The sequence below is a fragment of the Candidatus Manganitrophus noduliformans genome, from assembly GCF_012184425.1.
GTDB classification, from domain to species: Bacteria; Nitrospirota; Nitrospiria; order SBBL01; family Manganitrophaceae; genus Manganitrophus; species Manganitrophus noduliformans.
The window spans coordinates 57,672-114,689 of record NZ_VTOW01000001.1 but is presented as its reverse complement, the minus strand read 5'-3'; the positions used below and the strand labels follow the sequence as shown (position 1 = coordinate 114,689).

50 protein-coding genes and 2 tRNA genes (1 of these 52 cut by a window edge) are annotated in these 57,018 nt (G+C 58.1%); 22 read left to right on the top strand and 30 right to left on the bottom strand.

What is annotated here, in order from left to right; translation table 11 throughout:
• Window positions 1-4: 4 nt before the first annotated feature.
• Both MNODULE_RS00480 and MNODULE_RS00475 read left to right on the top strand, forming a co-directional pair.
• Window positions 5-766: an Ig-like domain-containing domain gene (locus tag MNODULE_RS00480; RefSeq protein ID WP_168057545.1), complete on the top strand. Its 762-nt coding sequence runs from the start codon at window positions 5-7 to the stop codon at window positions 764-766.
• A 43-nt stretch (window positions 767-809) separates the two neighbouring features.
• Window positions 810-1,136, top strand: a complete 327-nt coding sequence (locus tag MNODULE_RS00475; RefSeq protein WP_168057544.1) for a hypothetical protein — start codon at window positions 810-812, stop codon at window positions 1,134-1,136.
• A 1-nt stretch (window position 1,137) separates the two neighbouring features.
• Here MNODULE_RS00475 and MNODULE_RS00470 read toward each other — a convergent pair whose 3' ends face one another.
• The 4 genes from MNODULE_RS00470 to MNODULE_RS00455 all read right to left on the bottom strand — a co-directional run bounded on the left by MNODULE_RS00470 (window position 1,138) and on the right by MNODULE_RS00455 (window position 3,776).
• Entirely contained in the window at window positions 1,138-1,494 is a 357-nt protein-coding gene (locus MNODULE_RS00470) for a hypothetical protein (RefSeq protein ID WP_181070896.1), read from the bottom strand.
• Window positions 1,494-2,240 (bottom strand): nucleotidyltransferase family protein, encoded by a 747-nt coding sequence (locus MNODULE_RS00465; RefSeq protein WP_168057543.1) that lies wholly within the window; start codon window positions 2,238-2,240, stop codon window positions 1,494-1,496. Before MNODULE_RS00465 ends, MNODULE_RS00470 begins: the two co-directional genes overlap by 1 nt.
• Complete coding sequence (locus tag MNODULE_RS00460) at window positions 2,237-3,328, bottom strand: aminoglycoside phosphotransferase family protein (protein WP_168057542.1); 1,092 nt, start codon at window positions 3,326-3,328, stop codon at window positions 2,237-2,239. The genes MNODULE_RS00465 and MNODULE_RS00460 overlap by 4 nt, the downstream gene beginning before the upstream one ends.
• A gap of 139 nt (window positions 3,329-3,467) precedes the next feature.
• Window positions 3,468-3,776: a hypothetical protein gene (locus MNODULE_RS00455; protein WP_168057541.1), complete on the bottom strand. Its 309-nt coding sequence runs from the start codon at window positions 3,774-3,776 to the stop codon at window positions 3,468-3,470.
• On the opposite strand from MNODULE_RS00455, the gene nikB reads away from it, so the two are divergent.
• Window positions 3,760-4,680, top strand: a complete 921-nt coding sequence (gene nikB, locus MNODULE_RS00450) for a nickel ABC transporter permease (RefSeq protein ID WP_168057540.1) — start codon at window positions 3,760-3,762, stop codon at window positions 4,678-4,680. The genes MNODULE_RS00455 and nikB overlap by 17 nt on opposite strands.
• Complete coding sequence (gene nikC, locus MNODULE_RS00445) at window positions 4,673-5,479, top strand: nickel transporter permease (RefSeq protein WP_168057539.1); 807 nt, start codon at window positions 4,673-4,675, stop codon at window positions 5,477-5,479. Before nikB ends, nikC begins: the two co-directional genes overlap by 8 nt.
• An 11-nt stretch (window positions 5,480-5,490) precedes the next feature.
• On the opposite strand, the gene MNODULE_RS00440 is transcribed toward nikC, so the two are convergent.
• From MNODULE_RS00440 to MNODULE_RS00430, 3 genes are all read right to left on the bottom strand, one after another.
• Window positions 5,491-5,847 (bottom strand): hypothetical protein, encoded by a 357-nt coding sequence (locus tag MNODULE_RS00440; protein ID WP_168057538.1) that lies wholly within the window; start codon window positions 5,845-5,847, stop codon window positions 5,491-5,493.
• Window positions 5,848-5,911: 64 nt separating this feature from the next.
• On the bottom strand, window positions 5,912-6,289 hold the full coding sequence (locus MNODULE_RS00435) for a VOC family protein (RefSeq protein WP_168057537.1): 378 nt from the start codon (window positions 6,287-6,289) through the stop codon (window positions 5,912-5,914).
• 25 nt (window positions 6,290-6,314) lie between these two features.
• The gene (locus MNODULE_RS00430; RefSeq protein WP_168057536.1) at window positions 6,315-6,719 is read right to left on the bottom strand and encodes a hypothetical protein; all 405 of its coding nucleotides are present in this window, start codon (window positions 6,717-6,719) and stop codon (window positions 6,315-6,317) included.
• Window positions 6,720-6,941: 222 nt separating this feature from the next.
• Here MNODULE_RS00430 and treZ point away from each other — a divergent pair, with 222 nt between their 5' ends.
• Window positions 6,942-8,819 (top strand): malto-oligosyltrehalose trehalohydrolase, encoded by a 1,878-nt coding sequence (treZ, locus tag MNODULE_RS00425; protein ID WP_168057535.1) that lies wholly within the window; start codon window positions 6,942-6,944, stop codon window positions 8,817-8,819.
• Between the two features lie 37 nt (window positions 8,820-8,856).
• The gene (locus tag MNODULE_RS00420; protein WP_168057534.1) at window positions 8,857-10,899 is read left to right on the top strand and encodes an amylo-alpha-1,6-glucosidase; all 2,043 of its coding nucleotides are present in this window, start codon (window positions 8,857-8,859) and stop codon (window positions 10,897-10,899) included.
• Between the two features lie 43 nt (window positions 10,900-10,942).
• Here the strand turns inward: MNODULE_RS00420 and glgX are convergent, their stop codons facing one another.
• The gene (gene glgX / locus MNODULE_RS00415) at window positions 10,943-13,072 is read right to left on the bottom strand and encodes a glycogen debranching protein GlgX (protein ID WP_168057533.1); all 2,130 of its coding nucleotides are present in this window, start codon (window positions 13,070-13,072) and stop codon (window positions 10,943-10,945) included.
• A 132-nt stretch (window positions 13,073-13,204) separates the two neighbouring features.
• On the opposite strand from glgX, the gene yihA reads away from it, so the two are divergent.
• Complete coding sequence (yihA, locus tag MNODULE_RS00410; RefSeq protein ID WP_168057532.1) at window positions 13,205-13,792, top strand: ribosome biogenesis GTP-binding protein YihA/YsxC; 588 nt, start codon at window positions 13,205-13,207, stop codon at window positions 13,790-13,792.
• Between the two features lie 52 nt (window positions 13,793-13,844).
• On the opposite strand, the gene MNODULE_RS00405 is transcribed toward yihA, so the two are convergent.
• From MNODULE_RS00405 to bamD, 12 genes are all read right to left on the bottom strand, one after another.
• Window positions 13,845-14,102 carry a type II toxin-antitoxin system RelE/ParE family toxin gene (locus tag MNODULE_RS00405; RefSeq protein ID WP_168057531.1) on the bottom strand — a complete coding sequence of 86 codons (258 nt, stop codon included), beginning with the start codon at window positions 14,100-14,102 and terminating at the stop codon, window positions 13,845-13,847.
• Window positions 14,089-14,331, bottom strand: coding sequence for a CopG family transcriptional regulator (locus tag MNODULE_RS00400; RefSeq protein ID WP_168057530.1), 243 nt, complete (start codon window positions 14,329-14,331; stop codon window positions 14,089-14,091). The genes MNODULE_RS00405 and MNODULE_RS00400 overlap by 14 nt, the downstream gene beginning before the upstream one ends.
• A gap of 32 nt (window positions 14,332-14,363) precedes the next feature.
• On the bottom strand, window positions 14,364-14,807 hold the full coding sequence (locus tag MNODULE_RS00395) for a hypothetical protein (RefSeq protein WP_168057529.1): 444 nt from the start codon (window positions 14,805-14,807) through the stop codon (window positions 14,364-14,366).
• Between the two features lie 214 nt (window positions 14,808-15,021).
• Complete coding sequence (locus MNODULE_RS24355) at window positions 15,022-16,140, bottom strand: eCIS core domain-containing protein (RefSeq protein ID WP_181070894.1); 1,119 nt, start codon at window positions 16,138-16,140, stop codon at window positions 15,022-15,024.
• Window positions 16,141-16,267: 127 nt separating this feature from the next.
• Window positions 16,268-16,786, bottom strand: coding sequence for a hemerythrin domain-containing protein (locus MNODULE_RS00385; protein ID WP_168057528.1), 519 nt, complete (start codon window positions 16,784-16,786; stop codon window positions 16,268-16,270).
• A 43-nt stretch (window positions 16,787-16,829) separates the two neighbouring features.
• Window positions 16,830-17,822 (bottom strand): peptidylprolyl isomerase, encoded by a 993-nt coding sequence (locus tag MNODULE_RS00380; RefSeq protein ID WP_168057527.1) that lies wholly within the window; start codon window positions 17,820-17,822, stop codon window positions 16,830-16,832.
• Entirely contained in the window at window positions 17,794-18,738 is a 945-nt protein-coding gene (locus MNODULE_RS00375; RefSeq protein WP_168057526.1) for a peptidyl-prolyl cis-trans isomerase, read from the bottom strand. Before MNODULE_RS00375 ends, MNODULE_RS00380 begins: the two co-directional genes overlap by 29 nt.
• Entirely contained in the window at window positions 18,735-22,136 is a 3,402-nt protein-coding gene (gene mfd, locus MNODULE_RS00370; RefSeq protein WP_168057525.1) for a transcription-repair coupling factor, read from the bottom strand. The genes MNODULE_RS00375 and mfd overlap by 4 nt, the downstream gene beginning before the upstream one ends.
• Window positions 22,137-22,168: 32 nt before the next feature.
• Window positions 22,169-22,696, bottom strand: coding sequence for a D-glycero-beta-D-manno-heptose 1-phosphate adenylyltransferase (gene rfaE2 / locus MNODULE_RS00365; RefSeq protein ID WP_168057524.1), 528 nt, complete (start codon window positions 22,694-22,696; stop codon window positions 22,169-22,171).
• Window positions 22,693-23,646, bottom strand: a complete 954-nt coding sequence (locus MNODULE_RS00360; RefSeq protein ID WP_168057523.1) for a GSU2086 family protein — start codon at window positions 23,644-23,646, stop codon at window positions 22,693-22,695. Before MNODULE_RS00360 ends, rfaE2 begins: the two co-directional genes overlap by 4 nt.
• Window positions 23,643-24,344 carry a precorrin-2 dehydrogenase/sirohydrochlorin ferrochelatase family protein gene (locus MNODULE_RS00355; RefSeq protein ID WP_168057522.1) on the bottom strand — a complete coding sequence of 234 codons (702 nt, stop codon included), beginning with the start codon at window positions 24,342-24,344 and terminating at the stop codon, window positions 23,643-23,645. The genes MNODULE_RS00360 and MNODULE_RS00355 overlap by 4 nt, the downstream gene beginning before the upstream one ends.
• Window positions 24,341-25,078: an outer membrane protein assembly factor BamD gene (gene bamD, locus MNODULE_RS00350; RefSeq protein WP_168057521.1), complete on the bottom strand. Its 738-nt coding sequence runs from the start codon at window positions 25,076-25,078 to the stop codon at window positions 24,341-24,343. The genes MNODULE_RS00355 and bamD overlap by 4 nt, the downstream gene beginning before the upstream one ends.
• A 114-nt stretch (window positions 25,079-25,192) precedes the next feature.
• Between bamD and MNODULE_RS00345 the strand changes: the two genes are divergently transcribed.
• The gene (locus MNODULE_RS00345) at window positions 25,193-26,164 is read left to right on the top strand and encodes a 3-oxoacyl-ACP synthase III family protein (RefSeq protein ID WP_168057520.1); all 972 of its coding nucleotides are present in this window, start codon (window positions 25,193-25,195) and stop codon (window positions 26,162-26,164) included.
• A 278-nt stretch (window positions 26,165-26,442) separates the two neighbouring features.
• Here MNODULE_RS00345 and MNODULE_RS00340 read toward each other — a convergent pair whose 3' ends face one another.
• The 5 genes from MNODULE_RS00340 to glgC all read right to left on the bottom strand — a co-directional run bounded on the left by MNODULE_RS00340 (window position 26,443) and on the right by glgC (window position 33,203).
• The gene (locus MNODULE_RS00340) at window positions 26,443-26,790 is read right to left on the bottom strand and encodes a hypothetical protein (RefSeq protein ID WP_168057519.1); all 348 of its coding nucleotides are present in this window, start codon (window positions 26,788-26,790) and stop codon (window positions 26,443-26,445) included.
• A gap of 272 nt (window positions 26,791-27,062) precedes the next feature.
• A complete protein-coding gene (locus tag MNODULE_RS00335) occupies window positions 27,063-29,540 on the bottom strand; it encodes a DUF3536 domain-containing protein (RefSeq protein WP_168057518.1) in 2,478 nt (825 codons plus the stop codon).
• Window positions 29,541-29,543: 3 nt separating this feature from the next.
• Window positions 29,544-30,521 carry an ROK family protein gene (locus MNODULE_RS00330; RefSeq protein WP_168057517.1) on the bottom strand — a complete coding sequence of 326 codons (978 nt, stop codon included), beginning with the start codon at window positions 30,519-30,521 and terminating at the stop codon, window positions 29,544-29,546.
• A 4-nt stretch (window positions 30,522-30,525) separates the two neighbouring features.
• The gene (locus tag MNODULE_RS00325; protein WP_168057516.1) at window positions 30,526-31,959 is read right to left on the bottom strand and encodes a phosphoglucomutase/phosphomannomutase family protein; all 1,434 of its coding nucleotides are present in this window, start codon (window positions 31,957-31,959) and stop codon (window positions 30,526-30,528) included.
• A 23-nt stretch (window positions 31,960-31,982) separates the two neighbouring features.
• Window positions 31,983-33,203 carry a glucose-1-phosphate adenylyltransferase gene (gene glgC, locus MNODULE_RS00320; RefSeq protein WP_238339159.1) on the bottom strand — a complete coding sequence of 407 codons (1,221 nt, stop codon included), beginning with the start codon at window positions 33,201-33,203 and terminating at the stop codon, window positions 31,983-31,985.
• Between the two features lie 381 nt (window positions 33,204-33,584).
• Between glgC and pdhA the strand changes: the two genes are divergently transcribed.
• The 6 genes from pdhA (at window position 33,585) to MNODULE_RS00290 (ending at window position 44,524) form a co-directional block, all read left to right on the top strand.
• A complete protein-coding gene (gene pdhA / locus MNODULE_RS00315; RefSeq protein WP_168057515.1) occupies window positions 33,585-34,553 on the top strand; it encodes a pyruvate dehydrogenase (acetyl-transferring) E1 component subunit alpha in 969 nt (322 codons plus the stop codon).
• Between the two features lie 18 nt (window positions 34,554-34,571).
• On the top strand, window positions 34,572-35,552 hold the full coding sequence (locus tag MNODULE_RS00310) for a pyruvate dehydrogenase complex E1 component subunit beta (protein ID WP_168057514.1): 981 nt from the start codon (window positions 34,572-34,574) through the stop codon (window positions 35,550-35,552).
• 7 nt (window positions 35,553-35,559) lie between these two features.
• Window positions 35,560-36,903 (top strand): dihydrolipoamide acetyltransferase family protein, encoded by a 1,344-nt coding sequence (locus MNODULE_RS00305; protein ID WP_168057513.1) that lies wholly within the window; start codon window positions 35,560-35,562, stop codon window positions 36,901-36,903.
• Window positions 36,904-36,918: 15 nt separating this feature from the next.
• Window positions 36,919-38,319 carry a dihydrolipoyl dehydrogenase gene (gene lpdA / locus MNODULE_RS00300; protein ID WP_202882081.1) on the top strand — a complete coding sequence of 467 codons (1,401 nt, stop codon included), beginning with the start codon at window positions 36,919-36,921 and terminating at the stop codon, window positions 38,317-38,319.
• A 28-nt stretch (window positions 38,320-38,347) separates the two neighbouring features.
• Window positions 38,348-39,256: a lipoyl synthase gene (gene lipA, locus MNODULE_RS00295; RefSeq protein WP_168057512.1), complete on the top strand. Its 909-nt coding sequence runs from the start codon at window positions 38,348-38,350 to the stop codon at window positions 39,254-39,256.
• 276 nt (window positions 39,257-39,532) lie between these two features.
• Entirely contained in the window at window positions 39,533-44,524 is a 4,992-nt protein-coding gene (locus MNODULE_RS00290) for a protein kinase domain-containing protein (RefSeq protein ID WP_168057511.1), read from the top strand.
• A gap of 4 nt (window positions 44,525-44,528) precedes the next feature.
• Here the strand turns inward: MNODULE_RS00290 and MNODULE_RS00285 are convergent, their stop codons facing one another.
• Window positions 44,529-44,726: a hypothetical protein gene (locus tag MNODULE_RS00285; RefSeq protein ID WP_168057510.1), complete on the bottom strand. Its 198-nt coding sequence runs from the start codon at window positions 44,724-44,726 to the stop codon at window positions 44,529-44,531.
• Between the two features lie 151 nt (window positions 44,727-44,877).
• Between MNODULE_RS00285 and MNODULE_RS00280 the strand changes: the two genes are divergently transcribed.
• From MNODULE_RS00280 to MNODULE_RS00265, 4 genes are all read left to right on the top strand, one after another.
• Window positions 44,878-46,275: an aspartate ammonia-lyase gene (locus MNODULE_RS00280; protein WP_168057509.1), complete on the top strand. Its 1,398-nt coding sequence runs from the start codon at window positions 44,878-44,880 to the stop codon at window positions 46,273-46,275.
• Window positions 46,276-46,351: 76 nt separating this feature from the next.
• Window positions 46,352-46,978, top strand: coding sequence for an O-methyltransferase (locus tag MNODULE_RS00275; protein WP_168057508.1), 627 nt, complete (start codon window positions 46,352-46,354; stop codon window positions 46,976-46,978).
• A gap of 141 nt (window positions 46,979-47,119) precedes the next feature.
• A complete protein-coding gene (locus tag MNODULE_RS00270) occupies window positions 47,120-48,562 on the top strand; it encodes a carboxypeptidase-like regulatory domain-containing protein (RefSeq protein ID WP_168057507.1) in 1,443 nt (480 codons plus the stop codon).
• Window positions 48,563-48,734: 172 nt separating this feature from the next.
• Window positions 48,735-51,692, top strand: coding sequence for a hypothetical protein (locus tag MNODULE_RS00265; protein ID WP_168057506.1), 2,958 nt, complete (start codon window positions 48,735-48,737; stop codon window positions 51,690-51,692).
• Window positions 51,693-51,801: 109 nt separating this feature from the next.
• Here MNODULE_RS00265 and MNODULE_RS00260 read toward each other — a convergent pair whose 3' ends face one another.
• Genes MNODULE_RS00260 through MNODULE_RS00250 form a run of 3 tightly spaced genes read right to left on the bottom strand, consistent with a single transcriptional unit; the run spans window position 51,802 to window position 53,942 of the window.
• Complete coding sequence (locus MNODULE_RS00260) at window positions 51,802-52,545, bottom strand: HAD family hydrolase (protein ID WP_168057505.1); 744 nt, start codon at window positions 52,543-52,545, stop codon at window positions 51,802-51,804.
• On the bottom strand, window positions 52,542-53,510 hold the full coding sequence (gene queG, locus MNODULE_RS00255) for a tRNA epoxyqueuosine(34) reductase QueG (protein ID WP_168057504.1): 969 nt from the start codon (window positions 53,508-53,510) through the stop codon (window positions 52,542-52,544). The genes MNODULE_RS00260 and queG overlap by 4 nt, the downstream gene beginning before the upstream one ends.
• Before the next feature lie 9 nt (window positions 53,511-53,519).
• Entirely contained in the window at window positions 53,520-53,942 is a 423-nt protein-coding gene (locus tag MNODULE_RS00250) for a (deoxy)nucleoside triphosphate pyrophosphohydrolase (RefSeq protein ID WP_168057503.1), read from the bottom strand.
• A gap of 192 nt (window positions 53,943-54,134) precedes the next feature.
• Between MNODULE_RS00250 and rph the strand changes: the two genes are divergently transcribed.
• The 4 genes from rph to MNODULE_RS00230 all read left to right on the top strand — a co-directional run bounded on the left by rph (window position 54,135) and on the right by MNODULE_RS00230 (window position 55,689).
• Window positions 54,135-54,857, top strand: a complete 723-nt coding sequence (rph, locus tag MNODULE_RS00245; protein ID WP_168057502.1) for a ribonuclease PH — start codon at window positions 54,135-54,137, stop codon at window positions 54,855-54,857.
• Entirely contained in the window at window positions 54,858-55,454 is a 597-nt protein-coding gene (locus MNODULE_RS00240; protein WP_168057501.1) for an XTP/dITP diphosphatase, read from the top strand.
• Window positions 55,455-55,490: 36 nt separating this feature from the next.
• Window positions 55,491-55,567 (top strand) — tRNA-Pro (locus tag MNODULE_RS00235).
• Between the two features lie 46 nt (window positions 55,568-55,613).
• A tRNA-Arg gene (locus MNODULE_RS00230) sits at window positions 55,614-55,689 on the top strand.
• Here the strand turns inward: MNODULE_RS00230 and MNODULE_RS00225 are convergent.
• Window positions 55,653-57,018 carry the final stretch of a JDVT-CTERM domain-containing protein gene (locus tag MNODULE_RS00225; protein ID WP_168057500.1) on the bottom strand. The gene runs 3,611 nt beyond the window's last position, so only the last 1,366 of its 4,977 coding nucleotides appear in the window; its start codon lies beyond the right edge, outside the window; its stop codon occupies window positions 55,653-55,655. The two genes, MNODULE_RS00230 and MNODULE_RS00225, sit on opposite strands and share 37 nt — an antisense overlap.

The window sequence follows — 57,018 nt, the reverse complement described above, 5'->3', positions numbered from 1 at the left end:
GCCGATGGTCAACCGACCCTTTCTCTTTGTTTCAACATTTTTACACGCGCTTCTCTTCTCGGCGATGGCCCTCCCTTTCCCGGCCGCGGCGGCGATCGGTCCGCTTGGCGAGTCGCCCGGGATCGTCCGGACCGTTCCTGGGGAAAATCAGAGCGAGGTCGCGCCGACCACCCCGATTATCGTGGAGTTCACAAAGCAGATCGACCCGCGGACGCTGACCGAGGAGACCTTCCAGGTGGAAGGGGCCGAGGGGGTGATCTACTATGACCCCGAGACGAAGTCGGCCATCTGGACCCCGATCGCGCCGCTGGCGCCGTCGAAGCAGTATCAGGTCGATGTCACCAACGAGATCGCGGATCTGGAGGGGCGGCATCTTCCCTTCTCTTACCACTGGACCTTCAGCACCCGATCGACGGAAGGAGCGCCTCTCGATATTCGGCAGACCACGCCGCCGGAGAATGCCTCCCACGTTTCGGTGGAGACCCCCATTTCGGTGACTTTTAACAAACCGATCGAGCCGGCCAGCCTCCGGCCCGATTCGATCGTTGTGTTCGATGAGGAGAAGGTGAAAGGGGTCATCGCGTATGAGCCGGTCACTCAGACGGTGACCTTCCTGCCGTTATTGCCGCTCGGTTATCGAGAGCGGTACACCGTCATTCTGAAAGAGGGCATCGAAGATCGGGACGGCAATCCACTTCTAACGGCCGAGAGCTGGTCGTTTACGACGGAAGGGCCGCCGACACCGCTCAGCCAAATTCATCCCTAGCGGGATAAACCCAAAGCTTTTTTGATCAGACAGGAGATGAGACATGGAAAAGTTCGTTCGGATGAAAGGGGGAGGCCTCTTCCTGGCGGGGCTTCTCTTGATGTCGGTTTTATCGACCGGCTGCGCCGGGAAGCAGAGGGGGGACGATTTCCATCCGGTAGAGGCGGCACGGCGCGCGGACGTATCGGCCGACGCCGCTTCGTATGGGCATCCCTTCCGGTTGGTTGCCTTTGTTCTTCATCCGGTCGGGGTGCTGCTCGACTATGTGATCGTTCGGCCGATCTACTACGTCGCCTCGGTTGCGCCAAGCCTCTTCGGCTATACCGCCGAAGATGAAGCGGCGTTCGAAAAGCAGCGCGAGAGATATTAGCCTACGTCGTCACCACATCCTGCAGATCCCCCAGGAGCAGAAACGGCTCTCCCCACTGGGCCGGATCGGTCAGGCTCCAGGGGCTTTCCGAGTCGGGTTTGAATCGAAGGCCGCAGTTGCCGGCGCTGTGGAGAAGGTAGGCGACGCCGCTGCCGGAGTCTTCGACCGGCTGGATGAACGCCCCGGCGGTCGGCGCTTCCTCCCGGTCGGTCCATCCGGTCACCTGATACCACCGGCCGTTTGGATCGTGATCGTAGAGGCGGACCTGAACCACTTCCTTGGCGGGGCCGATTTCGCGAAACCGCATCATGTCGGCGGGCCGGCAGTTCGGATTCTCTTCGATCTCTTCGAGGATCATCAGACCGCCGTTTCGGAGCGGATGTAGCTGAGTCGGATCTTTCCTTGTTTCAGATCGCGGTCGGCCTTTTTGTAGCGGTCGAGCTCGCCGATATCGTTCCAGTAGCCCCGCGTCACATACCCGAAGAGCTTCTCGTTTTGGCGGAGCATCTCCACGTACGCATCGGTGATCGAGTAAAAGGTCCGGGGGGGAACATAATCCATCACGTGCGGCTCCATCACATGGACGCCGGTAAACATCATCCGGCGCGACTTCTCCCCGCTCCACGACGTCTTTCCGAGAATGTTCCGGATCTGATCTTTGGGATCGACTTCGATCGCTCCGAAGCGGTCCACTTCCGGATCGTCCCGGAGGACCAGCGTGGCCGCCGCTTTCTTTCGGTGATGGAACTCGACCAATTTATCGAGGTTCAGATCGATCAGGATATCGGCGTTAACGACGAGGAAGGTCCCCCGCGCGATCGCCGTCTGAATCTGCTTGATCCCGCCGCCGGTTCCCAGGATCTGCGGCTCTTCGGAGTAGGTGATGTTCATCCCGAGACGGAGACCGTTTCCGACCTCTTTGATGATCTTATCGGCAAGGTAATGAACATTGATAAAAACGTCGGTGATCCCGTATTTCTTAAGGAGAAGAAGGTTGTAGTAGATCAGGGGGCGCGGCCCCACCGGCAGCAGCGGTTTCGGGAGGTCATTGGTCAGGGGACGAAGCCGCGTTCCATATCCCGCGGCCAAAATCATTGCTTTCATTCCGGTTGCAACTCCTCTACATATTCGGCCAGAAGGGCGTGCAGCGGGGCCAATCGCCGGTGTTTCTCAAGATTCCGCTTCACCTTCCGCAACGTCGGCGGAACATACTGAAGAAAGCGCGGATTCCGCTTCACCCGGTCGATGTAGACGAACCGTCCCGCTGCCTTTAAATTCCGCTGGATGCTGACCAGGTCGAAATACTCCCGGAACATCTCCGGCGGCACCCGCTCTCCCGAACGGGCCTCTTTCCGCTGAAGGTAATAGGCGATCAGATCGTCGATCACCTGTTCCGGAAGATCGATATACGAGTCGCGCAGCAGCGAGGCGAGGTCATACTGCGGCGGGCCCATCAAGGCGTCTTGAAAGTCGATCACGCGGACCGCGAACCCCGCGGAGTCGGTCTGGACCATCAAATTCCGGCTGTGGTAATCGCGATGGGTGAAGACCTGCGGCAGAGAGGCGAGCCGGAGGGCGATATCTGAAAAGTAGGCCCGTATCGCGTCGCGTTGCTTTTGAGGGATCGGCGTCCCGGTTCGGGCTTCGATGCCGTATTCGATAAAGTGATCGAACTCCCAGACGAAGAGCGCCTGGTCGAAGGCGCGATGGTGCGCGATGCAACCGTTGGAAGGGGCGGCGCTCGCATCCATTTGAATCGTCAGGAGGGTATCGATCGCTTTTTGATAGTATTCTTTCAAAGCGGCGGGATGGCCGGACGCTTTCTCTTGAATCACCTGGGCGAGGGTGACGTCGCCGAGATCTTCCAGGAGCATCCATCCGCGCGCCGCATCGTAGAAGCGGATCTCGGGGACCGCCACCTTGCAGACGCGGAGGTGCCGCTGAATATTGATGAAGGGGAGTTCGGCCGTCTCGGTCGGCGCGCCGCTGACCGCCTCCTCGGAGGCCTTGAAACCTTCCGGCGCCGCCAACACCATCAGAACAAGAGATCGGGCCGATCCGTTTTCCTTCCACGAAACCCGGTGATAGGACCGGTTGGAGGCGTCCCCGGCAAGGGGGGTGATTTCAATTTTTTCCGCCGAAAGACCGAGCGCGCCGTTTAAGATTTTCCGGAGGTGTTCTGAATCGACCATGGATATCCCAAAACCGCTGCTATTCTGCCATTAATTCTTTTTCCTGTCAATTCGCCCGGATTCGTATGGTCACCCCGGTTTGTAGGGGCGGCCGACGATAAAGAGAGCCCCATTTTTCAGCTTGAAAATCGGAGCGGCTTTATGGAATAATCCCCGGGAAAATCAGCTTGAGCTTTAGCGTATGACCCCGCAGCGAAGAAAACTCGTTTTGACCCTGTTCACGACGGCCTGCATCTTCGGTTTGATGGTGGCCCTCTTCCTCGGTTACCAGCTTTTTCAGAGTCGCATGAAGATCTTCTGGATCTTCAGCGCCTATATTTCGGTGTTGACCGGCGTTGTCATCTTCTTCGGTTTCCGATTGATCGGGGGCGGCGCCATAGAAGGCGATTGATCGTCTACCGGTCGGCGGATCACCCGTTTTAAGAGAGGCGATGGCCCGTTTTCTCATTCGTCGGCTCCTCTGGTCGGGGCCGGTCCTTCTCGGCGTCTTGACGCTGGTCTTCTTTCTGATCCACCTCATCCCAGGGGATCCGATCGATGTGATGCTCGGAGAGCGGGCGGCGGAGGCCGACCGCGCCGCCCTTCGGGAGGCGCTTCACCTCGATGATCCGATCCTGACACAATACGGGCGATTTCTCGCCGGGGTCGCCCGGGGCGATTTGGGCCGGTCGCTCACCTCCCAGCGGCCGGTCGCCGGCCTGATCCTGGCGCGCTACCCCGCCACCCTTCAGCTTGCCGCCGCGGCGCTGCTCCTCTCCCTTTCGATCGCGCTGCCGCTCGGCATCCTCTCCGCCGTTCGCCCCCGCACCGCCGTCGATGCCGGGGGGCTTCTTTTCTCTCTCTTCGGCGTCTCGATGCCGACCTTTTGGCTCGGCCCCCTTCTGATCATTCTTTTTTCACTGAAGCTCGATTGGCTTCCGGTTTCCGGCCGCCACGGGATCGCCTCTCTGGTCCTTCCGGCTTTGACGCTCGGCCTCGGGATGTCGGCGATCCTCGTTCGGATGACCCGCTCCTCGCTATTGGAGATCTTCCCGAAGGAGTTTGTCCTCGCCGCGCGGGCGAAGGGGCTCCCGGAGCGGCGGGTGATTTTAAGACATGCCCTTCGAAACGCGTTGATCCCGCTGTTGACCGTCGTCGGTCTTCAGATCGGCGCGCTGCTGACCGGATCGATCATCACCGAAACGATCTTCTCCTGGCCCGGTCTGGGGCGGCTCACGATCCAGGCGATCCAAAGCCGGGATTACCCGCTCGTCCAAGGGTGCATCCTCGCCATCGCATTGACCTATCTTTTGGTGAACCTATTGATCGATCTTCTCTATGCCGCGGCCGACCCGAGGGTGCAGTATGAATAGAGACAAACGGATCACCCTCGGCCTGATTCTCCTGACGCTCTTTTTAATCGCCGCCCTCTTTGCGCCGCTTCTGGCGCCGTATGATCCCTTCGATCAACAGTTGAAAGAGGGGCTCGCGCCTCCTTCCGCCGAGCACCCGCTCGGTCAAGATAAGCTGGGGCGGGATCTGCTCAGCCGGATTCTCTACGGTGCGCGGATCTCCCTTTGGGTCGGCGTGGCGACGGTGACGATCTCTCTTACGATCGGCTGTCTGGTGGGGGCGATGGCCGGCTTCTTCGGAGGGTGGCTCGATGAGCTCTTCATGCGGCTGGTCGATATCTTTCTCGCCTTTCCCGGCATTCTCTTGGCGATCGCCCTGGCGGCGGTGTTGGGGCCGAGCCTTCGGAACGTGATCATTGCGCTTTCGGTGATGGGGTGGGTCGGCTACGCCCGGCTGGTCCGGGGGCAGATTCTGGTGGTCCGGGAGTTGGACTATGTGGCGGCGGCGCGGGCGCTGGGGGCGGGGCCGCTTCGAATCATCACCCGCCATCTCTTTCCGAATATCGCCGCGCCGATCATCGTTGAAGCGACGTTCGGTATCGCCGGGGCGATCGTGACCGAGGCGAGCCTTTCGTTTTTAGGGCTCGGCGTCACCCCGCCGACGCCGAGCTGGGGGGCGATGTTGAGCGACGGCCGCTCGTTTCTCCTGCTTGCCCCGCATCTCACCGCCGTTCCGGGGTTGGCGATTATGTCGGTGGTGATGGCGCTGAACCTGTTGGGAGACGGCTTGCGCGATCGGATGGATGTGAAAAGCCGATAAGGGAGGAGGGTCTAGACGACGTCGATTGATTCGGCGGTTTGGTCTTCGTGATCGGCGAGGGCGCGGACCCGCACTTTATCTCCCGGCTGCAGCGCCCCGAAGGCCGCCGGGCGGCCGTGGATCATGATCTCCGTCTGCGCGGTGACCCTGACCTCCTGGGCGCGGCTGAAGATTCCCGGTGCGATCCGGATTCGTTTGGTGATCGGATCGATCTTGACGATCTTCCCCCGGACCTCCTTCAGCTCTTTTCGTTTCGGCGCTTTCGCGAGGGTCGGTGTTTCTTCGGCCGAGATCCCGGCGGCGGGGAGAAACGGGAGAATCGTCATCAAGGCAAGGAGGACTGCGATATAAAACAATCGGACCACCATTTTCGTTTCCTCAAATCAGACGCATTTGTCTCGATTGTAACCGAAGGGAGGCGGGGCGTTCAAGTCACGCCATTTCAACGAGCACCAGGCGATTGCCGTCGGGATCATGGAGAGAGGCGAAATCGGCGCCACCCGGCGCGGTCGTAATCTTACCGCATTTCACCCGCTTTCGTTTCAGATCGGCCACCACCTTCTCGATATTTTTCACCCGAAGCATGATTCCCCAGCCGCCGTCGGCCATCCGCTTGGCCGCTTTCGGTTTTTTCCCCTTCTCCGCTCCGATCGAATGGAGGCCGAGGACCGTTCCTCCCGGCAGGTTCAGTTCGACATAGTAGGGACGATTGATCGACGGCTTCAGGCCGAGCTTCGTATAAAAGGCGACCGATTTTTTCATGTCGCGGACACCGGCCATCACCCAGGAATCGGAAATCACTTTTGGCATTTTACCTTCCCTTCGTTGAGGGATGTCACCATCCCTTGAGGACCTTTCGAAGCTTCTCGACATCGTTCTCGTCGCACCAGACATACGCCGAGTAGCGCTCTTCGAAACCCATCGCGTCGACGGCGTGAAGATTGATCCCCTCCTGCGCGATCCGGTCGAGGGTGTCGGCGAGCGCCCCGGCCCGGTCTTCCCCCGTCAGGTGAAAACAGCTCCCCTCGCGGATGCTCCAGCCGGCCTCTCGCGCCACCTTTTTGAAGGCGTGCGGGTCGCGCGGAATCGCAATGATCTCCGCGTTGCCGCGGCCGGTCCCGAAGCTCCAGACCCCCGCCAGATTGATCTCATGCTCCGACATCGCCTTTGAAAAGCGCGCGAGCTGGCCGGGACGATCTTCCGTTGCAATCAAAAAATAGGTTGCCCGTGTGATATCCATTTTGGACTCCCGTCGGTGGTTGAGTGAGGCGATCGATTGAATATAGACCGCAATCGGATGAAGAGCCGTCGATAAGATAGCGAAATTTCGCGAAAAAGGCAAGGTGAGAAAGAGGAATGTCAAGTCAAACTGAAAAGGCCGCCTTTCCCCTTCCTTGAAACGCTTCGATTCAAACCTCTATAATTTTAAAGAGGGGGGGTGCATTCATTTCGTGGAGCATTGATGATGCAAAACAGAATCGGTTGGAGATTGGGATTGGGGGCGGAGGTTCAAGAGGCCGGGGTTTTGTTTCGGGTGTGGGCCCCCAAACACCGACGGCTGGAGGTCGTGATTGAGGGGAGGGATGGAGATGGAAAGGCAATTCCGTTAGAGGCGGAGAAAGGGGGCTATTTTTCGGGGACCGTTCCAGGCATCGGCGCCGGCGCGCGTTACCGTTACCGGTTTGAGGATGGGACGCGCTGTCCCGACCCTTGTTCCCGGTTTCAGCCGGAGGGGCCGCACGGGCCGTCGATGGTCGTCGATCCGGGAGCGTACCGGTGGGGGGATACGGCGTGGCCCGGCGCGCGCCTTCCCGGCCAGGTGATCTATGAACTGCACATCGGCGCCTTTACCCAGGAGGGGACCTTTGATGCGGCGGCGCGGGAAATCGAAGAACTCCAGCGGATCGGAATTACGATGATTGAGCTGATGCCGGTGGCCGAGTTCCCCGGCCGCTGGAATTGGGGGTACGATGGAGTCGCTCTCTACGCGCCGTCTCATGTATACGGCGATCCGGAGGGGCTGAAGCGTTTCGTCGATGCCGCCCATCAACACGGGATCGCGGTGATTCTCGACGTCGTCTACAATCATGTCGGACCCGACGGCAATTATTTCAAATCCTTCAGCGACGACTATTTTACTGACCGCTACAAAAACGAATGGGGCGAGCCGATCAACTTCGACGGGCCCGGCTCAAAAGAGGTCCGGGAATTTTTCATCCGGAATGCCTGCTACTGGATCGCCGAGTTTCATCTCGACGGCCTGCGGCTCGATGCGACGCAGCAGATTTTTGACTCAAGCCCGAGACATGTCTTAGCCGATCTGTCGCGCCGCGCCCGCGAGGCCGCCCGGCCGCGGGAGATCGTGTTGATCGGGGAGAACGAGTCGCAGCAGGTGATCGCGCTGGCGCCGGTGGAAAAAGGGGGGCACGGCCTCGACGCCCTCTGGAACGACGATTTTCACCATTCGGCGCTGGTCGCCCTGACCGGCCGGCGGGACGGTTATTTCACCGACTATCGCGGCGAGGCGCAGGAATTCATCTCCGCCGTCAAGCGGGGTTTTCTCTATCAGGGACAACACTACCTTTGGCAAAAGAAGCCGAGAGGATCGCGCGTGACGACGGAGCCGGCCGCCGCCTTTGTCCACTACATTCAGAATCACGACCAGGTGGCGAATCATCTCCGGGGAGAGCGGCTAAACGCATTGACCCATCCGGCGCGGGTCCGGGCGATGACCGCCCTTCTTCTTCTCCCCCCCGAGACGCCGCTGCTCTTCATGGGGCAGGAGTTCGGCGCGTCGAGTCCGTTTCTCTTCTTCGCCGATCACAACGATGCGCTTGCCCCGGAGGTTCACAAAGGACGGAGGGCATTTCTCGCGCAATTTCCAAGTTACGCGACGCCGGAGGCGCAGCGGGAGATTCCCGACCCGCGGCGCGATTCCACCTTTCTGCAATCGAAGCTCGACTTCTCCGAGCGGGAGAAACACGCCGGGATCTACCGGCTTCATCAGGACCTTCTCACATTGCGCCGGGAAGATCCGATTCTCGCTTTGCAGTCGCGGGAGGGGATCGACGGCGCGGTCCTGGGACCGCGGGCCTTCGTCCTGCGGTTCTTCGGGAAGGAGGGGGACGATCGCTTGTTGGTCGTCAATCTTGGACCGGACCTCGATCTGCGGCCGGCCCCGGAGCCGCTCCTGGCGCCGGTGAAGGGGGGCGCGTGGCGGCTGGTCTGGTCGAGCGAAGATCCGCGCTACGGCGGCCCGGGGGCGGTTCATCCCTACGGCCCGGACGGCTGGCGACTCCCCGGCGGATCGGCAGTTTTTCTCTCGGCGGTTCCCGCCTAACCGAACTTTCAGCGCAATTCGCTTCAGAGGGCGATCCATGAACGAACCGATTCTGACCTTCCCCTGGAACCGAGCGCAAGATCCGGAGTTTCTCCGGACGCGCGAATGGCTGGCGACCAACGGGCTCGGCGGGTATGCCTCCGGCACCCTCCTCGGCATCCCAACCCGCCGCTACCACGCCCATTTCGTCCCGAATCTTCCGCGGCGGGGGAGAACCGTCTTTCTCCCCCGGCTCGATGAGGAGATCGTTTTCCCCGATCGGACCGTTCTGTTCGGGGGGGCGGAGCGGGCCGATGAAACGATGGAAGGAGAGAGCCATCGCTATCTCAAAGCGTTCCGGCTGGAGTGGATGGTTCCGACCTGGCGGTTCGATCTCGGCGACGGCTTTCTCGAAAAACGGATCATCATGCCGTACAGCCAAAACACCGTCTATGTCGTCTACCGTCTGGAAGGAACGAAGCCGGTCCGGATGAACCTCCGCCCGTATGTCACCTTTCGTGGCCATGACGGCCCGCTGCGGGACGATCTAAAGTGGCCGATCCCGGTGCGGGTCTTTCAGGGCTGCTGCGAATTTAATTTGCTGGAAGAGGCGCCGAGCTTGAAGCTCTGTCTTCGGCCGAGCGGGCGGGCGTTCACTTTCGAAGAGAAAAGCAGCGGGCCGCTCCTCTATCGGGTGGAACGGGACCGGGGGCACGATCATCTGGCGGAGCTTCATAGCCCCGGTTATTTTACCGTGGAGCTCTTTCCGGGAGAGCCGGTGGCGCTGGTCGCCAGCACCGAGCCCTGGGAGCTGCTCGATCTTCCGCCCGCCGCCGTTTTCGAGGCGGAACGGCGCCGCCACGAGAAGCTCCTGGCGCTGGCGCCCTCGGCGGCCCGCAGCGGGCTGACGGCGCAGCTCGCTCTTGCGGCCGATCAATTCATCGTCCTTCCGGGAAGCCGCCTCGAAGAGCACGCTCTGGCGCGGGCCTCGGGAGATCAGGTGCGGACCGTCATCGCGGGATATCATTGGTTCACCGATTGGGGGCGGGATACGATGATCAGCCTGGAGGGGCTGACCCTCTGCACCGGGCGCCACCGGGAGGCGGGTGCGATCCTCCGGACCTTCTCGCATTATCTGAAAGACGGCCTGCTGCCGAATCTCTTTCCGGAGGGGATGCGGACCGCCCTCTACCATACTGTCGATGCGACCTTCTGGTATTTTCATGCGATCGATCGTTATGAAAGAGTGACGGGCGACCAAGAGACCTTGCGGGCCCTCTTCCCCGCGCTCAAATCGGTGATCGCGCAGCACCTGAAGGGGACCCGCTTCGGAATCGGGGTCGATCCCAACGACGGATTGATCCGGCAGGGAGCGCCGGGGCTGCAGCTCACCTGGATGGACGCCAAGGTCGGCGATTGGGTGGTGACCCCGCGCCGCGGCAAGCCGGTGGAGATCGAGGCGCTCTGGTACAACGCTTTGCGCTTGATGGCGCTTTGGGCGGGCGAAATGGGAGAGCCTTCTCAGGAATATGCCGAGCTGGCCGATCGGGCTTATCAATCGTTCAACGCCCGGTTTTGGTATGAGCCCGGCCGGCACCTCTACGATGTCATCGACGGGGAGAACGGGGACGATCCGAGCCTCCGTCCGAACCAGATTTTCGCGATCTCGCTTCGTTTCCCGGTCTTGGTGAAAGAGCGATGGCGGCCGGTGATCGATATCGTCACCGAGCGGCTCCTCACCCCGGTCGGCCTGCGGACCCTCGATCCGGCCCACAAAGATTACCGGCCCCGCTATTTCGGCGATCTTCGTGCGCGGGACGCCGCCTATCATCAGGGAACGGTCTGGGCCTGGCTGATCGGCCCCTTCTTCGACGCCTGGCGGAAGGTTCACGGCGACGGGCCGCGGGCGGAGGCGCTCCTGAAGGGGTTCGAGTCTCACCTCTACGACAACGGGATCGGTACGATCAGCGAGATCTTCGACGCCGAGCCCCCCCATACCGGCCGCGGCTGCATCGCACAGGCCTGGAGCGTGGCCGAGGTGTTCCGCGCCATGGTGGAGAGCAAGACGGCCGACGGTCTTCCGCCGCCGAAAGAGTCGTAGAGACGTCCCGCCGGGACGTCTCTACAGTGTCATCCGAATCGCCCTACAAACCCGCCTGTCTGAACAACACCAACGCCCGTCCCGGAAGGGAAAAAGATTCGCCGCTTTTGAAACGCTCCGGCTCCCGATCGGGGGCGGCGGTGTCGATGCAAATCTCCCAGATCTGGGGGGCCGGCTCTTTCGGGAGGGTAAATTCAATCGGCTCGTGATGGGCGTTCATCAAAATGAGAAAGGCGTCGTCGCGGATCGGATCGCCGTGCCGGTCGGTTTCATCCAGCTCCTCCCCGATCAGCCGAAGCCCCAAGACTTTTACAAAAAAGGTATTCCATTCGTTTTCGGTCATCTCTTCTCCGTCGGGCCGGAACCAGGAGATGTCTTTGACGCCGGCGCCGTGGATCTTCCGCCCGGAGAAATATTTCCTTCGGCGGAAGATCGGGTGCTCATGCCGGAGGCGGATCAGCTTTTTCGTGAATACCAGGAGGTCCCGCTGGCGGCCGCTCCACTCCCAATGGTGCCAGGAGAGGGGGTTGTCCTGGCAGTAGGTGTTGTTGTTTCCCTGTTGGGTCCGGCTGACTTCGTCGCCGCCGAGGAGCATCGGGACCCCCTGGGAGAGGAAGAGGGTCGCCAGAAAGTTCCGCTTCTGCTGCTCCCGCAGCGCGACAATCCCCGGATCGTCGGTCGGCCCCTCCGCCCCGCAATTCCAGCTGTCGTTTTCGTTGATCCCGTCCCGGTTCTCCTCTCCGTTGGCGATGTTGTGTTTCTCGTTGTAGCTGACCAGGTCGTTCAGCGTAAAGCCGTCGTGCGCGGTGATGAAGTTGATGCTGGCATACGGCCGCCGCCCGTTGTGTTGATAGAGATCGCCCGATCCAGCGAGCCGCCACCCCATCTCGGAGATATGGCTGTCGTCGCCCCGCCAGTAGCGCCGGACGGCGTCGCGGTACTTCCCGTTCCACTCGGTCCAGAGGACCGGGAAGTTGCCGACCTGGTAGCCCCCCTCGCCGACGTCCCACGGCTCGGCGATCAGCTTGACCTGGGAGAGGACCGGGTCTTGATGGATGATGTCGAAGAAGGCCGCGAGCCGATCGACGTCGTGCAGCTCCCGCGCGAGCGTAGAGGCGAGATCGAAACGGAATCCGTCGACATGCATCTCGTTGACGAAGTAGCGGAGCGAGTCCATGATCAGCTGCAATGTCCGGGGGTGATTCATGTTCATGCTGTTTCCGGTCCCGGTGTAGTCCATGTAGTAGCGCGGCTGGTCGGGGACGGTTTTATAGTAGGCGAGGTTGTCGATGCCGCGGAAGGAGAGGGTCGGGCCGAGATGGTTTCCCTCCGCCGTGTGATTGTAGACGACGTCGAGGATCACTTCGATTCCGGCGGCGTGCAGCGCTTTCACCATCCGCTTGAATTCCCCGACCTGGCTTCCCCGCTCGTTCGAGGCGGCGTAGCGGACGTCGGGGGCGAAGAAGCCGATGCTGTTGTATCCCCAGTAATTCGAGAGCCCTTTTTCGATCAGATACATATCATCGACATGATGATGGACCGGCAACAGCTCCACCGCCGTGATCCCGAGCTCTTTGAGATAACGGATCGCCGGTTCCGAGGCGAACCCGGCATAGGTTCCCCGAATCCGCTCGTCGATTTCCGGATGCTGCGCCGTGAACCCTTTGACGTGGACTTCGTAGATAATCGTTTTATGCCACGGGGTCCGAAGCAGGCGGTCGTCGCCCCAATCGAAAGCGGTGTCGATCACAACGCTTTTCGGGACGGAAGCCCCGTCGTTCCGATCGTCTTTTTTCAGGTCTTGGTCGGGGTTTCCCAGCGGATAGGGGAAGAGGAGATCGCTCCATTGGATGTTCCCGGAGATCGCCTTGGCATAGGGATCGATCAGGAGCTTGGCCGGATTGAACCGGTGTCCCTGCTCCGGCTGGTAGGGTCCGTAGACGCGGTATCCGTAGAGCTGTCCCGGGCCGATGCCGGGGAGATAGCCGTGCCAGACCTGATCGGTCTGCTCGCGCAGGCGGATCACGGCGGCGGCTTTCTTCGCGTAGACTTCGTCATACAGGATGAGCTCGACGGCGGTGGCGTTTTCGGAAAAAAGGGCGAAGTTGGTCCCTTCGCCGTCCCAGGTGGCCCCCAGGGGGTAGGGTTGGCCCGGGCAGAGTTTTATTTTCATGGCTGGAATCCTCACGCTGATCAATATCTGATTATGATTATAACGGCTTCGTTCGAGCCGATGCAAAGGGGGGAGGAAGAGGGGAGAGGAACGTGCTTGCTTTTTGCTGCCGTTTCATGCAGCATCGGATTCATGAAATTGACTTCGGTGGAATATATCAAAGGGTGTACCGCGATCGAGGATTGTCCCAAGGAGCCGCTTCCGGAGATCGCTTTCGTCGGGCGATCGAATGTCGGGAAGTCGTCGCTGATCAATTCTCTCCTGGGGCGGAAGATCGCCTATGTCTCCTCCACGCCGGGGAAGACGCAGCTGATTCATTTCTTCAAGATCAACCGGAAATTTTTTCTCGTCGATCTCCCCGGCTATGGCTACGCCAAGGCGCCGATGTCGGTGCGGATGCAGTGGGGGCCGATGATCGAGACCTATCTGACGAAGCGGAAGCAGCTGAAAGGGATCGTCCTCTTGATCGACCTTCGCCACCCGGCCGCCTTCCTCGATCAGGAGATGAAGAAGTGGCTCGACCACTTTCAGGTACCGACCCTTTATGCGGCGACGAAAGCCGACAAGATCGGGCGGAATCAGAGAAAGGAGCAGATCGAGGCGGTGAAGGCTTCATTCGGGATTTCCGACGTCATCGTGACCTCGGCGGAAAGTAAAGAGGGGAGGGATCTTCTTTGGAAAGAGGTGGAGCGGGTGGTGTTAGGACAAAAAGATCCTTGATTCTCCGGGGAGGGCTCGTTTGCTATCGGATTGAAAATGAATCGTTGAGATCTTATCGGTAGACTTCGCGTCGATGTCCCACTTTCACAATGACGACAGTGAGATTTTCATCTGCAATCGAATAAATAATCCGATAGGCGCCTTGTCTAATCCGGTATTTCTCTTCGCTGGAGAGCTTTTCGTAGCCGGATGGCCTTGGATCGTTGGAGAGGAATCGAATTCTTCTGATGATGCGTTGACGGTCTTTCTTGGGAAGGGCTTCGATTTCTTTGACGGCGGAAGGTTTGATGAGAATTTTATAGTTGGCCACGTTTCTTCATCTGCTTGAGGACATCCTCAAAGAGAAGATTGGGCTCGCCGGCTCTCTTTTCAAAAGCAGCCAAGTCCTCTGCATCTTCGGCCAGGCTTTTCCTTACTGCGTCATTGACCAGATCCGAGAGCGATTGATCCGTCTCTTCGGCCTTTAATCGCAAAGCCTTGTGTAGCTCTGAATTGAAGGAGATGGTTGCTCGTTTCTGTTTTTTTTGTTTTGTCTTCATGGGAGGCAGTATAACGCAACAATCTCATCGGGTCAAATCGCTCTGACGGAGTTACGATAAAGAGGGTTCAGCACCTGCTCCCTATTATTTAGTTCCGTTTTCTCGCCTTCTTTGATCGCGCGGGAGAATACCCTGTCTTCAGAGGCGACGCGGCGTCGCGTGGACGTGACCTTTTCCCATTCCTTTACCGGCCCATCCACGATCCGAAAGAGCGGGTGCGGGTCAGGCGCTGTGACCTTTTTACCCTTCCGAAAACTTTCAGACCCGCGTGCCTGCAACTTATTCCTCAAGTGCTTCCACTCATAGAGGAGCTGACCGTCTGTCTCATCAATCGTCCCCCGAAAGCGGCGGCGCGCGATTTTCGTTCGATCGAATCGATAACCTCGCCGCGTGGCTTCCTGATAGACAATCGACAAATCACTTGCCATTGCCGCGACCGGCGCACCCGTTGCTAAGAATTGCGATTCGTGGCTCACATTGAAGGTGCATCTTGGAGGCCACTATAATCGAGTCTGCAAAAATTTTTCAATGAACTAACTTCTGATAGGAATCGGTCGGGTTAGGTTAGATCAGCACGCTGATGAGATACGGATAAACTTTCCCTGCCAGCCGAAGGCGTCCGAAAGGATGAGGACTGTGGTGTTATCGATAGAGAGTGGGATGATCTCTTCAGAGAGTATCCCAAGGACCTCACCGGCACTGCCGGCATTCCAATTTGTCGACCCCCACGTTTCGAATGCCCCCGCTCGCCATCAGGTTGTCGGCGTCCGGTTCGTGGTTCCCATGGTCGAGGAGGACGTGGCCGATTTCGTGGGCGAAGGAATCGGTCCGGGCGTTGTTGCCGATCACGACCACCTGATCGCCATGCTGCGCCGGCCAAAAAGCTTGGGCGACCTTCGGTCCGGAGAAGCCGGGGACGTAATAGGCATGGATCGCGCCGGCGCCCCCCGGTTTGTGGCCGGTCATCTCGGTCTCTTCGGCGGTCAGCGGGCGGACGGTGCCGGAGGGGGCGTTTAGAATCCCGGTCGGGGCGTCCCGGTCCAAGACATCGGTCGCCCACGATTCGCCGCCGACCATGTTGATCTTGATCGAGCACTGATGCCAAATGGTGTTGGCGCGGGCGATGTCGGCGGAGGCGTCGCGGGTGGCGCCGGGGAGCTCGACGACGTAGACGTCGATCGTCGTCTCCGGGACGCTGGTTTCGCAAACCGGCTGCCGCTGGACAACGCTAGGCTCCGAGGCGGTGTTTTGCTGTATGACATGTGTCAGCTCATGGGCGAGCAGCCGGCGGCCCGCTTCCGTTCCGGGAGCATACTCGCGCGAACCGAAGACGATGTCGCGACCGAGCGTGAAGGCGCGGGCGTTCAGCGACGCGGCCGACTGAGCGGCGGAGGCGTCGGTGTGAACGCGGACCGCGCTGAAGTCGTGGCCGAACCGGGGTTCAAAAAAGGTCCGAACAGAATCGGGAAGGGGGTGTCCGGCGGAGAGAGACCCGAGGCCCGTTTGTGTTCGGGGGGCTTGTTCTTGTTTCTGACCGGAAGGCGACGCTGGCGCCCGGAGGATTTCTTCTGCAACGCGATCGGCGTCCCGCTCCGACCGATCCTCCGGCGCGCTTACTTTGATTCCGGCGGGGAGGGAGGCCGTCTGAGCGTGAGCGCGGAAGAGCCGTTGCACGGCCCGGTTTCCTGCGGTCCGTTGTAAATTGACAATGGGGTTGATCGGAGGCCGGGAGGCGGAGGAAGGTTTTCGGGATCTCGCGGCCGGATCGGTTTTCCGCGCTTTATTTTCCTTGCAGCCGCATTCACCCATTCGGCGTTAATCCTTATTTAAAAAAGATGGGATCGCCGTTCGAAAGAGATTTTCACCCCCTCCGTTCTGTATAACCTATTTTTGCAGTGCAGATCAATCCCGATGGTCGGGTCCCGTCGATCCGTTCTTATCTCTGCGCGTGATCGGCGTAATCATCGAAGTTGTATCCGGCTCTTACGAGAACGCGGCGGAGAACCTCGAAGACGTTGGGATCGCTCTTGTGAGGCATCGCCGAGACCTCCGGCGCGCTCCGGACTTTCGCCAAGAGATCATCGAGCCTCTCCCCCGCGAGCTGCTCGCAGATCTCATACAAGCCTCCCGGTGACTCTTCGATGACGTTGTGATCGGCGAGGATGGCCCGGATCGCGGCGATGATCTGAGGAGAGGGATGCGGGACCAGGAGGGTGGCGAGGGCGCCGTGGTCGAGTCGAAGTTTTTCCGCCATTGGAAGCGGCGCGCCGCCGCGCGCTTGTTGCGCGGCCGGAAAGAGGATCTTTTCCTCCATGCCGATATGTTTGAGAAGCCCTCGGCGGAATGCCTCGTACGAAGCGGACTCCACTTGGGCCGGGTCGGCGGCCGCGCGATTCAGCAGGTCTTCCAGCCGCCGGTGGTCATCGATGAAGAATCGGTAAAGGGGTCCCGTCATTTTTCATCTCTCCGTGTCAGCGAGAATGTGAAAAAGGGGGCGCTTACTTCACTTCCACAAACGAACGGCCCCAGAGTTCATCGATCCACTTTTGCCGGAGGGCGGTCCGCTTCTCGTTGAGGAGTTTTTCCTCGATCTCTTTTTTGACCTTCTCAAAGGGCTGCTTCTGTAAATCCGAGGGGACCTGCACTTTGAAGAGGTGAAAGCCGAGGCCGGTTTGGATGACAGGGCTGACGTCGCCGTCCTTCAGGCTGAAGATGACCCGATCGATTTCCGGGGTCAAATCGCCTTTTTTAAACGCGCCGAGATCGCCGCCGGCGCGCCGCTCGGAACCGTCGCTGTATTTTTCGACGAGCTGAATGAACTCCTCCCCCTTCCGCGCTTCGGCCAGGGCTTGCTCCGCTCTCTGCTGCTTTTGCTCGATCACCTCCGTGGAAGCCCCTTCCGGAATGCGAATCAGGATCTGTTTTAGGCGGATCTGCTCGGGAAGCCGGAACGCTTCGGGATGGGCGTCGTAATAGGCGCGAACTTCGGTGTCGGTGATCAGGAGATTGGAATCGATCGCGCGATTCATCAGTTTGAGAACAGTCAATTGGTTTCGAAGGTCCTCGACATATTTCTCCCACGGCACGTTTTCTTGCGTGACCGCCTGTTTGAGCGCCTCCCGGCTCGGGAAGCGGTTCCGCTCTTCGATGTCCTTCAGTGCGAGCTCCAACTCGGCGTCGCTGACGCGAATCCCGCTCTTTTTCGCCTCTTGTTGAAAAAGCTTCTGCTCGATCATCTGGTTGAGCAGGTCGCGCTGCAAATTCGAATTAGGGTCCCCCGGCTCCCCGGTCGGGCTCAGCGCGGCGGGATCGGCCAACCGGGCTTTTTTAAGCGCTTGCGCCGCCTCATCGAGCTCGCTCTGTGTGATGACCTCCCGGTTCACCACCGCCACGATCCGGTCGATGATGACCCCCCCCCAGGCGAGGTTCGCCGAGGCGAGCACGATCGCCGCCGCGACCCAATTACAACGCTTTGTGAAGGAGCTCTTCATTGATTTTGACCTCCGTTTTACGGCGAATGTTTTCAAACCAGCGGGAGAAGAGGGCCTCCCGTTTCTCCTCCAAAAGGGTCTGGTAGATGCGCTCTTTGACCTCATCGAACGAAAGGGTCCGGGCGGGCCGGCGGTCCTCCACCTTGACGAGATGATACCCGAAGGGGGTTTTGATCGCTCCGCTGACCGATCCGATCTCGGCCGTGAAGAGCGGCTCGAACTCCACCGGCAATTCCACGGCGGCGCGATAACCCAAGTCGCCGTCTTTTCCGAATTCGAGCGTCTGTGCATGCGTCTGGGCCGCTTCGACAAAATCGGCCCCTTCGCCTAATGCCTGGCGGATCGCTTCGGCCTCCGTCTCGGTCTCCACCAGAATCTGGCGCAGCTTGATCTGCTCCGGCACGCTCCACTCCTCCAGATTGCTGTTGTAATACTGGAGAAGCTCCTCTTCCGGAAGGGAGATTTGATCGCCGACCAATTGGTTCAGCAATTTCTCGATCAGCAACATCTCCCGCGCCGAGGCCTCCCAGGCCTCCTTGGTCCGTTTTTGCTCGGAAAGATAACGAAGGAATGCCTCTTCCTCCATCCCCTCGCGGATCTCCGACAACCGATCCTGCATCTCTCCTTCGGTCAATTTTATTTGAAGCCGCCGCGCCTCTTGAAGGAGCATCTTCCGCTCGATGAGCTGCTCCAGAAGTCGCCGGGCGAGCTCTTCTTTTTCCTCCGGGGTCGCTTCGATCGTTTGGGATCCTTTGTCGTCGGTTTCGGAGAGTGCGGTTTGCAGCTCCTGCACGGTAATCGGCTCGTCGTTGACCAGCGCCACCGTGGCGGTCATCGGGGAAGGTTTCTGCTGCCAGCAGCCGGCAAGGAGAAGCCAGAGGACAAAGGTCAAGGCCGGCCGGGTCGGCGGGGTCATTCTTTCCCTTTCTGCAGGGTGGAGAGGCAATGGGCGACGTCGAGGAAAAGATCTTCCCACCCGCGATTTTTGATCCGGATTTCAAACGAGAAGTGAGAGGTAAAGTGAATCCGGTCTTTAAAGGTGTTCAGAAGCCGGAGGAGATCGTTCTCCGTGACCTGCGCCGCCTCATCGAAGACAAACGAGAGGACCCGTTCTTTTTCTTCGATCTTTAGAATTCGAAGTTTCTTCGCCATGACCTTGAGCTGGAGCACCTGCAGCAGGTGGACGACCGGCTCCGGCAGGGGACCGTAGCGGTCTTCCAACTCGGCCCGGATCGCATCGATCTCCCCGGTCTCTTCACAACCCGAGAGGCGCTTGTAGATCGAGAGGCGTTGATAGGTGTCGGGAATGTACGGATCGGGGATGAAGGCGGAGATCTGGAATTGAAGCGACGGCTCGATCTCCTTCGTCACCGGCGTTCCCCGCAGCTGTCGCACCGCGTCATCGATCATCTTCAGATAAAGCTCAAAACCGACCGCCGCGATCTGTCCCGACTGTTCCTGGCCGAGAAGATTTCCCGATCCGCGGATCTCGAGATCGCGCGCGGCGATCCGGAAGCCCGATCCCAATTCGGTAAACTCCTGGATCGCCTGCAGCCGCTGTCGGGCCTCCTCCGTCAGAATCCGCCCCTCCCGGACCAAGAGGTAGGCATAGGCCTGCTCGCCGGAGCGGCCGACCCGGCCCCGAAGCTGGTAGAGCTCGGCGAGGCCGAACCGGTCGGCGTCGTTGATAATCATCGTATTCGCCGACGGGATGTCGATCCCCGACTCGATGATTGTCGTCGTCAAAAGAAGATTGTACTCTTTCGCCTGGAATTTGAGCATCACCTCTTCCAGGACATGCTCCCGCATCTGGCCGTGCGCGACCCCGATCCGCGCCTCCGGCACCAGCTCCGAGAGGAATTTCCCGATCTGCTCGATGTTGTGGACCCGGTTGTGGACGAAGAAGACCTGTCCTCCCCGGACCAACTCGCGGAAGATCGCCTCCCGGATGATCGTCGGATCGAACGGCGCGAGGATCGTCCGGATCGCCAGCCGATCGGCGGGGGGGGTCTCAATCACCGAGAGATCGCGAACCTGCGCCAGCGCCATCTGCAAGGTGCGGGGGATCGGCGTGGCGGTCAGTGTCAGGACATCGATCTGTTTTCGAAGCTGTTTGAGCTTCTCTTTGTGGCGGACGCCGAAGCGGTGCTCCTCGTCGATCACCACCAGGCCGAGATCGCGGAACTGAATGTCTTTCTGAAGGAGCCGGTGGGTGCCGATGAGGATATCGACCGCCCCGGTTTTCAGATCTTCGAGGATCGCCTTCTGCTCCTTGCGGGAGCGGAAGCGGCTTAAGACCTCGACCCGGACCGGGAAGGGGGCGAAGCGCTTCGAGAACGTCTGGTAGTGCTGCTGGGCGAGCAGCGTGGTCGGCACCACGACGGCGACCTGTTTGTTGTCCATGACCGCCTCGAACGCCGCCCGCATCGCGACCTCCGTCTTGCCGTAGCCGACGTCGCCGCAGACCAGTCGGTCCATCGGCTTCGGCCGCTCCATATCGGCCAGAACCTCTTCGATCGCCCGGAGTTGATCGGGGGTCTCCTCATATTCGAAGGCCGCCGCGAATTCTTCGGAGAGGGAGGGAGGGGTGGCGAAGGGATGGCCCTGGACCACCTCCCGCTCGGCGTAGAGTTGGAGGAGGTCCTCCGCCATCCGCTGAATGTCCCCCTGGACCTTTGATTTTGTTTTGGCCCATTGCGTCCCGCCGAGAGAATCGACCCGCGGCGGATGCCCCTCCAGGCCGACGTAGCGCTGCACCAGGTGAAGCGAGTTAAGGGGGACATAGACCTTGTCCTTCCCCGCATATTCGAGGACGAGGAAGTCGGAATCGTACGCCGGCGCGCGCTCCTGCTGACGGATCGAGAGCCGCTTGAGGCCGATGTACCGGCCGATCCCATGGTCGAGGTGGACGACATAGTCGAGCGGCTTCAAATCCTCGAACGAGGAGAGAAAGCCGGCCCGGGCCTCCTTTGCCTTGCCGTCGCGTGTTGTGGCGCGCCGGCGGGGCTGTGTCGCGGCCCCGGACCGACCGGTCAGCGCCTCTTCGGTCAAGAAGGCGATCTTGGTTTCCGGGATGGAGAAGCCTTCCGTCACTGTGCCGACCGTCAGATAAATCGGGGTTGGGAAAGCGGCCGCGGGTCCCTGCTCCGGATCCCATATCGTCCAGGGGAGATCATGGTCCGAGAAGAGGTGTTTGAAGCGGGCCAGCTGCGTTTCATTCCGAACCGTGACCAAGACGAGATGATCGCGGCGAAGGATGTCGAGAGTGCTGACGACCTCGGAGAAAGGTTGTCCGGGACGGCCTAAGCCGAGCGACGGGAGAGAGCGGATATCAAACGCAAACCGCTTGGCGCCCCGCTCCGGCCGAAGCGAGAGCGATTCCAGATCGAGCGTCGTTCGGCCCGATCCGGCATCGGCCAGAAAGGCGAGCGGAAGGTAGAGCTCATCGACCTTCGGATATTTGGGGTTCCGGCGGGCGGCGAAGAGCGATCCCTCTTCGACCTCTTCCACAAAGCGCTTTCCCTTCTGAATGACCTCGTCGGGCTCATCCATCACCAGCAGGGTGTGAGGGGAGAGGTATTCGGTCAGCGAAATGCGGTAAAAGTTCGGATCGAAGAGATTTTCGCGGCCGAGAATGACCTCCACCGAATCGGCCGGTCCGATCGATTTCTGTGTTTCGGGGTCGAAGGTCCGGATTGACTCGATCTGATCGCCGAAGAACTCGATTCGAACCGGGCGGGGCGAGGTCGGCGGGGAGAGATCGACGATCCCACCGCGAAAGGCCAACTCGCCCGGCTGCGTGACGCTGCCGACCACCTCATATCCTCCTTGATAAAGCCGTTCGATGAGCGCTTCTTTCGAGAGGGTTTCGCCGATCTGGAGGGTAAAGGTCCGCTCCTGAAGGAACGGTTTGGAAACGACCTTTTGGAGGAACGCCTCGATCGAGGTGACGAGGGAGGCGCCCGGATTTTGGGTCAGCCGGTGAAGGGTCGCCAGCCGCTGCGCGATCCAATCGGGCCGCGGCGTCGACGGTTCATACGGAAGAATATCCCAGGGGGGAAAGAAGAGGATCTCCGGCGCCGGATGTTCGGCGGCGGCGTCGAGCTCCAGAAAATAGCGGAGCTCCCGGTAAAACCGGTCGGCCTGCGCGTAGGAGGGGGCCACGACGCAAAAGGGCCTCCCTTCCCGAGCGAGGCGGGACAAAAAAAAGGCCTCTGAAGATCCCCAAAGGCCGCTCGTTTTTATTTTCCGCTCTCCCTCGGTGATCGCTTCAAACAGAGGCGAAAAGAGGGAGGATTGTAGTTGGTAGATCATATTCCCGTACTATAACATACTTCGGGCTGAAATCATCCTCGGCGAGATTGCTTCAAAATTCGCTCGATCATCCCGGTGGTCGAGGCGCCGGGAACGATTTTAACCCGCACGACCCTTCCCCCGTGGCGTTCGACGGTCTCTTTTCCGACGATCTCCTCCAAGGCCCAGTCGCCCCCCTTGACCAAGATGTCGGGGACTAAAGTATCGATGACCTGATGGGGGGTGTTTGCGTTGAACAGAACCACATAATCGACGCACCCCAGCGCGGCCAAGACCTCCATCCGTTCCCGGTGGGGGACGATCGGACGAGCGGACCCTTTCAGTCGGCGAACCGAAGCGTCCGAATTGACCGCGACGACCAGACAATCCCCCAAGGCCCGTGCGGCGGCGAGATATCGGACATGGCCGACGTGGAGAAGATCAAAACAGCCGTTGGTGAAGACGACTTTCTTCCCTTGTCTCTGAAGCGCGCGAACCTTCCGCTGAAGGGCGGAGAGTGTGAGGCGCTTATTGCCGTTCGATTTCATCCGATCCGACCCGCGATGCTTCGCAGCGGTCATCCTTTCTTCTCGAGTTCGGTGAGGAGACCGGCGATCAAGAGGGGGAGCATGATTTCGTGATGGCCGGTGAGGGCATATCCCCTTCCATGTTTTTGGGTCGGCCGTTTGACGACGTTGGTGATGGGACGATAGTGTTGGATAAAATCCATGTTGACGACGGTAAAGTTCTGGACGGTCCGGCCGAGATTCCGTGCGATCGAGAGCGCCTTCAAGAAAATTTCGGGAAGAAGGACCGCCGAGCCGATATTGAAGTAGACGCCCCCCTCAAGGTCGGCCACGACCTCCGTATATCTTTTGAAATCGAGATAAGAGCCTTTCCCAATCGCCGCCCCATCGGCCGAGGGGTGCATATGGATGATATCGGTTCCGATCGCTACATGGACGGTCGCCGGAATGCCGAGGCGGGCCGCTGCGGCCAGCAGGCTGTTCTCGGTGTGGGGAAAACCGCCGGAGAGGATCATCTTCCCGACCGCTTCTCCGATCCCGACCCCCTCCGCCGCTCCTTTCGAAATCGCGCCGTTGAGGTAGGAAGCGGTCTCCTCCGCCATCCCGAAGGTGCCGTCCTCCAACTCCGGTGCGACATCTTCCGACGTCTGTCCGATGAAGGCCAACTCAAAATCGTGAATAATCCCGGCACCGTTGAGGGCGAGCGCCGAGACGATGCCGCGCTCCATCAGATCGTTAATCAACGGGTTGAGGCCGACCTTGATGACATGCGCCCCCATCGCCAGGACGATCATTTTCTCGCTCCGATGGGCCTCGGCCATCGCCGCGATGACCGCGCGAAGGTCTTTGGCGGCGAGGATCTGGGGAAGGGAGTCCAAGAAGGCCTGTATCCCCGGGTTGGGGGCGAGCGGTTTGGCGAACTCCTCCTTCTTCACCTTGCTCGGTCGTTGTTTGACGGAGTAGGTCTTCAGCTGACTCCAGGGGAGCTCGGGTTTCTTCTTCATCGGATCCCTTTCCCTCTAGTGGTCCCATTCTCCAGGCTGGTCACGGCAGGGAGCGAAAGATCGGTACGTCGCAGGCCGCTGAGCTTCAGGAGGAGAGTATTCGCCGCTTGAATCTCTCCTTTCCGATAGAGGATCGCTCCGTCGGATTCAGCCAGGCGATTTAGGATCGCTCTCCTTTTTGGCGGCGACACCTTTTTGCTGATCAGTATCCGCTTGATCTGCGCGAGGAGTTCGACCCAACGTTGCTCTTCGGGGTGAAGGTTGTCTTTCACGTAATCCCGAATGCGTTTTGCCAATGCCGGGCTCTTTCCCCCGCTGGAGACGGCAATCGTCATCCCCCCTTTTGAGAAAACGGCCGGCACGATAAAACCGTCCGAATCGCTTCGGTCGGCCAGGTTGAACGGAATTCGCTTCCGTCTTCCTTCCCGGGCAACCGCTTCATTCACTGAAGGCTGATCCGTTGCAGCGAACGCCAACGCGGCACCGTCCAGATCCCCCCGCCGATAAGGTCGATGATGCGCGATGATCCGCTTTTCTGCTTCCCATCGGGCCAGACGGGGGGTAAAAGAAGGACTGATGACGGTAATCGCTGCGCCGGCCCTTAAGAGGGAAGCGGTCTTTCTTTCTGCAACCGCGCCCCCTCCGATCACCACTACCGGACGCCCTTTTAAATTGAGAAAGAGTGGATAATAATTCATTGGGGAGAGGCGGCGGCAGAATCGGTAAGATGCGAGAGAACCTGTTTCGCCTTGGGCGAGAATTCAGTTTCAGGATGTTCTTGCAGCAGCTTCTCGAAGGTTTCTCTCGCCTCGTTCCAATGTTCGGCATGGTAATGGGAGAGCCCCAGGTAGTAGAGGCTTTCCTCGGTGATGGATCGACTCTCTCCTTTAGAGAGGGCTTTTTGAAAACGTGCGATGGCGGCCGGATAGGCGCCGTTCTTATAATAAAAACGGCCGACATAAAGATGGTGCGCCGCTTGACGACGGGCCAGCTTCCGTAACTTCTCCTCCGCTTCGCCCGTATAAAGGCTTTGAGGATAATCCTTGACGACCTTCTCGAATGCCACAATCGCTTTTTCCATCGGGCCGGGATCACGGTCGTTGGTGTTCATCTGCTTGTAATAACTCATTCCCAGCCGGTACTGCGCAAAGGCGGCCATCCGGTGGAAGGGGTGAAGCTCCAGGAAACGCTGGTATTCCTCCGACGCGGCGGTGTAATCTTCCTTGACGTAATTCGCCTCGCCCCGTTTGAGCAGGGTGAGGCCATCGTAAATTTTCTCAACCCCCTGATCGGAGTTGTCGACGATTTTCTCATCGACGCCGAGGAGCGAGAGAAGTTCCGACTTTTCTCCCGATCCCGCACAGCCGACGAGGAAAAGCGTGAGAAGAAGGAGTCCCCCGCGGTGAAATGAAAATCTCTTGCAAAATGGCATTGTTCCGCATCCATGCTTCAGAAATGATGAGGTAATAAATAACAAATATCGGCAGAAAGCGCAAGGGTCATTTCAATTGACAGAGACGGCAGGGAGTTCCTATAATTCCGTTCTATGCCATCCCAGATTATCGGAACCGGAATTGCGCTCCCCAAACGGGCCGTCACCAATGAGGAGCTGTCGGGTCGGCTCGGTCTGAGCGAAAAAAAGATCGAGAAGATGACCGGCATTCAGAATCGGCATTGGGTTGAAGCAGGGGAGACCACCTCTTCCCTGGCTCTGGAGGCGGCACGAAAGGCCCTGCAATCGGCCGATCTCCTCCCCAATGCGATCGACCTGATTCTTGTCTCGACGACCTCTCCCGACATGTCTTTCCCCTCGACCGCTTGTTTGGTTCAGAGAACGCTTTCGACCCGGCCTATTCCGGCCTTGGACCTCAATGCCTCTTGCAGTGGATTCTTGTATGCCCTCTCCGTGGGGGATCAATTCATCCGGAGCGGGACGGCAAAACGGATCTTGATCATCGCGGCGGAGGTGAAGTCCCCCTCCATTAATCCGGGGGATCCCTCCACGGCGATTTTATTCGGAGACGGCGCGGCCGCTGTTGTGCTGGCGGAGGGAAAAAGAGGAATCCAATCGATTCGTCTTTATGCGGACGGTTCCCGGCACCGCTTGATTTCTCTCCCGGCGGGCGGCTCGCGACATCCGACCTCTCCTGAGACACTGAGCGGCGGTTTGCATTATATCCGAATGGAAGGGAAAGGGCTTTTCAGAATGGCGGTGAAAAGAATGCAAGAGGCGCTTTTCTCTCTGGCCAACGAGGCGAATCTCTCCTTGTCCGAGATCGATTTCTTCATCTTTCACCAGGCGAATTTAAGAATTCTGGAAACCGTATTTGAAAAAACCGGCATACCTCATGACAAAACCGTCGTCACCATTCCACGTTATGGCAATACCTCTTCTTCATCGCTTCCGACTGCGCTCGATGAGGCGATCAGAACGGGGAAGCTAAAATCGGGGGATCGGGTGATCCTCTGCGCTTTCGGGGGGGGATTGACGTGGGGAACCGCATTGATCGAGTGGTAATTACTTCTTCCCTTTTGAATCGGAGGAGAGGTTCGCCAAGATTTTTCTGAATCGATTTTTCCAATACTCACGGCGCTCCTTCTTCCACCGAGCCCGTTCATAAAGATCAGACGCTTCAGAGACCTCTTCTTTTTTAATGGGTTTTATGGGCGACTTTTTCAATACAGGTCTTTTGGCGGCTTTTTTCTTTCGTGAAACGACCGCTTTTTTGGAAAGTGCTCCGACCTTTTTCTTTTTCAGCGCCATTCATCCACCAACGAAAGGATTTTCCCATCCCATTACGATCTTGCCATCTGTAAAAGCGTGTCCCCGATCCTCTCCTGCGTCTGACCTTGAGCATATCGGAGAACCGCCGCATCCTGGATCTGGCGGCCCAACGCTTCCTGAAGTGCCCCTTCCTCTGCTGTTCGTCCGGTTGAAGCCGCTTCCTGAATGGCCTGGCCCAGCCTCTCCTGAGCGAAACCCGCTCCAGTGCTCCGATGTTGACTGAGGAGGGCGGCCTCTTGAATCGCCCTTCCGAGGGCTTCCTGTTTTTCTCCCTCCGTTGCAGGATGGGCTGGAACAGAGAATACCATTAAAAAGAGGAAGATAACAGAGATTAAATATCCGATTTTTCTTGATTTCATCGTTCACCTCCATATTTTGCTTTAGGTTGCGATGAGGAGGTTTACGAGCGAACTATCTCAAAAATAGCAACGCTAGCTTTATCATACTCTCTTGGGATTATTAATGTCAAGATATGAAAATAGATACATGTCTCAAAAATAGAGCCATCAAAAAATCACCTGAGTTGCATTTGTTTGCTTAGGGGAATGCTCTTATTTTATGAGATTTACTGTGTATGAGTAGGTCGGAGGGGGCCAAAGCAATGGAGAGAGGAGCAGTGTTTTAATCGAGTTCACGCCGTCTCGTCCCAGTGATAGGAGAGCCTGGCGGCAAGTTTAGCAATTGCATTCCCATCAGTCCTGTCAAGGGGATTTCCAGCGCGGATGATTTTCCATCGCTGAATGAACTGATGAAAGAAATTTTGGGCTTCCCAGAGGTTTATCTCAAGATGAGCACGATCGGCGATGTCCAGAAGATGATGCGCTTGGACGATGGCATCTTTGGCGTCGCGTGATTCCGCGTTGACCAGGCGCTGCATCTGCACGTTTAGTAAGCTCCGCAAACGCTGTTCAATTTCATCCACTTCAATATCGACTCCCCAGCGTTTGGACTCATCAATAATCTGAATGGTCCGGTCAAAAACGGGTTGATCCGAAAGACGAGCCGCCTCCTCTTTCAGATCATGGTTGAGCACCTGTTCCGCCGCCACGAGGTACGATTTTGGAATTTTGGCCTGAGTGGAGTTCAGGTAGAACATGAGCCGCTGGTGATCGAGGTAAATCTGGCGCCAGAGGTTTTCATAACGGCTGAAAAGAGAGCCGGAGACATAGGCGAGGATCTTTCTTCTCGGCTCGATCAAGAGGTCATTAAGGCTGAAAGACTTCTCACCGAGCGCATGATTCAGTCCGCGGACCACATCGGCCTGAGAGCCGCGGTAAAACTTTTCGATCAGATCGGATTTCATTTTTTCGTATCCTTCGACGCCGAGCATGCCGCCGACGGCGCAGTGGAAGTCGTGGCCGCCGAAGTGAAGAACCCCAAAAACCGCCTCTTCGTGATCGAATGTGATTTTAGAGGTCACAAGAACCCGCCCGATCGCCAGGGTGACTGTTCCATCGGTGACCCTTCGGTAATCTTGCAGCGTGATCTGGTGGTTATAGAAATCGCCGCTCTGCGGGTTTTCCTCGAAGAGCGAGGCAATGGCATAATGGGCGATGATCCGTTCCGGACCGATGACTGAACCGCCGACGAACCGCTGGTAGATCGAAGCTCCATCCCCGAATTCGGGAAGGTTGCTCTTCGCTTCTTTCAGCCGTTCCAGAAGAAGGTTTTCGGCTTTTCCCCCTAATCCCGTCGGGTCGAGCTCTTTTGCAAGCTGAATCGCCCGGCCGGCATATTTGAGGTTCTGTGTCGCCTCCAGACCGGAGATCTCATCGAAAAACCATGCGCAACTGGTAAACATCAACAAAGCATTGCGCTGCATCTCCAATAGCTGGATGGCCTCTTCCCGTTCCAAAGGGGTCAGCGCCCGAGCCTGTTGCTGAGAGAGGAAACGTTCGGCCTCTTCCCAGGTTAGTTGGTTTTCCTCCCGCTTCCGGATCAAAGTGATGTAATGGTTCCGGGCCTCCCAAGGATCTTTGAGCCACCTCTTCCCCTTCGTTTCAAAGAGGAGATCGAGCGAGCCTTTCAGGGCGTCAAATCCTTCGCGCAACGGCTGGCGCCAGCGCTGGTTCCAGTCGGGATGTCCCCCCGACTGACAGCCGCAATTCGAGCGCCACCGCTCGACCCCGTGAAAACAGCTCCAGGCACTTTGATCGACGATTTCCACCTCATAGGCCGGCGGATTCTTCGAGAGATATTCTCCATAGTTGGTCCATTCGGCGATCTGTTGCCGCTCGATCTCCTGCAGGGTGTAGGCGAGGGCCATATCGCCGTGGGCAAAGTGATGACCATAGGATTCGCCGTCGGTGGCAATGTGTAGAAGCTGCGGCCAGTCGCGTTGATCGGAGAAACCACCCTTGAGTCGATCGACGAAGGCTTCTCCGCTTCTGAGCAGCCGATCGAACGCGACCGAGTGGGAGATCGGCCCATCGTAGAAGAAGAGATCGATAAAGAGGCCGTCCGAGAGGAAGCATCGGTATGATCGGGTCGGATCGATCCCTTCCGCCTCTTCCCATTCTCCCTCGGTCTCCCGCTTCTTTCCATCCGGCGCGATCCGGCGTATCCGGCGGGCCTGATGCGGGGCCAGAATCGTGAACCGGATTCCCTCTTCTGCAAGGACCTGGAGCGACTCCAGGTCAACCGCCGTTTCGGGCAGCCACATCCCCTCCGGTTTTCGCTGGAATCGAGACTCAAAATCGGCGATCCCCCAGCGAACCTGTGTAACCTTGTCCCGCCGCGAAGCGAGCGGCATGATCAGATGATTATAGACCTGGGAGAGGGCATTTCCGTGCCCGCCCCGTTCCCGGACGCTGATCTGATCGGCCTCTAAGATTTTGCGATAGACTTCCGGCTGGGCCCGCTCCATCCAGGAAAGGAGGGTGGGGCCGAAGTTAAAGCTGATCTTCGTGTAATTGTTGACGATATCGAGGATTCGATTCTCATGATCGGCGATTCGGGCGGCGGTATTCGGAAGGTAGCATTCGGCCGAGATCCGCTCGTTCCAGTCGTGATAGGGATGGGCCGAATCTTGGAGCTCGACCTCCTCCAGCCACGGATTTTCGCGGGGAGGCTGATAGAAATGGCCATGAATGCAGAGATATCGTTTCATGAATTATTTTCCATTGTTCTTCGCGGCCAAGTGGACCAAATGCCCGGCCCCGATCATGCCGGCGCTCTCGCCGAGAAGCGCCCTTCGAATGATGATCCGCTTCAGGGCTTCCTCCGGCGTCATGCCGAAGGCATGGCGGGCCGCCTCCTGTCGGAGCGGCTTCTCAAAAAGGTGGAAGGCGTTGCTGACCCCGCCCGAAAGGATGAAATGGTGAATGTCGAGCAGGTTCGCTACGTTCGCGATTCCAATGCCGAGGTAATAGGCCATTTTCCGAAAGACCGCTTCCGCAATCGGATGATGCTGCTCCGCCGCATCGGCGAGGCCGGAGGAGGTGATCCACGCTGCGGGCGCGGCGGCGTTCCCCTCTACCCGGCGCCACTCCTCCTGCGCCATTCGGACCAAGGCGGTTGAAGAAGCATAGACCTCCAGGCAGCCCGTGGAGCCGCATCCGCAGGGGGGACCGTCGGGTGTAATCTTCATGTGACCGACCTCTCCCGCTTTCCCCGTTTCTCCGGACCAGAGTCTACCATCCAGCACCAATCCGCCGCCGACCCCGGTGCCGAGGGTGATCAGCAGGAAATTGTCGAGATTCTGCGCCGCCCCGACCCAGCGCTCTCCCATCGCCGCTGCACTGGCGTCATTTTCGATGACGACCGGAACGCCGACCGCCTTCTCGACCTGGGAGCGGATCGGAAAATTATCCCATCCGGGGAAATTAGGGGATTCAATGATCCGGCCCTCTTTGAAATCGAGCGCCCCGGGAACCCCCAAACCGACGCCGGCCAGCGATCGTCCACCGCTCATTTTGCATAGATCGGCGATGAGGCCGGCCACGTTGTTGAGGACCCGCTCTTGCCCCTGGGCGACTTCCGTTGCGATCTTCCCTTCCGAGAGGATCTGTCCGGTCAGGTCGAGTGCCGCCCCCTTGATGTAGGTCCCTCCCAAGTCGATTCCAATGACGCAAGTTGATAACCGGTCCATCGCTCTACTCGATCAGGGCCTGGCAGCTTCCCGCCAAACGCTCCGACGCCTTCTCTTCTGCGGTTTCGACATAGATCCGCACCACCGGCTCGGTTCCAGAGGGGCGGATCAACACCCAACTTCCTCCCTCCAGGAAGAATTTCGTTCCATCGAGCGTGGAGGTCGAGATCACCTTCTTCCCCCCTATTGTAGCAGGCGGATTCTTCAGCAGAGCGGCGACCTGCTCCCGGCCCCTTTCCGAGAGGTGCAAATCGCGCCGGAGCGGAGAGAAGGCGCCGACCCGCCGGAAAAGATCGTCGAGCATCGTCCGGATGGGACATTTGCGTTTGGCGACCATCTCCGCGACAAGAAGGCAGGTGAGGATGCCGTCTTTCTCCGGGAGGTGACCCCGGATCGAGATGCCGCCGCTCTCCTCGCCTCCCAAGAGAATTTCATTTTTTGCGATCAGCTCGCCGATATATTTGAAGCCGACCGGTGTCTCAATGATCTCCAACCCGTGATGGCGCGCAACGGCGTCGACCAGATGGGAGGTGGCGACACTACGGGCGATCTTGCCGGTCCACTTTCGATCGGTCACCAAATAATCGACGAGGAGGGCGATAATGTAATTCGGCACGACCGGGATGCCCCCGCGGTCGAGGATTCCGAATCGGTCCGCGTCGCAATCGGTCGCCAGACCGAGATCATAATTCCCATCCCGCGTTTTCAGGATAAGCTCCGAGAGGCTTTCCCCCTCCGGATCGGGGCGGATGCCGCCGAAGGTGGGGTTCCGCTCGTCATGGATCAGATCGATCGTCGCTCCCATCTCAAGAAGAATCCGATCGAGATATCCTAAAGAGGTCCCCCAGAAGGGATCGACCGCCACGCGAAGCTTTCCTTGCTCAAAGGCAGACCGATCAAGGAGGCGAGAGACCTTTTCCCGGTACGCATCGCCGATCCGTTCATCCCGCCAGAGCCCCTGCTTCTCCGCTTCGGCGCGCGTCAGTGGCCGAACGGCGTTCGGCTCTTTCAGAAGTACATTGGCCCGCGCTTCGATCTGCCGCGTCGTCTCCGGCAGGGCCGGTCCTCCCCAGGCGGGGGAGAATTTCAGGCCGTTCCACTCCGGAGGATTGTGGCTGGCCGTCACATTGATCCCTCCTGAGAGCTTGCGTTGGAGAATTTCAAAGGAGACGACCGGCGTCGGAACCGGATTGGTCGATCGGATGACGCCGATTCCGTTGCCGGTGAGGACCGAGGCGACCGCTTCCGCGAATCGCTTTCCAAGAAAGCGGGTGTCGTAGCCGACGATCACCTGAGGCGGGGAGTCTTCGCGATTTTCATTCAAATAATCGGCGATCGCCTGTGCAACCACCCGGACGCGATCAAAAGTAAAATCTTCCGCCAGAATTCCCCGCCACCCCGATGTCCCGAATTTGATCTTCTGTTTCTCATTTGTCATCTGGCCTCTGGTCCCCTCTCCCGTCAGTAGAAGAACCGTGTCGGGGCGCGTGGAATCGTCACCACCCCTTTGTTGTTCACCGTGAACCGCTGTTTGTCCCGCTCCGGATCGTAGCCGATCTCTTCTCCCGGCTTGATGAGGTTGAACCGGTCGATGATACTCCGTTTGATCCGGCACCCCGATCCGACTTCACAAAAATCGAAGAGAATGGACTCTTCCACCTCGGCCCCCGCTTCGAGCACCACCCCCCGACCGATGATGGACCGCTTCACCTTGGCCCCCCTGATGATGCTTCCTTCGCCGATGAAGGAGTCGACCACTTCGCCCCCCATCAACCGCGCCGCCGGCGCGTTCACCGCGTCGGAGAGGATCGGCCATTCGAGGTTGTTCAGGTCAAACCGGGGATGTTCTCCCAGTAGGTCCATGTGCGCATCGTAATAGGCCTGAATGCTTCCGACATCGCGCCAGTAGCCCCGCTCTTCATATTTTTTCAGCCCCGGGATCTCGTTTTGGCTGAAATCATATGCAAAGACCCTCCCCTCCGGAAAGAGTTCGGGGATAATCGTCCGGCCGAAATCATGTTCGCTGTGCCGCTTGGCGTCGTGCGAGAGGGCCTCCATCAAAATGTCTCTGTTGAAAAGATAGTTTCCCATCGAAGCGTAGGCGAATTTAGGGTTGCCCGGCATCGGAGGGGGCGCTTTCGGTTTTTCCAAAAAGCCGATGATCCGACCCTCTTTATTTACTTTGATGACACCGAACCGATGGGCCGACTCGATCGGCACCGGGATCGCCGCCACGGTCACATCGGCCTCCCGCTCCCGATGATAGTCCATCATCTGTGCGATGTCCATTCGATAGATATGGTCGGCGCCGAAGACGACCACGAGCTCGGGGTCGAAGTTTCGGATGACGTGGAGATTCTGATAGACGGCGTCGGCCGTCCCCCGGTACCAGACCTCCCCGCGGCGCATCTGGGGGGGGGCGATGGTGATAAACTGGTGTTTGATCCGCCCCCCCAACCGCCAGGCGGCGCGAAGATGTTCGATCAGGGATTGGGACTTGTACTGCACCACGACATAGATCGAATAAATTCCGGAGTTGATGAAATTGCTCAAGACAAAATCGATGATCCGATATTTCCCCCCAAAGGAGACGGAAGGTTTGCTTCGATCGCGGGTCAACGGGAAGAGTCTCTCTCCGCGGCCGCCGGCCAACACCATTCCGAGCATTCTGGGTCTCTTCAAGGTCGCCTCTGAAGGGTCAAAGGAAATCGATTCATCTGAAATGCGCGCGCATGGCGGGAAATTCTTCTCATCGATCAGGTACGGTTTGGAAGGATCAGAAGTCGTTCAAGCTACTCCTAACGTAGCAGATTTTTTTTGAGGGTGTCAAGGCAAGTTGGGGTTTCCGACCACCGGTAGAGCCGTCCCGCCGGGACGGCTCTACTTCTTTTCCTATTTCCGTTTCGTTTTCCCCCGGCGCCCCCTTTTGATTTTTGGGGCCAAACCTGCTAGAATTTTTTTAGTTTCAATTCAATGAAATCGATACTTCCATCCGCCTCGGTAATCCCCCTCCGCAGGGCTTGATTGCTGCGACGCGATTCCCACCTCCAAGGAGAATGCAATATGACTTCCAAACAAAAACCGCCGCTCATCGAATTTCTTCGGCAGATGATTCTGATCCGCCGATTCGAGGAGAAAGCGGCCGAGATGTACGCCCTCGGAAAGATCGCCGGCTTCTGCCACCTCTACATCGGCGAAGAAGCAGTGGCGGTCGGGGCGATCGGGGCGGCGAATCCGGATGATTATATCGTCACTGCCTATCGGGACCATGGACATGCTCTGGCCCGCGGGTTGGAGCCGAAGCGGGTCATGGCGGAGCTGTTCGGAAAAGCGACAGGGGTTTCGAAGGGGATGGGGGGCTCGATGCATCTCTTCGACGCCGGCAAAAATTTCATGGGAGGCTACGCCATCGTCGGCGGGCATATCCCCGTGGCGACGGGGATCGGCTTCGCCATGAAATACGAGAAAAAGGATCAGGTGGTCCTCTGCTTTTTCGGGGAAGGCTCCGTCCCCTCGGGGAACTTTCACGAAGCGCTGAATCTCGCCTCGCTTTGGCGATTGCCGGTCGTTTATATTTGTGAGAACAACCGATTTGGGATGGGGACCCCGGTGGAGCGGGCCTCGGCGCTCTACGACATCGCCCATGCCGCCAAGGCGCATGACATGCCGTTCCATCACATCGACGGGATGGACGTAGTCGATGTGTACAACCAGATGAAAAAGGTCATCGACGGTGTTCGTGCCTCGAAGCGGCCGATCTTCGTGGAGGCCCGGACCTATCGGTACATGGGCCATTCGATGTCCGACCCGGCCCACGGTCACTACCGGACGAAGGCGGAGATCGACGAGCAGAAGAAACGCGACCCGATCGCCACCTTGCAGCAACGCTTGCTGGAGAAGAAAGAGATCACCCCCGAGGAGGTCTCGAAGATGGAGCGCGAAATCCAGGACATTGTCCTGGAGTCGGTCGAGTTTGCGGAAAAGAGTCCGGAGCCGCCGCTGGAGGCGCTGACGGAGTATGTTTATTCATAATGGTTTTTTGGAGGTGTAATGGCCCATATTGCTTATCGTGATGCCCTCGGCCAAGCCATGAGCGAGGAGATGCGCCGCGACGACAAAATCTTCCTGATGGGGGAAGAGGTCGGATTTTATCAAGGGGCATTTAAGGTCAGCCGGGGGATGCTCGAAGAGTTCGGCCCGATGCGGGTCATCGACACCCCCATCACCGAGGCCGGCTTTACCGGCGTCGGCATCGGCGCGGCGATGGTCGGGCTTCGCCCCATCATTGAAATGATGACCTTCAACTTTTCTATTTTAGCGATGGATCAGATCATCAACAACGCCGCGAAGATCCGATCGATGTCGGGGGGGCAGTTCACCGTCCCGCTCGTCGTTCGGGGGCCCGGCGGTTCGGCCGCGCGCTTGGCGGCCCAACACTCTCAGAGTCTGGAGTCGCTTTACTGTCATATTGCCGGCCTCAAGGTGATTGCCCCCTCCGTTCCCAAGGATGCGAAGGGCCTTCTCAAGAGCGCCATCCGTGATGAAAACCCGGTGATCTGTTTTGAAGCACAGGCCCTCTATGGAACGATGGGAGAAGTGCCGGAGGGCGAATATACCATTCCCATCGGTGTCGCCGATGTGAAGCGGGAGGGGAAGGATGTGACCCTGATCGCCTGGTCGAAGATGCTCCTGATGTGTTTGAGGACGGCCGAGGAGTTGGCGAAGCAGGGGATTGACGCCGAAGTGGTCGATCCGAGGACGCTTCGTCCCCTCGACATGGAAACGATCTTGAACTCCGTTCGAAAGACAAACCGTGTTGTGATTGTGGAAGAGGCGTGGCCCTATGCCGGGGTGAGCGCTGAAATTGCCGACCGGATTACCCATGAGGCGCTCGATATTCTCGATGCCCCGGTCGAGCGGGTGACCGGTGTCGATGCGCCGATCCCTTATGCGAAGAATCTGGAACAGGCCGCGCTTCCGAGTCCCGAAAAAATCATTCACGCTGTCAAAAAAGTGATGTATCTTGAGTGAGGTTCTAATGGCGAATCGCGTAGTGATGCCGAAGTTGACCGATACGATGGAGGAAGGGGTTCTCCTCAAGTGGTATAAACAGGAAGGTGAAAAAGTAGAAAGCGGAGATCCGATCGCCGAAGTCGAGACCGACAAAGCGGTGATGGATTTGGAGGCCTTCGCGTCGGGAACGTTGAAGAAGATTCTGGTTCCGGAGGGGTATGTTGTTCCCTCGGGGGACCTGATCGCCCTGATCGCGCGGGAGGATGAAAACATCGACGAGGTTCTCTCGCATGAATCGAAGCCGCGGATGCGGAGGAAGGATTTAAAAGGCGCTCCTGAGGAGCGGGAAAAGCCGCCCGGTCCTCAGGCGGAAGTCTCCCCTCAAGAAGAAGCCGGGGTACGGGCACCCGCTTCTCCAAAAGAGGCCCAACGTAAGGAAGCTCCGCGCCCGGCGGCGCCCCCCCGTGCGGAAGGAGAAGAGATCAAGGCTTCTCCTCTGGCGAGAAAGATCGCTCAGGAACGGGGGATTGATTTGAGGACGATTAAAGGCTCGGGACCTGGAGGACGGATCACGCAGCGGGATATCGAAGAGGCGACGGTGCCTGAGAGGCAGGCCGCCCCGGCTCCGGCTCCCTCCGCGCCGGCCGCACCGAGGGCGGGCCAAGCCCGTCCAGAGGCGGTTGCTCCGGAGGGGGAAGAGGTCGAACTGTCGATGATCCGAAAGGCGATTGCCAAGCGGATGGTCCAGAGCAAGGCGCCGGTCCCGCACTTTTACGTCACCTCCGAAATCGACATGGGGAAGATTCTCGATTTCAAAGAGGAAATGGAAAAGTCTTCCGATGGCGTCAAGCTGACCCTCAGTGAGCTCTTCTTAAAGGCGGTTGCATTGACACTGCAGAAGTTTCCCTCGTATCGTTCGATCTATCAGGGAGACCGGGTTCGGATTGTGAAGTCGATTGATGTCGGCCTCGCCGTCGGCATCCCCGATGGGGTGATCACCGCCGTCATCCGCGACTGCGATCATAAAACCCTGGCGCAGATCTCCAGTGAGGTGCGGGACAAGGTGAAGCGGGCGCGTGAGAAGGGGCTCAAGCCGGAGGAGTATACCGGCGCCATTTTCAGCGTCTCCAACCTCGGGATGTATGACGTCGAATCATTCAGCGCGATCATCACCCCGCCTGAAACGGGGGTCTTGGCGATCGGATCGGTTTTGAAGAAGCCGATTGCGACCGACGGTAAGATCGAGGTCGGAAGGACGGTCAAGGTGACCCTTTCCACCGATCACCGGGTCGCCGACGGCGTCCAGGCGGCGAAGTTTCTCAAGGAGCTGAAGCAGATCATTCAGAACCCACTTTATTTGGCGTTGTAGGAAAAGGAGTCCAACGTGGCGGACGAGAGATACGATGTCATGATCTTAGGAGGCGGGCCGGGAGGATATGTTGCGGCCATCCGCGGCGGGCAGCTCGGTCTGAAGGTCGCCGTTGTCGAGAAAGAAGCGGTCGGCGGGGTCTGCCTTCACCATGGCTGTATTCCCTCGAAGGCGATTATCCGGAATGCCGAAGTTCTTTCTCTGATCCAAAATTCGGAAGCGTTCGGGATCAAAGTCGATAACATCCGGCCTGATTATGGACAAGCGATCGATCGAAGCAAAAAGGTGATCCAGAAGCTCTACAGCGGGCTTCAGCATGTGATGAAAAAGAGCAAAGTCGATATCCATACCGGCGTCGGGAAGATTATCGCGCCCGATCAAATCGAGGTGACCGGATCGAACGGCAAGAAAACGATCCGAGCGGAGCGGCTGATCATCGCCACCGGGAGCCGCGTGCGAAGCCTGCCGGGCCTGAATGTCGACGGAAGACGGGTCATCACCAGCGACGAGGCGTTGCTGCTCCGGGATCTTCCGCGATCGGTGACGATCATCGGGGGCGGGGCGATCGGTGTGGAGTTCGCCTATGTCTACTCGGTCTACGGGGCCAAGGTGACCATCGTCGAGATGATGCCGACCCTTCTTCCCTTGGAAGACCGCGAGGTGACGGCGCTGCTGGAGCGAAGCTTCAAGAAGCGGGGCATCGAGATCTTCACGAAAACCCGCGTGGGGCCGATCAAAGATCAGAACGGCGGCTTTGCGATCGAATTGCAAACGGCGGAAGGGGGAAAGACGCTGAATACCGAGGCGATTCTGGTCGCCATCGGCCGGGCGCCGAACATCGAGGGGATCGGTCTGGAGACGATCGGCGTGGCGATCGATGAAAAGCGCCGGTTGATCCAGGTCGATGAGCGGATGCGGACGAATGTTCCGAACGTCTTCGCCCTCGGGGACGTGACGACCCGGCCGGCGCTGGCGCACGGCGCGATGGCGCAGGGGGTCTCGGTCGTCGAGTCGATCGCCGGAATCGAGCGGCCGCCGGTCGATCTTCTCAACATTCCCAGCGCGGTCTACTGCCATCCGGAGGTCGCATCGGTCGGTTTAACCGAAGAGAAGGCGCGCGAGGCGGGCCATGAAATCAAGGTGGCGAAATATCCTCTGTCCGCCAACGGCCGGGCGGTTGCCCTCGGCGAGACCGAAGGGTTCGTCAAAGTCGTCGCCGACGCGCAATACGGCGAGATTCTCGGCGCCCACATCATCGGACCAGAGGCGACGGAGCTGATCGGCGAGTTCGTCCTGGCGAAGACGGTGGAAGCGACCGCGCAGGAGCTGAAGCAGGCGGTCCATCCGCATCCGACCCTCTCTGAAGCGGTGATGGAGGCGGGGGGCGCGATTTTTGGGGAAGCGATCCATTATTAACTGAAGATTCTTTTATCAACGGAGACCCATGCCGGAACGGCACTTTTTAACCCCCCCTCAGAAGCGGACCGAGCGGCTTCCCCCCTGGTTTAAGGTCCAGCCGAAGACCGGTGCGAACTACCTGAAGATTCGCCAACTGGTCAAAGATCTCAATCTCCACACCGTCTGTGAAGAGGCGCAGTGTCCCAATATTTGGGAGTGCTGGAACATCGGGACGGCGACCTTCATGATCTTGGGAGAGATCTGCACCCGGAGCTGCGGGTTCTGCGCCGTCACCTTCGGCCGTCCGACCGAGTTGGACCTCGCCGAGCCGGACCATCTGGCCGAGGCGGTTGCCGCGTTGGGGCTCGGCCACGTCGTCGTCACTTCGGTGAACCGAGATGAGTTGGAAAACGGCGGGGCGGAGATCTTCGCCGCGTCGATCCGGAAGATCCGGGAGCGTTCCCCGAATTGTACCGTGGAGGTTCTGATTCCCGATTTTCAGGGAAAGAAATCAGCCCTCGATCTGGTCCTTGAAGCGAGGCCCGAGATCCTGGCCCACAACACCGAGACGGTCCCCCGTCTCCATCCCCATGTTCGTCCCCAGGCGAAGTACGACCGCTCGCTGCAGGTGTTGGCCTGGTCGAAGGAGGCCGGTCTTTTGACGAAGACCGGTTTGATGTTGGGATTGGGGGAGACGATCGACGAGGTTCGGGCCGTGATGGCCGATCTGGTCGAGATCGGCTGCGATATCCTCACCCTCGGCCAATATCTTCAGCCGACCGCGAAACACCTGCCGGTCGCCCGTTTCGTCCACCCGGACGAGTTTGCTCTGCTGAAAAAAGAAGGCGAAAAAATGGGCCTGGCCCATGTGGAGGCCGGCCCGCTGGTTCGAAGCTCCTACCATGCTGAGCAGCAGGCGCGGGAGCTGCCCGGAAGCCTGCCGATAATTTCTTAGGTTTAACATTTTATGCCACAGTCAGTTTGATCTCCGAGGCCTAAGGAGGCCCGGCGTGAGCTGTCTCACCCATTATTTCCATTGACCTTCAGATCCTAATAAAGTATATTCAGGGCAATTTCTGAATCGGGTGCACCGTACCATCGAAAACCGATGCGAAGGGACTCCCATGTTTTCATTCAAGATCGCCTCTTATTTTCTCCTCTCGATTAACACTTCCGAAAAACGATCTGTCCTAAGGAAAGTCGATCCGCTAAGAAGAAGGGAGACCGCTTCATGTATCCTGCTTTAAAAATGGAAGTGGGACAACTTCTTGAGGACCGTTTTCAAGCCACGCGCCTTCTTAAAAGGGGGCAGGGGATCGAAACGTGGCTTGGAGTCGATCTACATCGGCAGGATAAAGTCGTCATCAAAATGGCCTCTTCCGGTCACATTTCCAAGCAGATCCAAATTCGGTTGGAGCATGAGGCGCGCGTTCTTCAGGAAATTGAAAACCGGCTGATTGCGCCGCTTCGTTTTTGGAAGAGTGGAAAGGAGCATCTCTTTCTGGTGACGCCCTTTGTCCCTGGAGAGACGCTGGAAGAGCGCCTTCGGCGGGGAGCGCTCTCGGTTCGGGAGACGATCGCCGTCGGATGCGCCCTTCTCACGGCGCTGCAGGAGGTTCATCAGCGGGAGGTTCTGCACCGCGATGTGAAGCCGAGCAATATCATTCTCGATGAGAACGGATCAATCGAGCGCGCCACCTTGATCGATTTTGGATTTGCGCGAAGCGAGTGGCTGGCGGCCTCGATTCGCGATCTTCCTGTTGGAACCGTCCGGTATATTTCTCCGGAGCAGGCGGGATTGATCGATGTGAAGGTCAGCGAATGCGCCGATCTCTATTCCGCCGGAATGGTCCTCTACGAATGCCTTGCAGGGCGCCCTCCTTTCAAAGGAACCGACGTCGGAGAGCTTTTGCAACTCCACCTTAATGTCCGGCCGATGGAACTGCGGGATCTGGGCATCTCCGTGCCTCGAGCGCTGGATGAAGTGATTCAGCGTCTGCTTCGGAAAGATCCCTCTGATCGATACCAAACGGCGGAGGGGGCTCTCGCCGACCTATCTCAGATCTCCGACGCGATCGACCGCGGGATTTCCGAGCCGGCCGTTGTAATCGGATTGCAAGACCGCCGCCGAACCCTGGCCGCGCCGGCCTTTATCGGACGTGATGAAGAGCTTTCAATTTTAGAGAGAGAGCTGGAGCGGGCAAAGGAGGGGAAGGGGAGGCTGGTCTTTCTGGAGGGAGAATCGGGGATCGGAAAGTCGCGGCTGTTGAAGGAGTTCGAGCGTCGCGCGCTGCGGCAGGGAGCCTGGGTACTGCAGGGGCAAGGGGTCGATCAGGCGGCGCAGCGCCCCTTCCAACTCCTCGACGGCATCGTGCAGGGGCTCCTGGCCGCCGCCCGTTGGGAGCCGGAAGTAGCGGAGACCATTCGGCGGAGACTCGGTGCGGAAATGGACGCCGTTTCTGTGGCCCTCCCGGATCTGAAGGAAGCGTTCGGAACGCAGGCCCAGATTTCCCTCGGACTGGAAGAACATGGCGAGATCCGGAACCTTCGAGCACTGACCTCCCTCCTTGATTCCTTGGGATCGGAGACACGGCCGGCGGTGATCCTTCTCGACGACGGGCAGTGGGCCGATGAGCTGACTTTGAAGCTCCTCGATCGATGGAGCCGCCGGACCGATTCGGAGAGCAAGGCCGGTCGTCACATCCTTCTTATCCTCTCTTTCCGTTCCGAAGAGGTCACGGCGGACCATTCGTTGTGCCGTTTGTCCGCGTCGGTCCGGCTTCGTCTGGCGCCATTTGATCCGGCGGACGTGGCGCGAATGGCGGAATCGATGGCGGGTCCTCTACCGCAGAGAGCAACAGAGGTGGTTGCGCAGCTCTCGGAAGGAAATTCATTTATGGCTGCGGCGGTCCTTCAGGGTTTGGTGGAATGTGGAGCGCTCGCTAACGAACCCGCCGGCTGGCGGATCGAGCCCGACCGGATGGCCGAGGTGCAAGCCTCCCGCCGCGCGGCGATCTTCCTCACACGCCGGCTGGAGCGGCTTACAGCCGATGCACTCCGGTTCCTTTCGGTGGGGGCGATTCTGGGAAAAGAGTTTGATCCGGCGTTTGCCGGGAGCCTCGCCGACCTGACTTCCCCGCAGACTTCGGCGGCGATTGACGAAGTAAAGCAGCGGCACATCCTCTGGGTCAATATGGAAACATCGCGCTGTCAGTTCGTGCACGATAAAATCCGTGAAGCGCTGCTTGGGCGAATGTCGGAGGAAGAAAGAGAGCAGCTACATCTTCTTGCGGCCCGGCAACTGGAATCGGTCGATCGGGACCGAATTTTCGAGTTGGCCTACCATTTTGACGCCGCTGGACAGCCCAACAAAGCGCTCCCCTATGCCCTTGCGGCCGCTGAGAAGGCGCGCTCACAGTATGCTTTAGAGATTGCAGAACGACAATACCGGATTGCAGAGCGGGGAGCGCAACGAGCGGACGAAGCAACATGTAAGCGTGTGGCTGAAGGTTTGGGGGATGTGCTGATGTTGCGAGGTCGTTATGATGAAGCGGAGCAGGCTTTTGTAGCTGCGCGCGTCCTTGCAAGGGAGAGGGTCGAGCAGGCCGAGATAGAGGGAAAGTTGGGAGAGTTGGCGTTCAAAAGAGGAGATGTAAAGAGAGCAAGCGAGGCCATTGAGCGTGGATTGCGGCTCATTGGACGGCCATTGCCAAAGCGATCATGGCTTTTTTCCCCTCTAGTCCTTTGGGAAGCAGGTATACAGGTACTTCATACGTACTTTCCAAATCTATTCATGGCCCGTAGGAAATTAAAGGAAGCAGGTTCGGATCTCATTGCCATACGCTTATATAGCCGCCTCTCGTATTCCTATTGGTTCCAGCGCGGGACAATTCCGACGATGTGGGCTCATCTTCGCGAAATGAACCTTGCCGAACGTTATCCGCCTACCCCGGAACTGGGACAAGCATACGCCAATCACGGAGTGGCCATGACCATGATTCCCGCTATATCTCGGGGGATTCGTTATGCAGAGAAGGGATTAGCGGTTCGCAAGGAACTCGGTGACCAATGGGGAGAGGCACAATCGCTACATTTTTATAGCCTTACTTTGTATGTGGCTTCACGGTTTTCTGAAGCGATCCAAAAATCAGAACAAGCAATAAAACTATTTGATAGAACGGGAGATCTCTGGGAGCGAAACAACGCTCACAATAATATTGCAGGTAATCTCTACCGGTTAGGTGATCTAAATGGTGCAGCCGATCAAAGCAATCTCTTATACCAGGCAGCGATTCAAATAGGTGATTTGCAATCAGCCGGTCTTGCGTTAGCAGTATGGTCAAAGTCATCGGAGAGTAATTTTCCTAAATCCCGGATAAAGGACCTTTTACATCATTGCAAAGATGATGTGCTTACATTTCAAACAGTATTACAGGGTGAAGCTGTTTGCCTTTTCGGACAAGGCCGATACAGTGAGGCTTATTCAATACTTCAAAAAGCGGAAGTAATTATTAAAGAGTTTGGTTTCCGCAATGAGTACACAGCGCCTGTTCCTCTCCTTATTTCGACGGTTCTTCGAGTTCAAGCGGAACGAGCACCAAGTTTTTCCTACAAGACGCGAAATATCCTTCTTAGCCGTGCGAAAAAGGCTGCTCGTCAGGGTGTCCGTTTGGCGAAGAGGTATCGAAACAACCTTCCCCACGCCCTCCGCGAGATGGGCCTCCTCTCCGCCATGGAGGGCCGCACGCGTCGAGCGCGAAAATATTTTGACGAAAGTCTTGCCGTCGCCGAGCAGTTGGGGATGCGTTTCGAACGCGGGCAAACCCTTCTCGCCCGAGGCCATGTCGGTCTGCACGCGGGATGGCCGCAGGCGGCCGAAGAGATCGCATCGGCCGAGCAGGAACTCCGGGTCATCGGGGGGGAGTGGGTCCTGGAAGAGTTCCGGAACGGCAAGGAAGCGGAGAAGCCGGTGACCCTTTCTCTGGCCGATCGTTTTGACGCTCTTCTGGGAGAGGGGAGGAAAATTGCTGCGGCCCTCACCGAAGCGCAAATTTTTGCGGCCGTTCATCAAGCGGCGCTCCGCCTCCTGCGCGGGGAGCATTGTTGGGTTCTAAAGGTCGATCAGAAAGAAGGAGAGCCGCACGTCCAAATTGTTGCCGGGGAGAAGCAGGCCGACTACAGCCGAACAATCATCAGGCAAGCCTTGGCGACCGGTCGGCCGATCGCGAGCACAGAAGGGTTATCCGAAAGTCCAAGCGACAGTGCCCTCCTTTCGGAGGCGCGGTCAATTCTCGCCGCGCCGATTTTCGCCAGGGGCCGAGCGGTCGGTTGTATTTACATGACGCATCAGAGGGTAGGCCGATTGTTCGGCGAGGAAGAAATACGGTTGGCCTCTTTTATCGCTACCTTAGCCGGGGCGGCGCTGGAGAATGCCGAAGGGTTTGCAAAATTGGAAGCGCTTACGAAATCATTGGAGGAGCGGGTTGAGGAACGAACGGCCTCTCTGAAGGCGGCGAATCAGGTGTTAGAGAGCGAAATCGCCGAACGAAAGCGGATCGAATCTCAACTCGAACGAATGCAGGAACAGCTGCGCAGTCTTTCATTGCGGTCGCAATCGACCCTTGAAGAGGAAAGATCTCGAATCGCCCGCGAGATCCACGATGAATTCGGCCAGACCCTCACCGTCTTGAAAATGCAATTATCTTTTTTGGAAAGAAGATTTCGCGGAGGTCAGACACCGATCAGTGAGTGGACGAAGTCGATGTCGGAGATGATCGACACCACGATCGAAAGGGTCCGGAAGGTCGCCTCGGAGCTGAGGCCGATTGTTCTGGACGACCTCGGCCTGCCGGCCGCGATCGAATGGCAAGCGAAGGAGTTTCAGGAGCGCACGGGGATTACTTGTCGGTGTTTTCTTCAAGAGGAGATCGCGATCGATCGGATGCATTCGACGGCGGTCTTCCGGGTTTTTCAGGAAGCCCTGACAAATGTCGCGCGTCATTCGGGGGCGAGCGACGTTGAAATCAAATTGAATGAGGAGAAAGGAGCCGCTTTCCTACAGGTCAGAGATAACGGAAGAGGAATCACGGAAGAGCAACGCTTGCATCAAAAATCGCTCGGCCTGATCGGAATGAGAGAGCGGGCCCGCGCCTGCGGGGGAGAAGTTGGGATCGAGGGGATTCCGGGAAAGGGGACCACGATTACGGTCCGGGTTCCGCTCTAGATTGTTAAATAATGAGCTTTCCCTCTTTCGAGGCGATGATATCCGACACCCGAAGCCTTCTTCGAATGTCCTCCATGGCGGAGACAAAATCGGTGAAAACCGCCTTGTTGATCCAAAGGTCGGTCGGGTGTTTGGGTTCGGGATTGGCCTCCGCGACGATATAACCCCCTTCCACCTTTTCCAATAAGATTTTCTCAGTCATTCCTACTCCCTCCTGGTCATCAGTTTATAACATAATTTCGGCCGGCGTCCAAGTCAAGGCTCCCTTTTTTCTTGATCATCTTACCTGAGAAGCATACAATAAGCTCCATTTTACAACCTTTTACAATGATGTTTCGAGAGGGGAGAAAGGAATGGAAACCAAGAAGGTCCGTAAGGAGAAAGATTCACTCGGAGAGCTGGAAGTGCCGGAGTCGGCGTATTACGGGGTGCAGACGGCGCGCGCGGTGGCGAATTTCCCGATCAGCGGGCTGCGTCCCCATCCCACCTTTATCCGCGCCAGCGCGATGATCAAGTGGGCGGCGGCCCAAGCGAATATGGCGATCGGCAAGCTCGACCCCAAGATCGGAAAGATCATCCAAAAGTCGGCCGAGGAGGTGATCGACGGAAAATGGAACGATCAGTTCGTCGTCGATGTTTTTCAGGCCGGGGCCGGGACCTCGCACAACATGAACACAAACGAAGTCATTGCCAATCGGGCGATCGAGATGCTCGGGGGACGACGGGGCGAATACAAACTGGTCCACCCGAACGATCATGTGAACATGTCTCAATCGACCAATGATGTCTTCCCGACGGCGATGCGGGTGGCGGCTCTGCTGATGCTCCGGGACCTCGACCCGGTTCTTGCCCGTTTTGAAAAAAGGCTTTCGGAGAAGGCAAAAGAGTTTGACGATGTCATCAAATCGGGCCGGACGCACCTTCAAGATGCGGTGCCGATTCGACTCGGCCAGGAATTCTCCGGCTATGCCCGGGCCATTGCCCGGTCCCGAAAGCGGATCGCGGTGGCTTCGGAAGGATTAAAAGAGCTCGGGATCGGCGGGTCTGCGGCGGGAACCGGGATCAATACCCATCCCGATTACAAAAAGAAAATGGTCTCGGCGGTCAAGAAGATCTCCGGGCTCGATGTCGTTCCCTCCAACAACCTCTTCGAGCGGATGCAGAGCATGGCTGACTTCGTCGAAATCTCGGGGGCGTTGCGCGAGCTGGCGGTGGAGGTGATCCGGATTGCAAACGACCTTCGGCTTCTCTCCTCCGGGCCGCGGACCGGATTAGCCGAAATTGTCCTCCCGCCGGTTCAACCCGGCTCCTCCATCATGCCGGGGAAGGTCAACCCGGTGATGGCCGAGATGACGAACATGGTCTGCTTCCATGTGATCGGGAACGATCTGACGATCACAATGGCGGCGCAGGCCGGTCAGCTGGAGTTGAATGTCATGATGCCGGTGATTAACTTCAATCTCCTCCAGTCAGTTGAGATCTTGACCCGCGATATCGACGTCTTCACCGAGCGCTGCATCAAGGGGATTACCGTCAACCGCGAGCGCTGCCGGGCGTATGCGGAGACGAGCGTTGGATTGGCGACGATTCTCAATCCGACGATCGGATACGAGGCGGCCGCAGTGGTGGCCAAAGAGTCGGCGGCGACCGGAAAGCCGCTCCGCGACATCATTATCGAGAAGGGAATCCTCTCCCCGAAAGAGGTCGATGAAATTCTCGACCCGGTGAAGATGACCGAGCCGAGCGCGTAAGAACAGGGGCCAGGTGTTAGGGGTCAGGGATCAGTAAAAATTTCTAACCCCCCGGCCCCCGGCCCCAGGATCTAAAATGGATATTGTCGATCCAGCCATTGAGGACTACCTTCTTTCTCTTCTTCCGCCGCGCGAGCCGGTCGTGGCGGAGATGGAAGCGCTGGCGGAGAAAATTCACTTTCCCATCGTCGGCCCGCTTGTCGGGCGGCTGCTCTATCAGCTGACCCTCGTTCATCATGCGGAGCGGATCGCGGAGCTTGGCTCCGGCTTCGGCTACTCCGCCTATTGGTTCGCGAAGGGACTTCCCAAAACGGGAAAGGTGATCTGCACGGAGGGGTCGGCCGATCGGATCCGCCAGGGAACCGATTTTCTCCGGCGGGCGGGACTGGATCAACAGGTCGAATTTCGCCAGGGAGATGCCTTGAACCTGATTACAGAGGCGGACGGTTCGTTCGACATTATCTTCTGCGATATTGACAAGAGGTCGTATCCAGACGCCCTTTCGATCGGTCTTCCCCTGCTCAAATCCGGCGGGCTCTTTATTGCCGACAATGTTCTCTGGAGCGGCCGGGTGACTTCATCATCGGACGATCCCGACACAGTCGGAATCCAAAGCTTCAATCAAGCGATCTATTCCCGCCCCGAACTGACCACCACGATCATCCCCCTTCGAGACGGGGTGTCGGTCAGCGTCAAGCGATAGAAAGCCGGCCAGCACTAAATCCCTCACCCTAGATTTTTTTCATTGACATTCTGTCCCCATTTTAGATACAGTCACGGCATATTTTCCCCGTTGATTCAAGAGAGGTTTAACATCCCCGAAAAGTAGATTTTTGGTGGCCGAATGCAATTGGATGGCTATCTCAAAAAACGCAGTTTCATTCTGATCTCCTTCATTTTCATCCTGGTACAAGGCTGCGGCAGTGGCTCGTCCGAGACTCCAAGGCCCGTCGTACCGACCACCCTCAAGGGGGTTATCGCGAAGGGCAGCCCCATTAACGGCGCTTTGATTACCGTAAAAGGGGTCGACGGCAAGACGCAAACAACCGCAAGCGATTCGAATGGTCACTATACGGTTGTTGTCGATGGATTGACTCCCCCCTACCTTCTAAGAGCCGACCTTCCCTCCGGGGACGTTCTCTTCAGCCTGGGAAGCCAAGGGGGCGGCGTGGTCAATATCCATCCATTAACAGACCTGATCGTTGGAACGTGGTACAAGCTTCATGGGAAGAGTGTCGTGGATGCTTTTTCCAATCCGGCCGAGGATCCGGCCCCGGACAGGGGCGAGGTGGCCGCCCTCTCCATCGCCATAAGACAGATCGTGCAAGCTTGGCTCGAAAGCAACGGTCTTGATCCCTCTCAATTTGATCTGATTTCCACCCCCTTCGAAACCGATCATCGCGGTTTTGATCGATTGCTCGACATGTTGACGATCACGGTAGATGCCTCGGGTGTTCCTTCGATGGTAATCGTCGACACCACGACCTCGATCCAGCAGACCACCACGCTTGATGTCGACGCATCCGGCGGGAGTATCCTCGTCGGCACCCTCCTGACCACAGGATCGGGTGAAACGGCCACATCGACCTTCAGTTCAATCATCGTATCGGTCATATCGAACCCGCCAGCGCCGACGCCGATTGCGTTGATTGAAGTCACGCCGACTTCTTTGATCCTACCTACTGGTCAGATCCAGTCGTTCTCGGCCGTGGCAAAAGACGCGTCCGGAGCCGCGATCGACGGGGTGTCCTTCACCTGGTCCTTGCAGAGCAAAGGGGAGACCCCGATCGCAATCATCAACGGAAACGGCCAGGTCATGGGGCTAAGAACGGGGGAGGCTTCAGTCACTGCATCGAGCGGAGGGATCACTAGTAACACGGCCACATTGACCGTCGTTCCCGGTACAACAGTCGATTTAACGATCGGCACCCCCAACGGTTTGGTCGGGATAACGTTCCCTTCGGTTGCGGTGGGGATCAGCTTTCCTACGGTGGCGATTGGAATCGAGTTTCCTTCTCAAATCCGAGGAGGAATCGCCGGGAAGGTCACCGATGCAGCAACCGGGACTCCAATTCCTGGGGCCGTGGTGCGGGCGTTTCTTTTGGATATTATGGTGGCAAGCACGGTGACCGATCATTTGGGAGCATTCACGTTGGTTAGTCTTGCGCCCGACCGTTTTAGAGTCGAAGCCTCGGCGGCAGGGTATGCCAGTAACTCAATGGCCTCTGTTGAGGTTGCCGTCGGTGCAACAACACAGGGAGTCAATATACTTCTCGGGAGAGAATAAAATGAATCCTTTGCGCATATCTAAGATCGTCCTCTGGGGGGCAAACGCGATCTTCTTGGCATTCCTTTTGGGTTGCGCTGCCGAAGAGAATTCAAGCCCTGGTCCCTCGGCGCAAGCCGGAAGCGATTCGCCCACCACGCCTGTCACGGTGAGCCTTCAATCGGGGGCGTCAGTGTCGAACGCGGCTAAACAGGCAGTTTCCCTGGCGCCCGCGCCGAGCACGGTAACCCAGATCAAACTTGAGGTAAACGACAGCCAAGGAAGCTCTCTCATCCCCCCGTTGACCCTTTCTCCATCCCGGACGGGGCCTGTGACCGCTTCGTTTGACATTCCTTCAGGTGCGGGCCGGGTTTTTATTGCAAGGGCACTCGGTGAAGATGGAACGATGCTCTTCCAAGGACAGGTGACGGTGGATCTCCCCCCGAATGTCCTCACCAAGGTTGGAATCGAGATGGTTCCAAATGCCATTATCATCAGCCCGTCGAATGTCTCAGTTGCAGCCTCGACTTCCCAGCAATTTGCAGCGACCATCGTAGGGCTGTCTAGCCAGAGCGTTACCTGGAGTGTAAATGGTGTGAGCGGCGGTAATTCGACGGTGGGGACGATTGCTTCCATCTCCGGAAATCCGGCGGTCTATACCGCCCCGGCCAGCCCGGCGACATCCCAGATCATTACCATCCGGGCGACCAGTGTAAGCAGCCCGGGAATTTTCGGCGAGGCGACTGTCTCTATTTCGGGAGGGGTCGTCACCCCGCCCCCAAGCACGGTTCTTATTCAGCCTTACGGCATTGCCATTGAACCAGGCGGAACCACGGCTGTGGTTACCGACTCGATCTGCTGCGGGAATCAAGGAAGGCTTTCCCGGGTTGATTTAACAACGCTCCAGCCGATTGAGACGGTTGCATCCGGGTTCAGTGTTCCTCGAGGTGTTGCGATCGAGCAGGGGACTGGAGCGGCTTTGGTGGTCGATTCGGGTACTTGCTGCAGCACCTCCGGAACACTGACCCGAGTAAACCTGACCACCGGCGCAAAGACAGTCGTTGCCTCGGGTCTTGGTAATCCAACGGGAATCACTCTTGAAGAGGGAGGAAACACGGCATTGGTATCGGGTGGTTCCCAGCTTTATCGGATCAATCTCACTTCGGGCGCGGTCACACCGGTCAGCAATGTGGGTGGTTCGGGGGTGTCGCTCGAACCGGATGGACTCTCGGCGTTGGTTGTTAGTTTCAATCTTTCTCGCGTTGATCTTGCCACCGGATCGATCAGCCAACTTCCTGTCTCTCAGGGATTGAGTGGTACAGGCTTGGTGGTCGAATCAAACGACTACGCCCTTATAACCCAGACTCTGTGCTGTTCTAGTACGGGTGGGATACTCTCCCGGATGAATCTGGCCACAGGGGTTCTTCAGACAATCGGTTCGGGCCTGAACAACCCTGCAGGGATTGCGGTTGAATCGACGAGGCAGACTGTCCTAGTTGTGGAACAGGGAACAGCATGCTGCGTTCCCGGAACTCCTAAAATCACCCGTTTGAACCTTCCTGTATCGAAAGTAAAGCCGGTTTTCATGGGCTTCTCGAATCCAAAAGGAATCGCCAAAGAGTCGACCGGGACGGCATTGGTGGTAGATGAACGGGGTACCCTATCGAGGATCGATCCGGCATCGGGGGCGATCACGTCGATCACCTCCCGCCTAAATGTTCCCCAGCGCGTGGTCGTCGAATCCGGTGGAACCACGGCGCTCGTCACGCAGCGGGATAACCTTTCCCGTGTTCACCTGACGACGGGCGCCATCACTCCCCTTTGCACGGGCCTGCTCTCTCCAACAGGAATCTCCATTGAGGCCGGAGGTGCTTCAGCACTTGTATCGGAGAGCGTGAGCGGCAAATTATTGCGTTGTAATCTCTCAAGCGGAACCGTCACGGTCATCGCGGTCGATCTCTCATCACCTCAGAACGTTCAGATCGAGCCGGGCGGGGCCTCGGCGGTGGTCCTCAGCGGCGGTAATCTATCCAGAGTCATCTTGGCATCTGGGATTGTCACGAGGATTAATTCCAACTGCTGTTTTCCGGCCTACAGTGACTTTGCAATCGAATCTGGGGGGAGTACTGCGCTGGTGAGTATCGCATCGTGTTGCTCGTCTTCCGGCGAGATGCAAAGGATCGATCTCAGAACCGGAAATGTGATCTCGACCCTTGTTTCGAGTTTAAATCAGCCCAACGCTCTGATCATCGAGTCGAGCGGGGCAAGCGCGCTTGTCATCGAACCGGGGGCGAAAAGAATCTCAAGGGTGAATCTGACGGCCTTGACCATTACTCCTGTGGTTTACTGGCTGGGCGCTCCGGCGGCCATTGCCATTGAGTCTTCTGAAAACAGCGCTTTGGTCCTCGATTCTACGTTGGGTCGGGTGCTCCGACTCAACCTCTCTTCCGGAGCGCTCACTCTTCTTGCGTCCGGTCTGAGTTCTCCTTCCGGAATTGCGATGGAGTCGGGAGAAGATACGGTACTTGTGGTCGAGGGGCCGTCGTTTACTTGTTGCACGCCGTCGCCTGAGAAACTCACCAGAGTAACTCTAGCTACCGGCGCTTTGAGCACGATCACCACGCTTCTTGATACGCCGCGATCTGTAGCGATTGGATCAGGGGGAGACACTGCTTTCGTGACGGAGTTCACGTCCGGAAGGGTCATGGAGGTGGATCTCACCTCAGGCACCGTTACCGTTGTGACCTCCGGCTTCTCCTCACCGCAGGGGATTGCGATCGAGGCGGGCGGCACGAGCGCGTTGGTGGCAGGAGGAAATTCCTGTTGCTCGTCTACGCCGGTAAACGGCCTCCACCGGATCACGCTTGCTTCGGGAGCCCGGACTCCCATCTCCACAACGCAATCGTTCGGGCAAGTCGCTGTCGAGACCGGTGGAACGACCGCCTTGGTCACGGGAACGCTGGGATGTTGCAGCGGAATCAATAGCCTTATCAGGGTTGATCTTGCCACCGGAACGAACACAACCCTCGCGACCGGATTGGGTGGGGCGTTTTCAAATTTCAGTCTTGGATTGGCGATTCTGCCGGACGGTCAATCTGCGCTGGTGACCGATCCGGCAACGGGGAAAATCGTTCAGGTGCCACTCCCATAGCTTTACAAAAGATCTACAAAAAGGCCCGCTCTTTGAGAATGAGCGGGCCTTTTTGCGTTCATCATCCGAGAGTCCAATGCGAACTTGCCCAGTAAAAAGGAGAGGGCCCTTAGACAAATCGAGAAAGGTCGGTCAGCTCGGTAAGAATATAATCGGGTGGAGGGCCGTCAATCGGTGGAGGAAGACTCAATGGATTGATCCAGGCGGCGTCCATGCCGAGCCGTTTTGCTCCGACGATATCATTCTCAAAACTATCCCCAATAAAGAGGCACTCGGCGGGAGCGACGCCGATCTTCTCGCAGGCGGCGAGGAAGATCTCCGGGCGCGGTTTTCGGATTCCGATTTCGGAGGAGATAATGACCGTCTCGAAACAGTGATCGACCCCTTCCCGCGCCAGGACCTGGTAGACGGTGTCGGTGTCGTCGAAGTTGGAGACGAGGCCGATCCGGTATTCTTCTTTCAGGCGAAGGAGCATCTCACGCACCGGAGGGGCGCATTCCAGGCAAAGAGAGATCCGAGTTAGATGGGTTTCCAGAAACCGCCGGTGAAGCGCCTCCCGATGCTCACCCCGGCCGACCCCGAGCCGTTCCAGAAACCGCTCGAAGCGGACGGCGGAGGAGATCTCCTCTCCTGATTGGTCTCGGATGATCCAGATCGATTCGGTCGTTTCGACGAAGTGGTTGTGAAACTCCTCATAAGCGATCGGAGCGGCATATTGCGTGAAGCACTCGTACAGAAGGGGGCTGGTCGTCCGGATCTCTTTTCCTTGAATTCGGGCGAGCGGCATCCGATCGTTCCGAAAGGGCATGATCGTATCGCAAAGGTCGAACAGGAGGGCTTGATACTTTTTCAATCGTCTTCTCCTTGGGAAACCTGAATCGCGTTTGCATTTCGGATCAGTCCCGATCGCTTCGTCCGGACGAGGGGGGTGTGGCTGAAGCGTTCCTTGAACCGGCGGTTGTCTTCGATCGAGCGGATTTCTTCCAACGAAAGAGACGGCCCGGCGCCCCGCTCGGGCGAGAAGCGCTCGACGTCCGTTTGAACCGGGTTGCGATTGTAGGGGCAAACCTCTTGGCAGAGGTCGCAGCCGAAGAGCCAACCTTCCATCTGAGGGTGAAACTCCTCCGGAATTTCCTTTTTGTTCTCGATCGTCAGATAGGAGATGCAGCGCCGCGCATCGAGCCGGTAGGCCTCGGTCAACGCTCCCGTCGGGCAGGCGTCGAGGCAGCGCCGGCAGCTGCCGCACTGGGAGGTCATTGGAAGATCTTCGACCAATTCAAGATCGGTCACCACTTCGGCCAGAAAGACCCACGATCCGTAATCGGGGGTGATCAACGTCGTATTCTTTCCGATGAAGCCGAGTCCCGCCCGCTCGGCGAAGGCCCGCTCCAGCAGCGGGCCGTGATCGACATATCCCTTCCAGCAGCGGCCGCCGCGATCTTCGATGGCGGAGATCAGGAGCGCGAGTTTTTCCTCGATGATCGTATGGTAATCTTCTCCCCACGCGTATCGGGCGACCTTCCCCCGCGGGGAGCCTTCCGGAACGGATGGATCGGGCGGGGCGGAGGGGTAGTAATTGAGGGCGAGGCAGATCACGCTCTTCGCTTCCGGAAATCGCAGCTTGGGGTCGGAGCGGACCTCGGGCGATTTCTGCAGGTAGGCCATCTCTCCGGCAAAGCCGTCCGCAAGCCATTCTGAAAAGCGGCGGCCCGCTTCTCCGACCGGATCGGCGGAGGTGATTCCGACCCGATGAAAGCCGAGTCCCGATGCAGTTGATTTTATCTCTGCCGTCCGTTTTAAAAGATCTACGCGCTGCATTGAAAACCATCAACCCTTTTTTTCGAGTGAATCCCGGGAGAGCTCTTTCGCAAGCTTTTCTAAGAGCGGCCGATTCGCCTCGGGGAAGGGAAGGGAGAGGAGCGAATCGGGTCGAATCCATTTTAATTCCTGCGAGGCGAGCGGCATTAAATCTCCGGAGAGGAGACGGCAAAAATAGGCATGAAGGATCACCGTTCGATCTGCGTAATCGTGTGATCTTTCCCAGAAAAGCCGCTCGATCTCCACCGTAGCGCCGAGCTCTTCCTTGACTTCGCGCAAAAGACAGGCCCTGATGGTTTCCCCGGAATCCCGTTTTCCTCCCGGGAACTCCCAAAGCCCGGGAAGATGAACTCCCTCCTTTCGCCGGGTCACGAGGATCTCCCCGTCCCTCACGATAATCGCAATCGCCACCTCGATGATCGGCCCCTGCAAACGTCTCCTTTCCGCCGGGTCATGGAACAGACGAACTATAGCAGAAGTGAATTTAGATGCCAATCGTCGTAAGGATCTAAGCGCCGGGAAGGGGTAGCGAAGGCGCCTCCGTTTCCGGCTTTATTCATTGATCTTTTAAGGCGCTCCCGCTATAATACCCGATCTTCATCCCCCTGCTGAGAAGGAGTCTGAATGCGCATCGACGGAAGAAAAAAGAACCAGCTGCGGCCGCTTAAGATCACGCGTAACTTTATCAAGCATGCGGAAGGCTCCGTCCTCATCGAGATGGGAGAGACCAAGGTGATCTGCACGGCGACCATCGAAGAGCGGGTTCCCCCTTTTCTCCGGGACAAGAAGAAGGGATGGGTGACGGCCGAATACGCGATGATCCCCCGCTCATCCCATGAGCGAATTCCGAGAGAGTCGGCGCGGGGAAAAGTCGGCGGGCGGACCCATGAAATTCAGCGGCTGATCGGCCGGTCGCTTCGCTCGGTGGTCGATACAACGACGCTCGGGGAGCGGACAATTTGGATCGACTGCGACGTGATCCAGGCCGATGGGGGAACACGGACCGCTTCGATCACAGGGTCGTTCATCGCCCTGATGGACGCCGTTCAATTTTTGCGGAAAGAGAAAAAGATCAATGCAATGCCGGTCCGCGACTATCTTGCCGCGATCAGCGTCGGGAAGGTCGGCGGCGAATTGCTTCTCGATCTGAACTATGCCGAAGATTCGACCGCGGAGGTCGATATGAATGTGATCATGACCGGCAGCGGGAAATTCGTGGAGGTTCAGGGGACCGCCGAGCAGCAGGCGTTTGCGAAGAAGGAGCTGGACGATCTTCTCCGGCTGGCGACGAGCGGGATCAAGAAATTGGTGGCGAGCCAGAAAAAATTGGTCGGAGAGTTGGCTTAAGTGGTATTGGTGATCGCGACGGAGAACAAACACAAAGGAGAAGAGCTCGCGTCGATCTTGCGGCAGGAGATGGAGATTGACGTCCGCACGTTGGCCGACTTTCCCGGCGTGAAGCTTCCCCCCGAGACAGGATCGACCTATCGAGAGAATGCCGTCCAAAAGGCGCTCGCCGCGGCGAGGGCGACCGGCCATTGGGCGATGGGGGACGATTCCGGTATGGAGGTCGAGGCCCTCGGCGGGGCGCCGGGGCTTTACTCGGCGCGGTTTGCGGGGGAAGGGGTCACCTACGCCGACAACCGAAAGAAGGTCCTCGATCTGCTGGGGGACCGGCCGGACGACCAGCGGACGGCCCGTTTTCTCTGCACGATTGCTCTGGCCAGCCCCGAAGGCAAGGTAGAAGTGGTCGAAGGGCGTTGCGAGGGGAGGATTACCCGGCGGGATGTAGGGGAGGGGGGATTCGGATACGATCCGATCTTCTTCCTACCGGCCTACAACAAGACGTTCGCCGAGCTTTCTCCGGAAGAGAAAAACCGGATCAGCCATCGGGGATCGGCCGTCCGGGCCGCGATTCCGCTTTTAAAGAAAACGGCCTCTTGAGAAATCAGGGCCGATCGAGTATCTTTAGAATCATTTCGGGGTGTGGCGCAGCCTGGTAGCGCACCTGCTTTGGGAGCAGGGAGTCGGAGGTTCAAATCCTCTCACCCCGACCATTTTAATTCTCTATTCGGAATTTAACTCCGCACCCTGCACTTCTTTGCGCCTGTAGCTCAATGGATAGAGCAATAGCCTTCTAAGCTATTGGCTGTAGGTTCGATTCCTACCAGGCGCACCATCTTTTTTGTCTTTCAGAAAACATTTTCTCCAGACAAGCGCCGCCAAAGCAAAGCAGAAAAGACCGGGTAAAAGTGCATCGGCCGCGCCGTCTCCTCCCAATGCACAGCCTCCTCCGCCACCCCCTCCCGACGTTCCGCCCGGTCCGACGGGGCTAATGACGCCGCCGCCTCCTGTCGACCCCCCTGTTCCTCCCGACCCACCTGTTCCGGTTGTCGGAGAGGAGAGATCGAGAATGAAAAGCCCATCCTCCGTTGCGCCGATTAAGATGAGCGAGGGGGTGACCGCAAGGGCTCTGATCGATTGTGCCGATGCTGTTAGCCCGTTGCTTCGCGCGGCCCAATGGTCGCCGCCGTCGGGGGAGAAGTAAAGGCCGGCTGATGTGGCCGCGAAAATCTGGTCGTGTTCGTCCGGATGGATTAGCAGGGCGTAGATCGTCGGAAGGATTGCCGGGAGGCCTGTGTTCACCGGAGTAAAGATAGTCCCGCCATCGGTGCTTTTGAAGACCCCCTGATCGCGCGTCCCCGCGTAGATCGTCTGGGGGTTGGTCGGATCGATCGCAAGGGAATAGACGAAGACACTGACACCGGCGATTGGAATATCGCTCCAAGTCGATCCGCCGTTTGTACTCTTTGCGAGGTTTGGAGTTCCTGATCCTCCTGCATAGATCACCCCGGCGGAATCGATGGCGAGGGCGTAGGCGCCAAGCTCTGCCCCTACGGCCGTCGAGTTCGGCAGATGAGACCAATTTGCCCCCTCGTTGGCAGACTTGATCACCAGAGAATCGGGTCCGGCGTTGTAAACGGAGGGGATCTGGAAGTTGCCCGCATAAACAGTGTTGGAATCAATGGGATCGATTGCGAGCGACTTGTTCTGCTCACCCGGACTTCCGCCATCTGAAAGGACCTCCGCCCAGGAGCCGCCGCCATTGACGCTCTTTAAGATTTTTGCCGGTGTGACGCCGAAAATATCCCGACTCGACGCATACACCGTCAAGCCCTCCACAGCCAGCGCTCTGACATCTTTCCCGCTGATCCCGCCGGCGAGGACGGTCCAGTTGTTTCCGCCGTCGGTTGTTTTATAAACGTTCGTTCCTCCCGCCGCATAGGCGGTTCCATCATTCGTTATATCCGCTGCGACCGTATGGAAAGTGGTTCCCGATACTCCACCGACGGAACTCCAATCTCCGAACGACAGAGCGGTAAAAGCCGTCGTAGTCACTATCGCAGTTGCCGATTGCGTCGAGGTCGATTGGGAGGTCACTTTGATCGTGGCCGCATCGGAGTCTCCTTCAGTGGCGTCAGCAGGTATCGCCACTGTGACCGTGAAG

What these genes read in the sequence shown, in the direction of transcription:
- MNODULE_RS00440 (WP_168057538.1), bottom strand. Translation starts at nt 5,847, where the DNA reads ATGGTGGTCCGATTGTTTTATATCGCAGTCCTCCTTGCCTTGATGACG.
- mfd (WP_168057525.1), bottom strand. Translation starts at nt 22,136, where the DNA reads ATGATCTACCAACTACAATCCTCCCTCTTTTCGCCTCTGTTTGAAGCG.
- MNODULE_RS00360 (WP_168057523.1), bottom strand. Translation starts at nt 23,646, where the DNA reads ATGAAGAAGAAACCCGAGCTCCCCTGGAGTCAGCTGAAGACCTACTCC.
- lipA (WP_168057512.1), top strand. Translation starts at nt 38,348, where the DNA reads ATGCCGGAACGGCACTTTTTAACCCCCCCTCAGAAGCGGACCGAGCGG.
- MNODULE_RS00470 (WP_181070896.1), bottom strand. Translation starts at nt 1,494, where the DNA reads ATGATCCTCGAAGAGATCGAAGAGAATCCGAACTGCCGGCCCGCCGAC.
- MNODULE_RS00400 (WP_168057530.1), bottom strand. Translation starts at nt 14,331, where the DNA reads ATGAAGACAAAACAAAAAAAACAGAAACGAGCAACCATCTCCTTCAAT.
- MNODULE_RS00325 (WP_168057516.1), bottom strand. Translation starts at nt 31,959, where the DNA reads ATGACAAATGAGAAACAGAAGATCAAATTCGGGACATCGGGGTGGCGG.
- MNODULE_RS00305 (WP_168057513.1), top strand. Translation starts at nt 35,560, where the DNA reads ATGGCGAATCGCGTAGTGATGCCGAAGTTGACCGATACGATGGAGGAA.
- MNODULE_RS00285 (WP_168057510.1), bottom strand. Translation starts at nt 44,726, where the DNA reads ATGACTGAGAAAATCTTATTGGAAAAGGTGGAAGGGGGTTATATCGTC.
- MNODULE_RS00465 (WP_168057543.1), bottom strand. Translation starts at nt 2,240, where the DNA reads ATGAAAGCAATGATTTTGGCCGCGGGATATGGAACGCGGCTTCGTCCC.
- MNODULE_RS00475 (WP_168057544.1), top strand. Translation starts at nt 810, where the DNA reads ATGGAAAAGTTCGTTCGGATGAAAGGGGGAGGCCTCTTCCTGGCGGGG.
- MNODULE_RS00345 (WP_168057520.1), top strand. Translation starts at nt 25,193, where the DNA reads ATGCCATCCCAGATTATCGGAACCGGAATTGCGCTCCCCAAACGGGCC.
- MNODULE_RS00340 (WP_168057519.1), bottom strand. Translation starts at nt 26,790, where the DNA reads ATGAAATCAAGAAAAATCGGATATTTAATCTCTGTTATCTTCCTCTTT.
- queG (WP_168057504.1), bottom strand. Translation starts at nt 53,510, where the DNA reads ATGCAGCGCGTAGATCTTTTAAAACGGACGGCAGAGATAAAATCAACT.
- MNODULE_RS00375 (WP_168057526.1), bottom strand. Translation starts at nt 18,738, where the DNA reads ATGACCCCGCCGACCCGGCCGGCCTTGACCTTTGTCCTCTGGCTTCTC.
- MNODULE_RS00430 (WP_168057536.1), bottom strand. Translation starts at nt 6,719, where the DNA reads ATGGATATCACACGGGCAACCTATTTTTTGATTGCAACGGAAGATCGT.
- pdhA (WP_168057515.1), top strand. Translation starts at nt 33,585, where the DNA reads ATGACTTCCAAACAAAAACCGCCGCTCATCGAATTTCTTCGGCAGATG.
- treZ (WP_168057535.1), top strand. Translation starts at nt 6,942, where the DNA reads ATGATGCAAAACAGAATCGGTTGGAGATTGGGATTGGGGGCGGAGGTT.
- MNODULE_RS00385 (WP_168057528.1), bottom strand. Translation starts at nt 16,786, where the DNA reads ATGACGGGACCCCTTTACCGATTCTTCATCGATGACCACCGGCGGCTG.
- glgX (WP_168057533.1), bottom strand. Translation starts at nt 13,072, where the DNA reads ATGAAAATAAAACTCTGCCCGGGCCAACCCTACCCCCTGGGGGCCACC.
- MNODULE_RS00275 (WP_168057508.1), top strand. Translation starts at nt 46,352, where the DNA reads ATGGATATTGTCGATCCAGCCATTGAGGACTACCTTCTTTCTCTTCTT.
- MNODULE_RS00330 (WP_168057517.1), bottom strand. Translation starts at nt 30,521, where the DNA reads ATGGACCGGTTATCAACTTGCGTCATTGGAATCGACTTGGGAGGGACC.
- bamD (WP_168057521.1), bottom strand. Translation starts at nt 25,078, where the DNA reads ATGCCATTTTGCAAGAGATTTTCATTTCACCGCGGGGGACTCCTTCTT.
- MNODULE_RS00435 (WP_168057537.1), bottom strand. Translation starts at nt 6,289, where the DNA reads ATGCCAAAAGTGATTTCCGATTCCTGGGTGATGGCCGGTGTCCGCGAC.
- MNODULE_RS24355 (WP_181070894.1), bottom strand. Translation starts at nt 16,140, where the DNA reads ATGGGTGAATGCGGCTGCAAGGAAAATAAAGCGCGGAAAACCGATCCG.
- MNODULE_RS00335 (WP_168057518.1), bottom strand. Translation starts at nt 29,540, where the DNA reads ATGAAACGATATCTCTGCATTCATGGCCATTTCTATCAGCCTCCCCGC.
- MNODULE_RS00460 (WP_168057542.1), bottom strand. Translation starts at nt 3,328, where the DNA reads ATGGTCGATTCAGAACACCTCCGGAAAATCTTAAACGGCGCGCTCGGT.
- MNODULE_RS00280 (WP_168057509.1), top strand. Translation starts at nt 44,878, where the DNA reads ATGGAAACCAAGAAGGTCCGTAAGGAGAAAGATTCACTCGGAGAGCTG.
- yihA (WP_168057532.1), top strand. Translation starts at nt 13,205, where the DNA reads ATGAAATTGACTTCGGTGGAATATATCAAAGGGTGTACCGCGATCGAG.
- rfaE2 (WP_168057524.1), bottom strand. Translation starts at nt 22,696, where the DNA reads ATGACCGCTGCGAAGCATCGCGGGTCGGATCGGATGAAATCGAACGGC.
- rph (WP_168057502.1), top strand. Translation starts at nt 54,135, where the DNA reads ATGCGCATCGACGGAAGAAAAAAGAACCAGCTGCGGCCGCTTAAGATC.
- MNODULE_RS00290 (WP_168057511.1), top strand. Translation starts at nt 39,533, where the DNA reads ATGTATCCTGCTTTAAAAATGGAAGTGGGACAACTTCTTGAGGACCGT.
- MNODULE_RS00420 (WP_168057534.1), top strand. Translation starts at nt 8,857, where the DNA reads ATGAACGAACCGATTCTGACCTTCCCCTGGAACCGAGCGCAAGATCCG.
- nikC (WP_168057539.1), top strand. Translation starts at nt 4,673, where the DNA reads ATGAATAGAGACAAACGGATCACCCTCGGCCTGATTCTCCTGACGCTC.
- MNODULE_RS00310 (WP_168057514.1), top strand. Translation starts at nt 34,572, where the DNA reads ATGGCCCATATTGCTTATCGTGATGCCCTCGGCCAAGCCATGAGCGAG.
- MNODULE_RS00355 (WP_168057522.1), bottom strand. Translation starts at nt 24,344, where the DNA reads ATGAATTATTATCCACTCTTTCTCAATTTAAAAGGGCGTCCGGTAGTG.
- MNODULE_RS00455 (WP_168057541.1), bottom strand. Translation starts at nt 3,776, where the DNA reads ATGAGAAAACGGGCCATCGCCTCTCTTAAAACGGGTGATCCGCCGACC.
- MNODULE_RS00270 (WP_168057507.1), top strand. Translation starts at nt 47,120, where the DNA reads ATGCAATTGGATGGCTATCTCAAAAAACGCAGTTTCATTCTGATCTCC.
- MNODULE_RS00480 (WP_168057545.1), top strand. Translation starts at nt 5, where the DNA reads ATGGTCAACCGACCCTTTCTCTTTGTTTCAACATTTTTACACGCGCTT.
- nikB (WP_168057540.1), top strand. Translation starts at nt 3,760, where the DNA reads ATGGCCCGTTTTCTCATTCGTCGGCTCCTCTGGTCGGGGCCGGTCCTT.
- MNODULE_RS00380 (WP_168057527.1), bottom strand. Translation starts at nt 17,822, where the DNA reads ATGAAGAGCTCCTTCACAAAGCGTTGTAATTGGGTCGCGGCGGCGATC.